Here is a 57,242-nt window from a genome sequence, read left to right on the forward strand (position 1 = left end):
AAAGGCGGACGCGAGGGAACCGGCCGCATGTCAAAGCGGCCGGCGATCAACCGAAAAGCTCTCAGTCGCGCGACTGCGGCGTGCCGGGAATGGCCTCATAAGGCACGCGGAAGACGCGATCGTCGAACTGCATACCGGTTTTGACGTTGAAGATCATCACCGAAGTGTCCTTGCCCTGATTGTCGGTGATCGTCCACTGACGCAGGTCGTAGGTCTTCGGGTCGAACATCATGGTGATGGTCGAGTTTCCGAACACCGTATTGTTGCCGAGCGCGATCGTCGTCAGGTCGGATTCTTCCTTCACGCCCTTCACCATACCGGCCGAAAGGTCGATATGCTGCGCCAGGAGCAGGCTGAGCGGGGTCTTGGAGAGCGGATAGAGATCCCAGGTCTTGAGCTTCGTATTGCCGATGGCGACGTTCTTGCCGTCGGCGATCACCCGCATCGGCGACGGATCGTCATAGTTGAAACGCAGCTTGCCGGGACGCTGGATATAGAACTTGCCGCCGGTCTGCTCGCCGCGCGGTCCGAACTGCACGAATTCACCCTGCATCGTCGTGACGCCGGAGAAATGATCGGCGATCGCCTGCGCCGTGCCGGAGGCGGGAGCTGCCGCCTGCGCATGAGCACCGAAGGGAATGGCGCTCGCCATCGCAGCAACGGCGAAGGCGCCGAGAAGGTCGCGGCGCGTTACCGTCAGGCCGGAGAGGAAGGTATCGGAGTGACTCATCTAAATCTCCTTTATGCGATCTGCATGCTGCCGAAAGGCGGCGTCTTCAAGGCGTTGCGATCGGCCTGCGAGAGGTAACGGCTTCGACGCTATCAGGTTTCCGCAAAAGCGGCCGTATTGGAAATATATGCCTGTTCTGTCAGCGGTCGAGGATGTCGCCTTCGGTGGGAACGAGGATCTCGCGTTTGCCGGCATGGTTGGCCGGTCCGATGATGCCCTCCTTCTCCATGCGCTCGACGAGCGAGGCGGCGCGGTTGTAGCCGATGCCGAGCCGGCGCTGGACGTAGGAGGTCGACGCCTTGCCGTCGCGCAGCACGATGGCGACCGCCTGGTCGTAGGGATCCTCCGATTCGGAAAGATTGGACGTGCCGGCCGGACCGCCGCCACCGCCGCCGTAATCGCCGTCTTCGTCGTCATCGGCGGTGATCGCATCGAGATATTGCGGGGAGCCCTGGGTCTTCAGGTAGGAGACGATCTCTTCCACCTCGACGTCAGAGACGAACGGGCCGTGCACGCGCTGGATACGCCCGCCGCCCGCCATGTAGAGCATGTCGCCCATGCCGAGCAGCTGCTCGGCGCCCTGCTCGCCGAGAATGGTGCGGCTGTCGATCTTCGAGGTCACCTGGAAGGAGATGCGGGTCGGGAAGTTCGCCTTGATCGTGCCGGTGATGACGTCGACTGACGGACGCTGTGTCGCCATGATCACGTGGATGCCGGCCGCACGCGCCATCTGCGCCAGACGCTGGACGGCGCCTTCGATGTCCTTGCCGGCGACCATCATCAGGTCGGCCATCTCGTCGATGATCACGACGATATATGGCATCGGCCGCAGATCGAATTCCTCGGTCTCGTACATCGCCTCGCCGGTGTGGCGGTCGAAGCCGGTCTGCACCGTGCGCGAGATCGCCTCGCCCTTCGACAGCGCCTGCTCGACGCGGGTGTTGAAGCCGTCGATATTGCGCACGCCGATCTTCGACATTTTCTTGTAGCGCTCTTCCATCTCGCGCACCGTCCATTTGAGCGCGACGACGGCCTTTTTCGGATCGGTGACGACAGGCGAAAGCAGATGCGGGATGCCGTCATAGACGGAGAGTTCGAGCATCTTCGGGTCGATCATGATCAGCCGGCACTGTTCCGGCGTCATGCGATAGAGCAGCGACAGGATCATCGTGTTGATGGCGACCGACTTGCCGGAACCGGTGGTGCCGGCGACGAGCAGATGCGGCATCTTGGCAAGATCGGCGATCACGGCTTCGCCGCCGATCGTCTTGCCGAGCGCCATGGCGAGCTTCGCCTTGCTGCCCTCGAAATCCCGGGAGGCGATGAGTTCACGCAGATAGACGGTCTCGCGCGTCTGGTTCGGCAATTCGATGCCGATCGCATTGCGGCCGGGCACGACGGCGACGCGGGCGGCAATCGCGCTCATCGAGCGGGCGATATCGTCGGCAAGCCCGATGACGCGCGACGACTTGATGCCGGGCGCCGGTTCCAGTTCGTAGAGCGTGACGACGGGACCGGGACGGACATGGATGATCTCGCCCTTGACGCCGAAATCTTCGAGCACGCCTTCGAGCATGCGGGCGTTCTGTTCCAGCGCATCGGCCGAAAGCGTGGAATCGCGCACGACATTCTTCGGTTCGGCGAGCAGATGCATCGACGGAAGCTGGAAACCCTCGGGGCGGATGAACGAGCCCTGCGCCTCCCGCTCGATGCGGGCGCTGGGCTTCGGGCGTGCGACCACGGGGACGACGCGCGGTTCCGGCTTGCCGGCCGCCTTTGCCGGCGCTCGGATCATCCAGTCGTCGTCATCGTCGTCGGGCAGAATATCGGCCGGGCGCGGCGGCATGTCGTTATCGAAGGGCAGGTCGTCGTCATTGTCGTCGTCATCGATTGACAGCGACGGCGCGGAGACGATGCGCCGCGGCGAAGCCGTCCTTGGCCCCATTGATGGTTCCATCGACGGCTCCATGCGCTCGCCGCGGACGGTCGGCGCCTTGGCGCGAACGGGTTCGTTCAGCGTGCCGAACTCGTCATCGTTGAAATCATACGGTGATTCGTAATCGCCCTGGCGCCGCTTGCGCGGACCCATGCCGAAGAGCCGGCGCAGCCGGCCCTGGCTCATGTACCAGGCATGCGTCACAGCGCCGCTGAAAGCGACCCAGCGCGATTCGTCCTCCTCCTCGTTCTCGTCTCCGACGACGCGGGCCTTGCTTCTCGTATCGACGTAATCCTCCTCGATCTCCTCGTCGGCGTCGCTGCGGCCGACGAGGCCCGATGCAAAGAGCATCATCCAGGCGGTCGGCGCGGCAAAGATGCAGCCGACCACCATGGCGAAGGTGCCGGTGGGATAGGCGCCGACGAAGAGTGCGGGAAAACGCAGGATCATGTCGCCGACGACGCCGCCGATGCCGTTCGGAATCGGCCAGGTGAGCGGCGGCGGAAAACAGCCGATGACGGCGGAAGAGAGCACTGAACCGGCCAACCAGGCGCCGGCACGGGCCGGAATGCGGCTGAAGCGGCGGCCAGAAATCAGCGTCAGCGCCCAGGCGACGATCGGCAGCATTGAAACGACGCTGGCAAGGCCGAGGAATTGCATGACGATATCGGCAAAGGCGGCACCGCTGTAACCGAGAATATTCGTCGGCAGGTTGGCAGTGGCATAGGAATAGCTCGGATCCGCAACATTCCAAGTCGCCAGCGCCGCGACGCAGAACGCCAGCAGCAGAAAGATCGCAAAGCCGATGAGCGCCTGGATCTGCCGCAGCATGAATGCCGAGAAGGAGAACCGATCCGGACGGCCATCCATTGCCGGCGACGTGCTTCTTGCCATGTGTCTAACCCGTCCAATGCCTGAGGACACGCGAATCGCTGAAGCTTCGCCGTGCCAAAATGCGTCCGCTCTACCTAATCAGAGCCGGGTTAAAGCGATGTTAACCATGCATAGCCGGACGACAATTCCGGACAGGGAATGAAAAAGGCCCGAACCTTGAAAGGTCCGGGCGAAATGCGGTCTATGGCAGCTTTTCCGGGTCTAACCCGGAAAAGCTCGAGATAGGCCGCGACGGGCCGTGAAGCGGCGCCCTTTTGCCGGGCGCCGCAAACCCTGTGATCAGGAAGAGTGGTAGGCGGCTTCGCCGTGGGTCGAAAGGTCGAGACCTTCGCGCTCGGCTTCGACGGTGACACGCAGGCCGATGACAACGTCGACGATCTTGTAGAGGATCGCCGAGCCGATACCCGACCACAGCAGCGTCGTCAGCACGCCCTTGGCCTGAGCCCAGACCTGGGTTGCCGTGCCGGCATAGGAGGCTGCGAAGTCTGCAGTCGAATAATCGACGATGCCTGCACCGCCGAGCGCCGGGTTGACGAGGATACCGGTGCCGAGAGCGCCGATGATGCCGCCGACGCAATGGACGCCGAAGACGTCGAGGCTGTCGTCGTAGTTGAACTTGTTTTTCACGACGTCGACGAAGAAGTAGCAGACCGGCGAGACGATCAGGCCGAGAACGATCGCGCCCATCGGGCCGGCAAAGCCTGCCGCCGGGGTAATGGCGACGAGACCGGCAACCGCGCCGGAAGCGCCACCCAGCATCGAAGCCTTGCCGCGGGTGAGGGTTTCGACGATGCACCAGGATACAGCGGCGGCAGCCGTTGCGACGAAGGTGTTGATAAAGGCAAGCGAGGCGTAGGCATTGGCTTCGAGGTTGGAGCCGGCATTGAAGCCGAACCAGCCGACCCAGAGCAGCGAGGCGCCGACCATGGTCAGCGTCATCGAATGCGGAGCCATGATTTCCTTCTTATAGCCCGTGCGCTTGCCGAGCATGATGGCGCCGACGAGGCCCGCAATACCGGCATTGATGTGAACGACCGTGCCACCGGCAAAGTCGATTGCGCCGTAGGAGAAGATCAGGCCGGCCGGCGAGGTGTAGGAGCTCGGACCGCCCCAGAACCAGACCATGTGGGCCATCGGGAAGTAGATGAAGGTGACCCAGAGGACGACGAAGAGCATGACGGCCGAGAACTTGATGCGCTCGGCGAACGCGCCGACGATCAGGCCGGGCGTGATGCAGGCGAAGGTCATCTGGAACACGATGAAGGTGTATTCCGGAATGGCGACGCCCTTCGAGAAGGTTTCAGCGAGCGACGACGTGTTGACGCCGGCGAGGAACGCCTTGGAGAAGCCGCCGACGAAGCTGTTCAGCGAGCCGCCGTCGGTGAAGGCGAGCGAATAGCCATAGGTCACCCAGATCAGCGCCACGACGGCCGTGATCATGAAGACCTGCATCAGCACCGAGAGCATGTTCTTGGCGCGGACGAGACCGCCGTAGAAAAGCGCAAGGCCGGGGATGGTCATCAGAAGGACGAGCGCCGAGGAGACGAGCATCCAGGTATTGTCACCCTTGTCCATGGTGAAAGCAGGAGCAGCAGCTGCGGTGGCAGCTGGTGCAGCCTCCTGCGCGAAAGCAACGGCCGGCGCCAGAAGGGCAGCCGTTGCTGCGCAAAGACGCGCAGAGGTGGAAGAAAACTTCGAAATTGACATTGGAAAAAGCTCCTTGATCTGCCGTTCTTACAGCGCTTCTGAATCGGTTTCGCCCGTACGGATGCGCACGGCATGGTCGATCGAATAGACGAAGATCTTGCCGTCACCGATCTGACCGGTCTTGGCCGATGCCGCGATGGCCTCGACCGCCCTGTCGACGAGTTCCGATGCAACCGCGATTTCGATCTTGAGCTTCGGCAGGAAGCTGACTGCATATTCGGTGCCGCGATAGATTTCGGTGTGTCCCTTCTGGCGCCCGTAGCCCTTCACTTCGGTTACGGTCAGCCCCTGAATGCCGATCGCCGTAAGGGCTTCGCGGACCTCATCGAGCTTGAACGGCTTGATAATGGCCATCACAATTTTCATCTGGTTTCCCATCCTTCGTTATCCTCGGCGCGGAGCCGACTCTCCTTGCCGCTGACGTTCCCGAACAGCGACCGGCGAATACACATTCAAGGGACGTGCCAGATTCGAGGCAAGATGTAAGTTATTGAAAAGTAAAGGTTATAATAAAAAGCGCCAATAAACAGGCAAATGATCGGCCGATAAGCGCACAAATAACGCGCAAATTAAAAAAGTTGCACATTATTTATTCATTTGCCTTTTTCCGAATCAGACCTTCCTGCGTGACCGATGCGATCAGGCTACCCGAACGTGTAAATAGGCTACCCCGGGTTAATCCTCTGGCACCTGAAGCCGAGGGACTATCCTGCGTATAAAGCAGCCAGTCATCGAGTTTGCAGGGTCTGTGGAACCACATCGAGTGATCGAGGCTCGCCACCTGCAGGCTCTGGTCGAAGATGGACGTTCCGTGCGCATAGAGCGACGTATCGAGCAGCGTCATGTCCGAAAGATAGGCAAGCACCGCCGCCTGATAGAGCCGGTCGTCGGGAACCGGGCCGGTGGCGCGCACCCAGACGTCCTGTTTGGGATCGAGCTTCCTGTCGGAAAAATAATGCGTCAGCGAGACGGGGCGAATCTCGATCGGCCGCTCACGCTGCCAGTATTTTCGGATCGCCTCCGGCGCGTGGGCGAGATACTGTTCCTTGATCTGCTGCTCGCCGAGCAGCGCCTCCGGCATCTCGACTTCGGGCATCGCGATCTGGTGCTCGAAGCCCGGCTCCTCCACCTGGAAGGAGGCCGACAGCGCGAAGATCGCCTTGCCGTGCTGGATGGCGACGACACGCCTCGTATTGAAGCTCGATCCGTCGCGGATGCGCTCCGCCTGGTAGATGATCGGCACCGAGGGATCGCCGGGCCGCATGAAATAGGCATGCAGCGAATGGACGAAACGATCGCCCTCGATGGTGCGTTGCGCCGCCATCAGCGCCTGGCCGATTACCTGGCCGCCGAAGACCCGCTGCCAGCCGACCTTGGGGCTGCGGCCGCGGAAAATATCGACCTCGATCGGCTCGAGGTCGAGCGTCGAAAGCAGCGTCTCCATCGCCGAAGGCCCTGATGTCTCGCCCGTCATTTCTATGTCTCCCAGCGGTAGGAAGTGAAGTTGCGATGATCTATATAAAGCACATCTGAGGCATAAGGTACGGGAGCGGCGCGATGCTGGACATGCTGGTTGTGGGTGGGGGTTATGTCGGCCTTTCCGCCGCTGTCGCGGTCAAACAGGCCGCGCCGCATCTGAATGTCGCCGTCGTCGAGGCGGCTCCCGAGCATGTCTGGAAAAACGACACGCGCGCTTCCGCCGTCATCGCGGCGGCGGCAAAGATGCTCGAGGTCTTCGGCATCTGGAACGAGATCGAACCGGAAGCCCAGCCGATCACCAAAATGATCGTCACCGACTCCAAGACCTCCGATCCGGTGCGTCCGGTTTTTCTGACCTTCGACGGCGAAATCGCCGAAGGCCGGCCCTTCGCCCACATGATCCCGAATGTCGCGATGGTCGCAGCCCTGCGCGGTGCCTGCGACCGGCTCGGCATCGACATCCGCCACGGGCTCGGCGCCACGGAGCTGAAGACCCATGACACCCATGTCACCGTCACGCTTTCGGACGGCAGCGCGCTGGAAACCAAGCTATTGGTTGCCTGCGACGGCGTGCGCTCGACGCTGCGCGATCTCGCCGGCATCAGGACCGTCACCTGGGACTACGGCCAGTCCGGCATCGTTGCCACCGTCGAACACGAGCGGTCGCATGACGGCTGCGCCGAGGAACATTTCCTGCCGGCCGGCCCCTTCGCCATTCTGCCGCTGAAGAACAACCGCTCCTCGCTCGTCTGGACGGAGCGCACGCCGGATGCCAACCGGCTGGTCGCTGCCGACGACCTGATCTTCGAGGAAGAGCTCGAACGCCGCTTCGGCCACAAGCTTGGGAGCCTGAAAGTGATCGGCGACAAGCGCGCCTTCCCCCTCGGCCTGACGCTCGCCCGCTCCTTCGTCGCGCCGCGTTTCGCGCTGGCCGGCGACGCTGCCCATGGCATCCACCCGATTTCCGGTCAGGGACTCAATCTCGGCTTCAAGGATGTGGCGGCACTGGCCGAAACCATCGTGGACGCCGATCGCCTCGGCCTCGATATCGGCTCGATCAACATTCTCGAGCGCTACCAGACCTGGCGGCGCTTCGACACCTTCCGCATGGGAGTGACGACCGACGTCTTGAACCGGCTCTTCTCCAACGACGCAACGCCGATCCGCATCGCCCGCGACGTCGGCCTCGGCATCGTCGACCGGCTGCCGCGCCTCAAATCCTTCTTCATCGGCCAGGCGGCCGGAACGACGGCGAAGGACAATCCGCGCCTGCTTGCCGGAGAGACAATTTAACCTTTGTTTTTACGCAATACCCGGCAAAAGCGCCTCGCGCCTTGCCTGGGAAAACCGCTTCCGAGAATTGCTTTAGTCGTCGAGGCGGCGGGCCTCGGATACCAGCATGATCGGAATGCCGTCTCGGATTGGATAGGCAAGCCGTGCCTTTTCCGAGACGAGCTCATTCTGCTCGCGATCATAGGAAAGCCGGCCCTTGGAGAGCGGGCAGACCAGGAGATCGAGCAGCTTGGGATCGACGCGGCTGAGTTTTTCATCCATGGCTGAAGTCTACTGCAGAACCGTGTCGGAGTCACCGAAGACGCGCGCCAGCACGATTTCGGTAATGGCGATCAGCGTCTCAGCCCGCGTCTTCAGATCCGGCGCCTCCAGCAGCGCCTGTTTTTCCGCCGGCCCGAAGGGTGACATCATCGCCAGCGAATTGACGAGCGTCAGATTGCTCGCCCGCTCGACGCTCTCCCAGTCCGCCTCCAGCTTGTTGGCATCGAGATAGTCCCTGAAGGCGGTGAGAAGCGCAGCGCGATCAACCGCCTCCTCCTCGTTTTCGGCCGAGAGGTCGGCGATGAATGGGGCGATACGGAAGATACGGAAGGGATCGTTGGTCGATTTCTCTTCCAGCAGCCGGAAGCGGCAGACGCCGGTCAGCGATACGATACAGCGCCCGTCGCCAGTCTCCGCGAAGGAGGTGATGCGGCCGAGGCAGCCGACAGCGGCAAGGTTGGGCTCGCCGCCCTTGTCCTCATGTTCGCCAAGCGCCGGCTGCACCATGCCGATCAGCCGGTTTCCGCTCAATGCTGCATCCAGCATCGCCAGATAGCGCGGCTCGAAAATGTTGAGGGGTAGCTGCCCGGCCGGCAGGAGGAGGGCGCCGGTCAGGGGGAAGACAGCGATCGCATCAGGCAGATCGCCCGGCTTCAGGTATCTGGCATTCCCGACTTGCATGAAACCGTCCCGCATTCTTGTAACGGGCATGCCCGTCTTGACGAGAATGTGGTGCCCTCGCCCGAAAACGCAAGGGCAGATGTTCGAAACTTAGCAGGATTCAGATTTTAGGCCGATCAGGCCTAAAATCATCCTGATCTACGAGAACAGCATCGCCGAAAGCTTGCGGCGCGCTGCAACCGTCGCTGGATCCTTGAAGCCCCAGACCTCGAAGAACTGCAGCAGTTGGCGGCGGGCGCCATCATCGTCGAAGGCACGGTCCTTGCGCATGATCTGAAGCAGGTGGTCGGCCGCTTCGTCGCGCCGGCCCTCGACATTGCGGATCTTGGCGAGCTTGATCCGCGCCTCGTGGTCATCAGGATTGGCGGCCAGTTCACGTTCGAGCGCAACGGGGTCGCCGAGCTTGCGGGCCTCTTCGATCTGCTCGAGTTTCATCAGCACGGCCTGGATGCCGGTGTCTTTTGCCAGCTCTTCCGGCAATTCCCTCAGTATGTCGCGCGCCCGCTGATGCTGGTTGTCGGCGATCATGCATTCGGCCATCCCGGCAAGCGCCTTGGCATTCTCGGGATCGGCCTGCATGACGGCGCCATAGAGCTGAGCGGCCTCGTCGATATTGCCGGCGGCAAGCAGTTCCGCCGCTTCCGCAAGCACCGCTTCGATTTCGGCCGCCTGGTCGGCGCCGGCCGGACCGGCGATCCGGTCGATGAACTGCTGGATCTGGCTTTCCGGCACCGCGCCCATGAAACCGTCGGCAGGACGGCCGTTGACGAAGGCGATGACGGCGGGGATCGACTGGATGCCGAGCTGACCGGCGATCGACGGATGGTCGTCGATGTTCATCTTGACCAGCCGGACACGGCCCTTGGCTTCGTTGACCACCTTTTCCAAGGCCGGCGTCAGTTGCTTGCACGGACCGCACCAGGGCGCCCAGAAATCGACCAGCACCGGCTGGCTGCGCGATGCCTCGATGACGTCCTTGGAAAAATTCGCGGTCGTCGTCTCCGTGATGTAGCTGCCGGCCGCAGCCGCGGGTTCCGGCGCAGCGCCGAAGCTTGTGCTCGCCGTCATCTGATTTCCGAAGGAACCGCTATAGGGGTTGTCGCTGCCGCTCATAGGTATCTCCCGCCGCGCCGATCCTGCCGGCGTCTTTGCTAAAGCATGTCGCGCAAAACTGTGGTGCGGTTTTGCGATAAAGGCATGCGCAAAACCAGAGACTAAAGCGCGGCAAGCGAATCTGAAAGATCGCGACGCGCCTTAGCGCTAAAATCGTATGTCAGGACGTCACTTTCAAGACAAGCGGCTTATGTCCCGTGGCTTCCATGAAACGGATGAGATCGCTGCTCGCAATCGATGTCGTCGCATCGTTGGACAGCGGATGACAGTTGACGATCTCTTCGCGCATCAGATCGGCATCGAGCACGAACGTAACATTCTCCGCGGTATCGTTGATCGCGCCGAACGCCGTGACGGCCCCGGGGATGACGCCGAGATATTCCATCAGCTTTTCCGCCCTGCCGAAGGAAACCCGGCCGGACCCGCCGATCAAATTGTGCACCTGTTTGAGGTCCACCTCGGCATTTTCCTCCACCGTCAGCAAAAAATACCTGTCCTTCTTGTCTTTGACGAACAAGTTCTTGGTGTGGCCGCCGGGGATCTCGTCACGCAGGGCCACCGATTCGGCGACAGTGAAGACCGGCGCGTGGTCGATTGTCTTATGAGCAATGCCGAGCCCATCGAGAAAGGCAAACAATTCTTCTCTTGTCTTCGGGGCATTTTCGGACATGGGGCAATCCATTGGACAGGAAGGGAAAAAAGCGAGGCGTCCTGATTAAGTCGGCCCACATCGTTTGGCAATCTTTGCGACCGACGCTTTGCCCCGCATTTGCGGCCTTTCCACCGGGCGTCTGCGAACACCGGAATTTTTCTTCGCCTCTCCGTCATTTCCCTGTTGCATTTGAAAACCCGTTAGGCCATATAGCGCCGGTCGCCGCGAGGCGGCGCCCACGGTCCAACAACTACCCCGGACCGATGCGGATTGAGCGGGTGTAGCTCAGGGGTAGAGCACAACCTTGCCAAGGTTGGGGTCGAGGGTTCGAATCCCTTCGCCCGCTCCAGTTTCTCAAATTTCCAACAAGGATAGAAACGCCCGGCGAGCCTCTGTGGGTCTAGTTTTTTCATGGAACCAAAGAGATACCGGGAGCCTTTCAAGGCTGATGGCGCTCCATCAGCCAGAACCAGGCCCACACCTCTACCATCGTCAGCCTTTCCACAGCCAGTTCGGATCGATCGCGGGCGCCGGTGGAAATGGATTGAAAACTGTCGGATTGATGAAATTTGTGACCGGTATCGGCCGCTTGTTTTCGAAGATTTCGATCAATAGGCCATGCAACCGTCTTATTGTTTCTTGATCGCTTGCCCACCCGCTTGGAGAGTAGGCCAATTCTTCGATTTCTTTTTTGTCTTGTGAAAAGCCGGTAGCCCGCGCGATAGCGTAGACCAAATCAATGAAAGCATCGTCGTTCTTTCCAGAACGATTCGTCGGCCACGCCCGGAATCAGTTTTCTTGACAGAAGACGGATATAAGCTTTGTAGGCCGCCAGCACGGTCTCTTCTTCACTAAAGTACACTTGGATGAGATCCAACGACGAGACGTGTTCGGGATCAAGCTGAAATCGCCGTGTTTTCATGAGTGATGCGAAAATTTCTGCTTTCTGCCGCAATTTGAGTGCCTCGACCTCCTCTCGTCTCGTGATCTTCACCGCACGGATCGGACCAATGTAGACGGCGAAAGCGGTGACGCCTAAGATCAGAATATTGATCCAATCCTTCGCCTGAAATGCCCAAAAGTTTGAGTCCATCACGGCAGTTCCCGAACTTTTTGGAGCCGAACGTTAACGTTCCCCAGCGGCGTCCGAAGCTCTAGAAAGGGCTCTTTGTCAAATTTCATTGGAAAGACGAAAGGCACTTCATAGGTTAGCCCTTGCGCGGGTGCTGTGACGCCTTGCACCACGGTTACACCAGGTGGCACTTGAACCGAAACCGTACCTGTAAGCTTGCCTTCTTCGTCCTCGCCAAAAGCGCCATCGAAACTGACACCCGCCATGTCCGCGCCCGATATTTTACCGTCGGCTATTACAAACATTGCCAAGCCGTTAGCCGCACCGCCTGCGAAGTAGCCCGCGTAGAAACCAGTCATCGCCACACCTCCTCGGTTGCAAGGAGAAGGTCAAATTCTCTGAGTCGGAACAATTAGACGGAGAGCTTAATCACAATTATTACTTTTATTTCGAATCTCGAATTACATCTTCAAATTATGGTGTCGCCGCGAATGACTGATGCTCAAACATTCATCGCTCGTCACTTTGTGGCGATAAGCGTCAACTCTCGCATGAAGGATGATCAAGGCCCCGACCGTTTCTTCGCGGCTTCCGGGTTGCTGATACGCATCGGGGACATATTTGGCATTCTGACAGCGGGTCATGTGGTCGAATACCTCGATGAGGCCGTGAATCACCCAGACATCATCAGCCTTGGGTGCCAGTTGCTAGACACCTTCGGCGAAACGAAGCTAAGCGACCACGGGGTTCCTTATGATCTTAAGAGCTCGCCTCGCCTCCATTTTCACGACGACAAACTTGGGCTCGATTGTTTCTCGAGGAGCACCAAATCCGATTAATCGCGAAACACAATATTGTCCCGCTCACATACGAGGCTTCGCAGAACGAACCTGCCGACCTTGAGGTCTTTTTTCTGCTCGGTCTTCCTGTTGAGCTAACATCCGAAAGGGTATCGCCTTCGGGAAACGCCACTGTCGGAATGACGATGCTCAGGCTTAAGAAAGCCGAACCGGAAGAGCAGACCACGCTCTTTCCGAGGTTTATCGCCACAATCGATAGCCGGACCCATCTACAGAGCCTAGAGGGCATGAGTGGTGGGCCGATTTTTGGTTTCAACACCGAGCGCCCTAACAAATTCAATCGTCATGGAAGAAATCGGAGCGCAAGATATTCGGGTGCCCGGTAGCGCACATATATGACATTCTCAACCATCTACACAATGAAGCCGCTAAAGAGCTTGCGCGGAACAGCTGATTTGACGCCTTGTGCTACGTGTCAGAGGTCATTTTGGCAGGTATCCGTAGATTGATATCCATTCTCGACGGGTAGCCTCTAAAGCGCATAGCCGCATCGACTTTCTGTTCGGCGAATTGTCGAGCGCTTCGCTGACTTCATCGGCAAGCCACGCCCCACCATAATCTATATAGCGCTTCGGAATCCCGAAATTGGTGGCGGTATTGAAATCATTGGATGTTTCCCCGCGGCGGCACCGCCCAAAACGCGACGAATTTCGGAATCCCGAAGTGGGGGAATTTCGGGATCCCGAAGTGGGATTTTTTCTCTATGGCGACGCGGCCAGTGCTGTCGGCAGCAATCGGCCCGCATCATCCGACGGAAAAAACCGAGTCGGTCGGAGGCTCACCGATTACGGCACCTTCCACCTCGACGCCGGCTTAGAAGATCAAGATTGTAATTTATTTTGGTTGATTGGTTCGTTTGTAAACTTATTGTCGAGGCAAAAGGACGCGTCTTCGGATCGGATCCCGCATGTTCAGTTTATCGCAGCACAAACTCCGTCGAGCGACACCGATCTGCACGCAGCGTGTCGATGCCGGCGCTCGGGCCGGAGTGCCAGCATCGCCGCCCATAACGTCCTGATTGCTCCCAACATCAACTGAGGTTCCCATGCGCATCGCCGTCGGTGGCATTCATACCGAGTGCAGTACATACAATCCCGTCCTGAACGAGGAGAAGGATTTTCGCGTGGTGCGCGGGGAGGCGCTGCTGGCAGCGCCCTATTTCGCCTTCCTCAGGGATTACGATGCCGAGTTCCTGCCGACGATCCATGCGCGCGCCATTGCCGGCGGCCCGGTTTCACGCGCCACCTACGAGGCCTTCAAGGGTGAATTCCTCGAGCGGCTGAAGCCGATGCTGCCGCTCGACGGTCTCTACCTCGCCATGCACGGCGCAGTGTATGTAGAGGGCATGGAGGATGCCGAAGGCGACTGGATCAGCGCGGCCCGTGCCCTGGTCGGCGAGGATTGCACGGTTTCGGCAAGCTACGACCTGCACGGCAATGTCACCCAGCGCATCATCGATGCGCTCGACATCTATTCCACCTATCGCACCGCGCCGCATATCGATGTCGAGGAGACGATGCGCCGCTCCGTCTCGATGCTGGTAAATAGCCTGAAAACCGGCAAGCGGCCGATCCTCCTCTGGGCGCCGATCCCGGTCGTGCTGCCCGGCGAGCGCACCAGCACCGTCGACGAGCCGGCAAAGAGCCTCTATGACATGCTGCCCGGGATCGATGCGCTTGATGGCGTTTGGGATGCATCGCTGATGGTCGGTTATGTCTGGGCCGACGAACCGCGCGCCACGGCCGCCGCGATCATGACCGGCACCGACCGCGCCGTGCTGGAACGCGAGGCCAAACGCCTCGCGCTGGCTTATTGGGATGCGCGCGAAGACTTCGTCTTCGGCTGCGAAACCGGCTCGCTCGAGGAATGCGTCGAAAGGGCGATCGCAAGCCCCACTGCCCCTGTGGTGCTTGCCGAATCCGGCGACAACCCCACAGGCGGCGGCGTCGGGGACCGGGCAGATGTACTGGCCGAGTTGATCGCCAGGGGTGCCACCGGCGTCGTCTTCGCCGGCATTGCCGACAAGGCGGCGACCGAGGCCTGTTATGCCGCAGGCATCGGCGCCGAGCTGGAGCTCAGCGTCGGCGCCTCGCTCGATGCGAAAGGCAGCAAGCCGGTTATCGCCCGCTTCACGGTCAAATTCCTGCATGAGACATCAGATCCCGCCGACCGCCAGGCGGTGGTTTCGGTCAGTGGCATCGATCTGGTGCTTTCCGCCAAGCGCCGGCCCTATCACAATATCGCCGATTTCACCCGGCTTGGCCTCGACCCGCACCAAGCGAAGATCATCGTCGTCAAATCGGGCTATCTCTCACCGGAACTGGCGCCGATTGCCAATCCGAACCTGATGGCGCTATCAACAGGTGTCGTCGACCAGTTCGTCGAGCGCCTGCCGCGGCTGCGCAAGCAGCATCCGACCTACCCCTTCGACAAGGATTTTGCCTTCGAGCCGCAGGTTTTTCTCTCCGCACGCTCGACGCCGGCCTGAGTTCGACCGGTCGGCGCGCCCCAAGCCGACGCTCGCCGATGCCTGGGCCATCGGCCGACTGGCTGCCGCCCGGCGAGATGCTGACGGGCTGATGCGCGCCGCAGCCACGCCCCGCCTGATGCAGGCCTATGCGATCGGACGATAACGCCCGAAGGCTTTGTCGGCCGCTCTTATAGAGCATCGGATGAAGCGAGTATTTCAGGAAATGAGCTGTGCCGGAGAGGTGCAGATCGTCCTTTATGCTGCAGCGCTTATATGACTTCTGCTAGATATTATTTTACCGATAATTATTAACGACCGATTCCTCCCATTTGTGTTCTCTTATCCCTACGAATCAAAAAGGTTTGATTTGCCCGGGGACGGCCACCATGTTGAAGCATGGGGCGATGCAACAGTTGGGTAGGAGCCTATGCTGCAACGGATTGAAGACATTGATGCAGCGCTCGTCGACAGGCTGCAACATTCGGCGTTCAAGTACTTCCTGAAATATTCCAATCCCGAAAACGGCCTTGTGGCGGATACCTCGATCGGCGGGGTTCCGTGCAGCATCGCAGCCGTCGGCTTTGCGCTTTCCTCCTATCCTGTCGGTGTCGAGCGTTTATGGATCAGCCGCGAGGAAGCGGCCGAGCGTACGGTCAACACGCTGCGGTTCTTCGCCGAGGCGCGCCAGGGCGAGGAACGCCACGCGACCGGGCACCGCGGCTTCTTCTACCATTTCCTGCACATGGATACCGGCCATCGCGCCTGGAACAGCGAGCTTTCGACAATCGATACGGCGTTGCTTGTCGCCGGCATCCTCACGGCCGCACAGTATTTCAATCGCGAAGACGACGACACGGAGACTGAAATCCGTCAACTCGCGACCTTCATCTACGAGCGCGTCGACTGGCGCTGGGCACTGAACAAGGGCGACACGGTTGCCATGGGATGGAAGCCCTCCTCCGGTTTCCTGCGATGGCGCTATCACGGCTTCGACGAGGCGATCATCCTCTACACGCTGGCGCTCGCCTCGCCGACGCACCCCATCCCGCAATCGTGCTACGACGCCTTTACGTCAAGCTATTCCTGGATGCTGCATGGCGAGCAGTCCTATCTCTATGCCGGGCCGCTCTTCATCCACCTGTTCTCGCATGCCTGGATCGATTTCCGCAGCATTCAGGACAAGCCGATGGCGGAGCGGAACTGGGATTATTTCCGCAATACGCAGGTGATGATCAACGTCCAGCGTGATTATGCCGATCGCAATCCCGGCCAGTTCGTCGGCTATAACAGGAATATCTGGGGCTTCTCCGCCTGTGACGGCCCGCCGCCGACACGGCGCATGCGCGGCGGCCGCCAGCCGAAGGTTCTGGGTTATGCCGCCCGCGGCGCCCCGCTCGGTCCGGATGACGGCACGATCGCACCCTGGGCAGCCCTTGCCTGTCTGCCTTACGACAAGCAGGCGGCTCTCGATGGCACCAAGGCGCTTCTGACCACCTATCCGAATCTGCTCTTGGAAGGCGGCTTCCCCGGTGGCTTCAACCCGACGGTCAAGACCAAGCGGCCGGAAGGCTGGGTCGACGACCGCACCGTCGGCATCGACCAGGGCCTTGTCGTCATGACCATCGAGAACGACCGTTCGGATTTCATCTGGAAGCTGATGCGGCAATCGCCGGTTATCCGCCTCGGCCTCGAACGCGCCGGCTTTACCGGCGGCTGGCTCGAAGGCATCGAGCCGGAAGAAGTGGTGCGCAAGTTCGGCTGAGCAATCCGAGCAAAGGCGCGTCTAAAAAGACGCTCGGCGCCCTAACTCAGCTCTCGAAGACATGCGCCTTGCCGGCGATATCGAGGCGAACGAGATCGCCTCGCGCCGGAAGGGCGACGCTCGAGGTCTTGATCAGGATCGGCGGCAGCGCAACGCCGTCGAGCGAAACGGCGACGGTGCAGACGGCGCCGCCGAATTCCACCTCGACGACACGTCCGCCGTATTTGCGATCGCTTTCATCGGCAACGACGCGAATCTGCTCGGGCCGCAGCATGATCTCCGCCTTGCCTTGACGGCTGCCCTCGACGGCGACATGGCCGAGAGCGCAGTCGGCAAGGCCATTTCGGATGATGGCGGGAAGCAGCACGGCGTCGCCGAGAAACAGCGCCGTCTCGCGATCGCGCGGATGGAGATACAATGATTGCGGCGACCCGGCCTGGATCAGCCGTCCTTCCCTGAGCACCGCCACCTGATCGGCAAAGGTCAGCGCCTCTTCCTGATCATGGGTGACGAGAATGGCGGTGATGCCGGCCGCCTGCAGCACGCGCGCAACCGCCTTGCGCATATTCTCGCGCAGGCCGGTATCGAGTGCCGAGAAAGGTTCGTCGAGCAGCATCAGCCGCGGTTTGCGGCCGAGCGCGCGGGCGAGCGCCACACGCTGTTGCTGGCCGCCGGAAAGCTGATGCGGGCGCCGCGCCAGCATGCCGCGGTCGAGCTCGACCATGTCGAGCAGTTCGAGCACGCGTTTTTCGCGATCGGCTGCACCTCGCTCGAAGCCGAAGCCGATATTCTCGGCAACGCTTAAGTGCGGAAACAGCGCGCCATCCTGCGAGACAATGCCGATGCCGCGTTTATGCGCCGGTATTGTCGCCGGACCGTCGGCGAGCACCTCGCCATCCAACGTCACCCTGCCGACGTCGGGTTGTTCGAAGCCGGCAATGATGCGCAGCAGCGTCGTCTTGCCCGAACCGGACGGGCCGACGACCGCCGTGCGGCTGCCCGCCTGGACGTCGAGCGAAATATCCTTCAACGCCTGGACGGGGCCATAGCGCTTGCTGATGTTCTCGATCGTGAGCAGCGTCATTGGCCGGCAGTCCGTTTCGATTGGGTATAGAGCATCAGGGTGAGCGGCAGCGACAGCACGATCATCATGAAGGCGTAAGGGGCGGCCGAGACATAGTCGATCTCGCTGGTCAGCGACCAGAATTTCGTCGCCAGCGTATCGACGCCGTTGGGCGACAGCATCAGTGTCGCCGTAAGTTCATTGGTGATGCCGAGTGCGGCCAGCGCGACGCTGGCGGCCGCTCCCGGTGCGGCAAGCCGCATGGTGATCTGCCGCACCGCCTGGCCGGGCGTGCGGCCGAGGCCCATCGCGGCGCGCTCCAGCTCCACCGGCGCTTGGGCGATGCTGGCGCGCAGCCCGATCATGGCGCGCGGCAGGAAAAGCATCACATAGGCGACGAGCAGCGTTGCGAAGGTCTGATAGAGCGGCAGCACGAGACGCACGGTGATCGTCACCAGCGCCAGCGCCACGACGACGCCCGGCAGCGAGCCGACATAATAATGGCAGGCTTCGAGCACCCGCTGGAAGCGGCCGGGCGCACGCACCGAAAGCCAGGCCATCGGTGCTGCGGCAATCGTCGCCAACACGCCGCCGATAACGGCAAGCACAATCGTTTGCAGGAAGGCGTTGCCGACTTCGATGCGCCAGATATCGGTGCCGCCGAGATAGAGCCAGCGGCCAAGCGTCACCAGCGGCACGCCGAGCGTCAGCGCCGCAAGGATGACGGGCAGCAACACCGCCGGCACCACGAACCAGCCCAGCCGGCGGCGATCCGCTGGACGTGGCGAGCCGGTGCCGACGCGGGCATAACGTTCGTTGCCGCGCACCAGCAGCTCGAAGCCGAGCAGAAAAAGGCAGCAGGCGACGAGCACACCGCCGAGCATATTGGAGGCCGGGCTGTTGTAGGACGACTGGAACTGGTCGACGATCGCCGTCGCGAACGTGTCGAACCGGATCATGACGAACAGTCCGTATTCCGAAAGCAGATGCAGCGCGACCAGCAGCGAGCCGCCGCAAATCGCAAGCCTCAGCTGCGGCAGCACGGCGCGGAAGAAGACGCGCCAGGGATTAAGGCCCAGCGAGGCCGCGGCATCCTCGATGGCCGGATCGAGTCGGCGCAGCGCTGCGGCGACCGGCAGGTAGAGGAACGGATAATAGGCGATGACCGAGACGAGGACGCCACTCTGCAGACCGCGCATGCCGGGAATAAGGCTGACCCAGGCATAGCTGTGCACGAAGGCAGGCACGGCGAGCGGAGCAATCGCCAGCCAGGCCCAGAGCCGCGCGAAAGGAATGTTCGTCCGTTCTGTCAGCCAGGCAAGCGTCACGGCAAGCGCGATCGACAGCGGAATGGTGATCGATTCCAGGAGAACCGTATTGACGAGAAGTTCGCCGACGCGTGGCCGGAAGATCAGAGCCTTCACCGTTTCAAAGCCGACATCGTAGGTGACCCAGCCGATGAAGCCGAGCGGCACGAGGCTGAAGATCGCGACGACGGTTGCAAGCAGGATCACCGAAGCGTGCGGCATGCGTCCGCGTGGCAAAACCATGCGCGTGGCCCTCGGCGCGACCGGCGCCTGGTTGCCGGATGCGAGCAATCTATTGTCCTGCAGCAAGGCCGATGCCTTTACACGCTGAAAAAGGAAGGCAACCGCCCTTGAAGGGCGGTTGCCGGATTTCGTCATGCCCTAAGGTTTTCTTGAGCCAAATGCAATAGTTTTGGCTGGAAGAAGCCTGCGGCAGAAAGGTCAAAGCATGTCGCGCAAAACTGTGCCGCGGTTTTGCGACGACGACATGCGGACAACCAAAGATCTAAAGTGTGGCGCGCCACACTTTAGATCAGGCCGGCAGCCGTCATCAACTCGACAACCTTCTTGCTGTCGAGGGTCGAAGCTTCGACTTTCGGGGCGTTGAGATCGGCAAGGGGGGTGAGCTTGTCGTTGGAGGGCGCATCCTTGCCGATGGCATATTCATAGGAATCGCCGTCCTTGAGGACTGCCTGGCCAGCCTTGCTGGTGAGGAACTTCAGGAAAGCCTGAGCTTCCTTCATGTGCTGCGTGGACTTGAGGATGCCGCCGCCCGAAACGCTGACGAAAGCGCCCGGATCCTGGTTCTTGAAGTAATGCAGGCCGACATTCTTGCTGTTCTCGCCTGTCTTGGCCTGATCGCCGAACCAATAATAGTGGTAGATGATCGCGCCTTCGACTTCGCCAGCGTTGACGGCCTTCATGGCGACGCTGTTGCCCTTGTAGGGCGTAGCGTTTTCCTTGAGAGCCTTCAGCCAGGCGGCTGTCGACTGCTCGCCCTTGAGCTGCAGCAGGGCGGCGACGATGGCCTGGAAGTCGGCACCGGCAGGGGACGCACCCCAGCGGCCCTTCCAGGCGGGATCTGCTAGGTCTAGCATCGACTTCGGCAGCTTGTCTTCGGTGAGCTTCGTCTTGTCATAAGCAAAAACCGTGGTGCGGGCGGCAATGCCCGTCCACATGCCGTCAGCCGGGCGATACTGATCCGGAACCTGATCCAGCGTTTCCTTTTCGATGGGGGCAAACAGGCCCGCGCCATCGACCAGCGTCATCGCCGGCGAATTCTCGGTCAGGAATACATCAGCCGGAGAGGCGTCGCTTTCCTGGATGATCTGGTTGGCGAATTGCATGTCGCCGCCCTGACGCATGGTGACCTTGATGCCGGTCTCCTTGGTGAAGGCGTCGATCCATTCGCGGCCGAGGCTTTCGTGCTGGGCATTGTAAACAACGAGACCTTCGTCCTGCGCATTGGCACTGCCGGCGAGCGCGGTGGCGGCGAAAAGAGAAGCGACAAGCGCAAGGGAAAAACGATTAAGAGCAATGTTCATGATGGCCTCCGTGGCAATGGCGCGCCCGAGCTCCCAAGGGCGATGAGAGGCGTATATTTTTCCTGACTGCCGATTTCAAGTTTGGCTTGGCCGGAAAAGCTATCACAATATCTTGACTGAATATTTCATATTACCAGGGAATAGATTTCGATTTGGCCACAAAGGCGACGCTCCCCGAGCGCCGCCTCTGTTTCAGTGGCTTATTCGACGTCGAACTTGACGCCTTGGGCAAGCGGCAGCGTCCGGCCATAGTTGATCGTGTTGGTGGAGCGGCGCATATAGGCTTTCCAGGCATCCGAGCCGGATTCGCGGCCGCCGCCGGTCTCCTTCTCGCCGCCGAAGGCGCCGCCGATCTCGGCACCCGATGGCCCAAGGTTGACGTTGGCGATGCCGCAATCCGAACCGCGGGCGGAGACGAAGGTTTCGGCTTCGCGCATGTCGTTGGTGAAGATCGACGACGACAGCCCCTGCGGCACGGCATTGTGCAATGCCAGCACCTCGTCGAAGTCGCTGTATTTCATCACATAAAGGATCGGCGCGAAGGTCTCGTGCTCGACCGGGCCGGTCTGATTCGGCATTTCGACAAGCGCCGGGCGAACGTAGAAGGCCTCAGCCGAGCCATTGTCGACGCGTTCGCCGCCGGTCACCGTGCCGCCGGCCGATTTCGCCTCGCCAAGCGCTGCCTGCATCTTCTCGAAAGCCTGGCCGTCGATCAGCGGTCCCACAAGCGTACCGCTTTCGAGCGGATTGCCGATGGTGACGGAGCCATAGGCCTTCTGCAGGCGCGGCACCAGCTGGTCGTAGACGCTGTCATGCACGAAGAGACGGCGCAGCGTCGTGCAACGCTGGCCGGCCGTGCCCATGGCGGAGAAGGCGACGCCGCGCAGCGTCAGGTCGAGATCGGCCGACGGGCAGACGATCGCCGCATTGTTGCCGCCGAGTTCGAGAATGGCGCGGGCAAAACGCTGCAACAGGCGCGGACCGACGGCGCGGCCCATCGCCGTCGAGCCGGTGGCGGAAACCAGCGGGACCTTCGGATGATCGACCAGCACTTCGCCGACCTCGCGGCCGCCGATGATCAGCGTCGACAGATTGGCCGGTGCGCTACCGCCCTCGGCGACGAAACGCTTCAGCGCCTTTTCGAACAGCGCCTGCACGGCAAGCGCCGTCAACGGCGTCTTTTCCGAGGGCTTCCAGACGGTGGAATTGCCGCAGACCATCGCAAGTGCGGCATTCCACGACCAGACGGCAACCGGGAAGTTGAAGGCGGAGATGATGCCGATCACGCCGAGCGGATGCCAGCTTTCCATCATCCGGTGCTCGGAGCGCTCCGTGGCAATCGTCAGGCCATAGAGCTGACGGGAAAGGCCGACCGCGAAATCGCAGATGTCGATCATCTCCTGCACTTCGCCCAGACCTTCCGAAGTGATCTTGCCAACCTCGATCGAAACGAGACGGCCGAGCGCCGCCTTGGAGGCGCGCAGTTCCTCGCCGAGCAGGCGGACCAGTTCGCCGCGCTTCGGCGCCGGCACGGCACGCCATTCGAGGAAGGCCTGATGTGCCTCATCGATTGCCGCCTTCGTCTCGGAAACGGAATGTTCCCTGAGTTTGCCGATTTCCTTGCCGGTGACCGGCGAGGTGACGGAAAGCGTGCCGCCGTGGTAGCGGCCGGCATCGACGCCGAGTTCGGCAAGCAGTTTGGCGGTTTCGGTGGCGAGATCGAGGACGGCGATGGTCATTGTCGTGTTTCCAATCTTATTATTCTCAGAAGCGTGCATCGGCGAAATGGGCGACCTGAGCGCCGGCTTCGTACCATATTTCCTTGAGTGCACGGAAGCTTGGCTCGGTGGGCGAAGTCAGCGGCAGCGGCAGATCGGCTTCCGGAAGCCGGCCGAGGATATGCTCCGCCAGCGTACGGCCGAAGACCGTACCGGGGGCAATGCCGCGGCCATTGTAGCCCGAAAAGCCGACGACACCAGGTGCGAATTTGTGGAAGCGCGGCAGCGCATTGTCGGTCATGCCGATATGGCCATACCATTCACACTCGAATTCGACGTCGCCGATCACAGGGAAGAGCCGCTTCAATGCGCGTTTGGCCCAACCCTTGTGTACGGCCAGTCCGGTATTGCGCAGCGCCCCGACACTGCCAAAAATGAGACGGCCGGCCTGATCCATGCGGAAGGAGGAGAGAATTTCCTTGGTATCCCATGCGCCTTCCCGCCCGGGCAGGATCGACTGGCGCAGGTTGTGGCCGAGCGGCACGGTGGCAAAATTGAAATAGGGCAGATGCACCTGTTCGCTACGCACCTGCTCCCATGGACCGGTGCTGTAGGCATCCGTCGCGACGACGATCCACTCGGCGCTGACTTCGCCGCTTGATGTCTTCACGGTCCAGCGGCTGCCGTTACGCTCCGTTGCAACGACCGGGCTGGATGTATGAATGGTGACGCCTGATTTGACGGCGGCATGGGCAAGGCCGCGCGCATAGGCAAGCGGCTGCAGCGTTCCGGCGCGTTTGTCGAGCAGCGAACCGGTATAGGCATCGCTGCCGATGCGTTTGGCCGTTTCTGCTGCATCGAGCAGCGTCACGGCGGCGCCGCGGGCGGACCATTGCGCCGCGCGATCCTCGATCTCCTTCAGCCCATCCGCGCCGACCGCGCAATGCAGCGTGCCATTCCGTTCGAGTTCGCAAGCAATCTGATGTTTGTCGATCAGCTCCATGACGAGCTTCGGCGCATTGCCGAGCAGATCGAGCAGACGTTCGCCATGCACCGGGCCGAGCACGCCGGGCAGATCGTTCGGCATCACCCACATGCCGGCATTGATCAGCCCGACATTGCGCCCCGCGCCGCCGAAGCCGATTTCCTTGGCTTCCAGCAGCACCACCTTCGACCCGGCTTCGGCAAGATGCAGGGCGGAAGAGAGGCCGGTGTAACCGCCGCCGACGATGACGACATCGGCTGATACCGCGCCTTCGAGAGGCGAGGTTGTCGGCGCTTCGGGCGCTGTCTTTTCCCAGAGGCCGTGGGAGCGCGGATCATTCAGCATGGCTCAGTCCGATCAGAGCGAAATCGCGGATACTCTAATGCATAAAAGAAAGCGTTGAAGCAGCCATTTCACGCAACGATCTTCAGCGGCAGGCCCGCAAGGCCGAGCGCCTCCAGCGCCGAATCCAGCGATGCGGCCTGGCGTTCGGCGTAAAGCGCCAGCTCGTCCTGAACGGTAGCACCCAGTGCTGCTTCGAAGGCGTCACGGTTCGAGCGGGTCGCATAGTTCTGCTGCTGGTCGGTGCCGAGGTTCGACTGGAAGATGCCGGCCGCGCTGACGGGCAGGAAGTCTTCATAGACGATCGGGGTGAAGGCAAGGTAACCTCCGGCGATCAGCGCCTCCGGATCGCTGGGCAGCCTGCTGCCGACCGCAGCGGCAATGCCCGCAGGCGTCGCGGAATAGCGGAAGAAGGCCAGATCCGCCCTGCGCAGCTCGTCCCAGCTGTCCGGCAGCGCCTTGAAACGCGCGGCGAGTTCGTGATCGTAGACGCCGGCCTTGGCGCCGCCGGCGCCCACCTGCACCTCGCCGCGAACCGAGGCGAGCAGCTGGTCGTAGAGCGCCCGGCCCTTCGCCGTCAACGCCACGCCGCGCTGTTCGATCTCGCCGAAGCGGGCGGTATGCGTCCCTTGTATCGCATCGTCATCATCGGAAAAGGCGATCGTTTCCTCCAGCGCCTTGAAACTCGTCTGCCGCAGCAGGATATCGCAATGACGGCGCGGCGGCCCTTCGATGACAGCCTTCGGCGTGATGCCGCGTTCCGGCATGAGGGCCTGGACCGCATCGATATCGAGCGTGCGCGGCGTCAGATGGTTGATGTGCGGTCCCTTGAAGCTGACGACGTCGGCGATCAGCCGATGGGCATCATGCAGGCGCTTGTAGGTTTCGGCGCTGACCGTCGCTTCGCCATGCCAGCGGAAGGTTTCCAGCGCCTCGGCGACGAATTCCGTCGCTTCCGCCTCGCTCAGGCCGCCCATGTGCTCGTGGCGCTCGATCAGCGCGATGGCGCGCGGTGTGTAGATCCGCCGTTTGGCCAGGATGGCTTCGGCCTCGCCGCGCAGTCCTTCGTCCTCGATTAGTTCCAGTCGCAGCAACGAGGTGAAGACGCGGAATGGATTGACATTGAGCGCGGCCTCGTCGATCGGCCGGAAGCTGGTGGAATGAACCGGCACGCCGGCGACCGAAAGATCGTAATAGCCGACCGGCTGCATGCCCATGACCGCAAACAGCCGGCGAATGGTGAAGAGCTCATCTGCCGTACCGAGCCGGATAGCGCCGTGACGCTCGACCTCGATACGCTCCAGCTCGCCGGCGCGGGCCAGGCGCGCGCGCAGGTCGGGATCCCTTTCGAGGCAGCTGGCATTCACATCCGCCACCAGTTCGATCAGCGTGCCGTATTGCGGCACCTCCGCCCGGTACATCTGCGACATCGCCTCGGTGAAAAGCGATCGGATGCGGTCTGGGGAAACGAAGCTTTGCGGCATTGGGAAACTCCGGATCATTCCGTTTTTGCAGGATGAACCTCTTTACACGCGCGACAAAGGCGCAAATATCGCTATTTCGGAAATAGCCCATTCTGAAACGGAATGACCATGCTGACGTCCAGACGTTTTCTGCCATCGATTTCGCATCTCGCCGCCTTCGAGGCGGTTGCCCGCACCGGCAGCGTGACGGCAGCGGCGCGCGAACTCGATCTGACGCAGAGCGCCGTCAGCCGCCAGGTAAGCGCGCTGGAGGAGCAGCTCGGCGTCGAGCTCTTCCTGCGCGAACGCCAGACCATGCGGCTGACGCTTGCCGGTGACGGATATGCCCGCGAGATTCGCGAGGCGCTGCGGCGCATATCGAGCGCTTCGCTCAACCTGCGCGCCAATCCCCATGGCGGCACGCTTAACCTCGCCATCCTACCGACCTTCGGCACGCGCTGGCTGGCGCCGCGCTTGGGGCGCTTTCTCGCCGCCAATGCCGGCGTGACCATCAATCTGGTGACCCGGCTTTCGCCCTTCGATTTCCGCCTCGATTCGATCGACGCCGCCATCCATTTCGGCCACCCGCACTGGCCAGGCGCCGAACTCGCGCTTCTGATGTCGGAGCGCACGGTGCCGGCCTGCAGTCCGGATTTTCTGAAGCGATACGCGATCTCAGAACCAGAAGATCTGCTCGCCGTTCCGCTTCTGCACCTGACGACGCGTCCTGACGCCTGGGAGCAATGGTTCGCCGGCAATGGCGTTTCCTTCGAAAACGTGCACGGCATGCTCTTCGACCAGTTCGCCACCGCCGCGCAGGCGGCAATCGCCGGCCTCGGCGTCGCCCTGCTGCCGACATTCCTGATGCAGGAGGAGATCAGGCGCGGCGATCTCGTCGCCGCTGTCGATCGTGAGATGGAAAGTCGCGAGCGCTATTATCTCGCCTTTCCACCCGAGCGCGCCGACTATGCGCCACTTGCCGCCTTTCGCGACTGGATCGTCGCGGAAGCGGCCGCCGACCCGGCTGCGTGACGAACGGCTTGCATCGGCATCGCGCTTTCGACCATTATATCAGCCAAACAACTTTGCAGGAAATCTCCATGAAGCCGATCTTCGTCCAGCTCCAATGCGCACCCGGCAAGACCTATGAGGTCGCCGACGCCATCTACCAGACCGAACTGGTCTCGGAGCTCTATTCCACAAGCGGCGACTACGATCTGCTGCTGAAGGTCTATATCGAGGAAGGCCAGGATATCGGCAAATTCATCAACGAGAACATCGCCAATATTCCCGGCATCGTCCGCTCGCTGACGACGCTGACCTTCAAGGCATTCTAGAGCAATTCCAGCAAAAGTGCGCAGCGGTTTTGCGTCCGGAATTGCGTGAAAACAAAAGAGATAGAGCGTTTCCGTGACTCGAGAAAAACGGAAACACTCTGAATTCCCGTCAGACACGGTTAACCCTTTTCGCGAAGATTGGCCCTCGCAAGCGGTCGCCTAAACCGCGCCTTAACGCCGGGCATGTCTGGTCGTTGCTATCACGGGCCCGCGTCAGCGCAGGCCGGCAGGTGCAGCGATAGGTGGAAAATGTCGATCGTCGAGGCAGATAGGGCGCGCGCGGTGCCGCAGGTGGAAACGGCTCCGCTGATCGTCCATGTCGTGCGCCAGTTCCTGCCCAACCGCGGCGGCCTGGAAGACGTGGTCGCCAATCTCGCCCGCCAGACAGTGCGCCGCGGTTATCGCGTGCGCGTCGTCACGCTGGATTCGCTCTTTACGACGCCAGAGGACAAGCTGCCGCTTCGCGAAGATATCGACGGTATCGAGGTGGTGCGCATCCCCTGGTCCGGCACCAGCCGCTATCCGCTGGCACCGCAGGTCTTCCGCCATCTCGCCGATGCCGATCTCGTGCATGTCCATGCCATCGATTTCTTCTTCGACGCACTTGCCTGGGGCCGGCTGCTGCACGGCAAGCCGATGATCGTCACCACTCATGGCGGCTTCTTCCACACGCGGAAATACGCGACAATCAAGAAGATCTGGTTCCAGACGCTGACCCGGGCTTCGGCGATGGCCTACCGCCGCGTCGTCTGCTGCAGCGCCTCCGACCTCAAGCAGTTTTCCGAGATCGTGCCTGACAGCCTCCTGATCGAAAACGGCGCCGATATCGGCAAGTTCGCCGACACCGCTTCGCGCCGGGCAAAGCGCCGCATCGTCACGATCGGCCGGTTCTCGGTGAACAAGCGGCTGGACCACCTGCTCGATGCGATGGCCATGCTGAAGACCCGTGATCCGGAGTGGCATCTCGACATTATCGGCGCCGAATCCGACCTGAACCGGGCGGATGTCGAAGGGGCAATCGAAAGCCGTCATCTTTCCGGCCGCGTCACCCTGCATGTGTCGCCGGAGAACGACACCATCCGGCGCGTCATCGCAGAAGCCTCGATTTTCGCTTCCGCCTCGGAATATGAAGGTTTCGGCCTGGTGGCGCTGGAGGCGATGAGCGCCGGCCTCCTGCCGGTGCTGAACGCCAACGATGCCTTTACGACGCTTGCTGCCCGGCATCCCGTTCTCATGCTTGCCGATTTCACCAATCCTGAGACCGCCGCCACGGCGATCGAATCAGCGCATGAAACCCTTTCGCGCCAACCGGACACCGTTCGAGCCGAGCTTCTCGATGCCGCCCGCGGCTATTCCTGGGATATCGTCGCCGGGCGTTATATCGATCTCTACAGATCGCTGGATGTCGTCGTCGCCGCGCAAAGCATCTGATCCTGTCTTTTTACGGCATAGGCGCTGCAGCGTTGGGCGTGTGAAAAGACGCGCGGCACTGTAAAATCCCCAATCACGCTCTCGCCAGACGGATGATCTCGTCGAGCACGAATTTGCGCGATTTCGGCGGCGTCAGATTGTGATCGGCATCCGGCAGCATCAGCAGCCGCACGTTCGGATAGCGGGAAAGCCTGGCGCCGCGCGGCCCGAAGTGGAAATAGACGTGGTCGAGCCCGACATCGCCCTCGCTGTAGATCAGCGTCAGCGGCACCTTGCGTTTGCCGAACAGCGCGAAGGAGTGCCGAACCTCGCGGGCGATGTGGCTCCGGTCGGGGAGCAGCTCGAGGAGCGGCGCGATCCACGGCGACAGCCGGCGACCGGCGGCGATGACGATGTTCTGCAATGCCGAGACGACATCCACCTGGCCACGCAGCAGCCGTTTCAGCGTGTCGAGCCGCGCCAGGCGCTGGCTGTAATCATCGAGGCTGCGGGGAACGGAGACGACATGCTCCCTGCGCACCGGCATGTCGGGATCCCAGTAATAGACGAAGGGATTGATCGACACGACAGCCTTCAAGCGCTCGTCGGCGACGCCGGCGCGGAAGGCGACATAGCCGCCGCTGCATCGGCCGGCGACCATGACGGGGCCGGTGACGACGCTTTCGAGCAGGTCGAGCGCGGCGACCGCATCCGCGGTCTGCGTGTCCGAATAAAGCACCTGTTCCGGCGCGTCCGGCCGCGGTGGGCTGTCGCCGACATTAGCGGAATCGAAGCGCAGCGAAACGACGCCTTGGCGGGCGAGCTCGCGTGCCATATCGACCGTCGTCCGTCCCCAGCCGGCATGCCGGTCATAGGCCGTCGACAGGAAGAGCACGGCATTGCCCTTGATCTCGCCGAGCGGCCGGCTGACGACGCCGACTAGATGATTATGGCTTCCGAATCGGACCGGCGTTTCAGCAAAACCGTCGCCGGCAAGCAACGAGTTGTCGATCGCCGCCGATGAATGGGCGATGGATGTCTCTGTCGTCGCTGCCTCCAGCCACGTCGTCAGCAGCGCGACGACAGCCATCGGCGTCTTGGCAAACAGCGGATTGGTGGCGAGCTCGTCATAGCCTTCGAAGGCCGTCTGCTCGACATCGGCGCCAAGCGCCTTCAGCGCATCGGCAAAGCCGGTATCCTCGGCCTTGGCAGGACGTTCTAGGATCAGATAGCGGGAGGCTGCGAGCCCCTGCGGCGAGGCAATGTTGAGCTTGCCGAGCTCGGCAGCAATCTCTTCGGGCATGACGAGCCCGGCGATCTGCACCTTCGCGGTCTGGACATGCTCCTTGCCAAGGCCGAGATCGGCATCGATGATCTTGGACCACATGTTGAGTTCGCGCAGATAGGCCCTGCCGCTCAGCACAGGCGCCAGCATGACGAGGCTGTCGACGCCTTCGATCGACGAACCGACGCGGTGGGCAAGCGTCGCGCCGAGGCCCTGTGCGATGAGGACGATACGGTCGCAGCCGCTCTGCGACTTCAGCTTGTCGGCGGCCGCACGGATCGAATTTTCCCAGGTTTCCAGCCTTGCCGGCAGCGCCCCGAAATCGAGCGCGTCGCCGGTGCCGCGATAATCGAAGCGCAGGCTCGGCACGCCGATATCCGAGAAATGCTCAGCCGCGACGCGGAAGAATTTACGGCTGCACATCTCCTCGAAACCCCAGGGGCTGACGAAGAGCACGGCGGCCGAACGTTTCTTGGCGAGAGGATTCTCAGGCATGAACAGCCCGACCGTGCCATCGAAGACGACAGGCAGGGCAGCACTGCGCCCCGCACCCTCGGCCGGTTCCAGCGAGAATTCACCGGGCGCGACCTTGGCGCGATCGGGATCGCCGGGAAGCCGCGGCGCGATGAAATTGATCGCATGTCCCACAGGTCGCCGCAGCAGGGACGGCATCTTGTCGAGAATGGAGCGCATGACTTCGATATCCTCGCCCGGCACGGCGCGCAGCACCCGAAGTGCTGCGAAATAAGCGAATGCGCCGGCGATGATCGCGCCGACCAGCCCGGCCGGACCCTGGACGAATTCCAGCACGGAAATCGCTCCGCAAGCACAGAGGACGGAGGCGAGCGTCACCTTCGTCAAGCTTGCGTAGAGGCCCGAAAGCTGGGATCCGAATCCTGTCTGCCTGATCATCATCACCGACATCGCAACGAATACGAGGATGCGCACGATTGCAGCACCCTCGGCTGCAAGCCTAGGTACGATCAGTAAACAACCCGCTACCATCAGTAGGCCACCTATCACACTGATGTTCAGGCGGGAGCGGGCCCTGTCCATCGACAGAAGGTAGAGACTGAGGATCTGCATGAAGGTATAGGCGGGAGCGACGAGCGCAAGCAGCGCCACCACCGTCCCGCTACGGCGGAACGCTTCGCCGAACACCACGAGCACCAGTTCGCTGGAGATCGCGGCAAGCCCGAGGCTCATCGGCAGCACGATATAGGCCATGCTGCGGGTGACGGCGGCGAAGACCTCGACCGGCAATGTCGAATCGTCGCTGCCGTGGCGCCGCTCGGAATAATAGGGCAGCAGGCTGCCGGTCATCTGGATCGGCAGTTGCAGCGCAATATTCGCGATCGACAGGCCGACGGCATAATAGCCGACCATCTCCACCGACCAGAACTGCTGCAGGAAGAGCAGCTCGAGCCGGTTGAGGAAGATGGAATCGATGATGAACTGGATCGACAGGATGACGGAGGAGGAGGCGAGATATTTCAGCGAGACTCCGCACCAGTCGCGCCGCGCAATAAGGATCGGCAGCGTGGCGAAGAATAGCACCAGCTGGCCGAGCGCATAACCGACGAGAACGCCTTCGACGCCATAGAAAACGGCACCGACGGCAACGCCGGCAAGCTGCACGATCGAGACGGCGACCGTCAGCTTAAAGAAGGCGCCCAGCTTCTTTTCACCGATCAGGTAGAATTTGACGAAGGAACCGATCGCCTGGATGAAAAACAGCACGCCCGTGACCAGAGCGACGGATGGCGCCGTGTCGGCCCAGTGCATCTTTTCGGAGGTCAGGAAGAATAACGCGTAGAGCGCCAGCAGCACGACGGTCGAGAACATCATGAAGCTGACGAGGATGGCGGCAAAACCCCGCCGGCGGCGCGCGTCGAAGCCTTCCGCCGAAAGTTGCGGCAATGTCTTCAGCAGCGTGATGCTGGAGCCGAGCTCGGCGATCGAGGCGCCGGTCACCACCAGCCAGAGCGAAAAGGCGACGATGCCGTTGGCTTCCGGCCCGAGCAGCCGCGCGGTTATGATCGATGACACAAAGCCCGTCAGAAGCAGCAGCATACCTGCCGCCGCGTTCATCACCGAGTTTGCGATAATACCCTTCGACATCTGTCCATCCGTCAGGATCGGCCTACCGCCGCATACCTGCCATCTCTAATGCGAAAATGTTAAAATAAAGCGGAGTGACGACGTCACGTTAGGCGGCCTGCATCGCTTCCAGCGCCTGGAGCGCCTTGTCATAGCTGTTCTCGGCGAGGTAGCGCAGCAGGAACGCTCGCGCCTTCTCGGCCTTCGCGCGCGCTCGCTCAGGCGCGCGGAAGATGTCCCGCAAGTGCGTAGCCGCCACTTCGGGAGAAGGATCGGCCCAGACCGCACCCTTGAGCCCGGCAAATTCCGGATGGGTATCGACCACCGGAATGAGGGGAGAGGCAACCAGCCAGCTATTGTCGGGATCGCAGAAATCCAACGTGCCCGACCAGGCCGTGGACACGACCGGCGTACGCTGCATGATCGCCTCGGCCACCGTCAGCCCGAAACCCTCGGAACGATGCAGCGAAAGATAGGCGTCGGAGCAGTGGATGAGCCCGTTGATATCGGAATCCGACAGCCTGTCGGTGACGATCCTGATCCGAGTGTTGCCTGCGACCGAGGCGACCAGTTCGCGCAGGCTTTCATCCTTGTTGATATCGCCGCTGGCCTTCATCAACAGGAAGGCGCTGGGGCATTCGGCAGCGAATATCCGGAAGGCCTCGATGACGGCCTGCGGATTCTTCCGGTTGATCGAGGAGCCAGCGCTGAAGATGAAGCTGACCAGAAAGGCGTCTTCCTCGACGCCGAATTTCTGGCGAATGCCTTCCGTCGCCGGCTTCTCGGTGACGGGATGCGGAACGACGATGACCGGTGCCGCAGTGAGCGGTGCAATCGCCCGCCTGGTGAATTCCGACGGCACGAAGACGGCATTCATGTAATGCATCGCATTGCGCCACTCCGCCGGGACGATTTCGAGCTCCCAGGCGAAATAGCCGATGTTGAAGGCGCGGGTGAAATTGGCAACGCCCTTCTTCAGGATGGCGCGCGGCAGCATCGGCGGATTGAGATGCCAGATCCGGCTTCCCGCGGGTTCGGCGGTGAGATGCGACGGCATCCATCCGGCGAAGGAATTTTCGTCAGGATGCGTGCTGACATCGGAGAGCGAAATCGCCTGCCCCGCCTTCGACAACGCGTCGGCGCAGAGCCTTGCCGATTCGCCGACGCCGACCGCCATCGAGAGATAACCGACGACTTCCACCGGCCTGCGCGGGTTGAAAGCAAGACGCGACCGCGGGATCAGCCGCTGCAGGACATGGGCGCGCAGAAAGCGGTATATCGTTCTCAAATCACGGTCTTTCCCAATGGATCGGCATCATCCTTCGCAGCGGCGTCAGCCCTCGATTGCGACGCGATGCGAACTGCCTAGACTTCTGATCTCGCCTGCAGGCGGAATGTCGCTTTCCACGCCGGACAGCGCGTGGAGCCTCACCCGCCGCATCGCGCCGGGGGCAAGGTGGAACCAGTCGTCGTCGGCTCGATAGTCTTCGACGTCGATATGCACCGATTGCGCCAGCCGGTGGGTCCTGAGATCGACGAACCAGCCGTCGCCGTCTCTGCCGAATGATGCTTCGATACTGGCATCATGCAGCGCCTTCCCCCGTCCGCACGGGAAGTGGAAGCTCTCGGCGAGAAGGGCGCCATCCGCCAGCGAGCGCAGGCGCGCCACACTTGCATCATGCGCCGGCGGCCCGAAACGGAAGGCATAGGTCGTATCGAAAAAGGCGCCGAACAGCGCCGTGCAGGCAAGGCGCTCAGTGTCTCTTGCCGCTAGCTTGAAGGCCCTGCTGCCGCTGACGACCTGCTGTTTTCCGTCGCGCAGGCAGACGACCTCGAGTTCGACGTCGAGCGCGGCATCCGTGTCGTTGACGACATGCACGTCGAGACCGTTCGTTCCCTCGTCGGTGAAGACCACTTGCACCGGCCGGAATGCACGGCGCATCGCATACCAGACGGGCTTCGGCTCTCCGGTGGAATCGATCACCCCCCAGCCAGGGCCGGGCAGCAGGTCCTGCAGCGTCCAGACGAGCGCGCCATTGCAGGCGGAGCCCTTGCGCCGCCATTCGGCAAAAGTCTCTTCGATCACCTCGCCGGTGACGGCGCGGGAGAGATCGAGATAGCGTTCCGGATCTTCGCGGCGCAGCTGAGCGGGATCGAAACCGTAGAGAAGCTGCAGGTAGAAATCGCGAACATCCTCGAAATCCCACGATGCGCTGCGATCGCGGGGCACGCGGGCCTTCCATAGCGGGCTGTGGACGGCGGGCACATCGAGATGATGCTTCAGCGTCCTTTGCTGCGGCACATGCGCGAAGGCGAGGCTTTCGGAGGCAAAACGCACATCGGCGCGGCGCGCATCCGCAATCGGCCGCATATAGGCGCCGACGCCGTAATAATGGGCGATACCGGCATTCGGCGAAAAGGGCATCGCCCCGCCATAGGGTGAGTTCGGCATGTAGGGCACATTGGGGCGCATGCGCGCGACGACCGCCGGAATGATTTCATCGGTGACCGGCCCGCTCCAGAATTCCGCCGGCAGGCCGAGCATTGCCGCCTGCTGGAGGATTTCGCTGCCGCCGCAGAGCACGGCCAGCGAAGGCGACGCCTGCACGCCGTGCAGGAATTCCTCGACCTCCGCATGCACGTGGCCAAGAAAAGCCTTGTCGTTGCGCGGATAATCGAAATTGGCGAACATGAAATCCTGCCAGACCAGCAGGCCGAGCTCGTCGCAAAGCGCGAAGAAATCTGGTGTCTCGTAGGCCATGGTGCCGCCGATGCGGATCATGTTCATGCCGGCTCCGGCAGCAAGCCGCAGGAACGGCTCGTAATCCGCCCGCCCGCCCGGCAATCGCACGATATCGGCCGTCGTCCACACCGCACCACGGCAGAAGATGCGTTCGCCGTTGACGAGGAGCGCGAAGTCATCGCCATCGGCACCGCGGTCGATGTCGACGCGCCGGAAGCCGGTCCTGCCGAGCGGATATTCCACCCCGTCGGAAACCAGCGTCAGTTCGTAGAGACGCGGAGCGCCATGCGTGTGCGGCCACCAGGCCTCGATGTCGGAAAGCTTGAGGATAGCCGAGTAATGACTGTCGCCGACCTTTTCGAAGGGTTGCTCCATCCCGCCGCAGTGCAGCAGCATTGCCGGATCCTCGGCATTGCTGTGCAGGGAAACGCTGAGTCGGCCGACGCCACTCTCCTCCAACACGGCGCGGATGGAAACATTGTCGATCGAGACGGGATTGCGCCGCACCATCGAAATCGGCCGCCATGGCCCGACGGCATGGATATCGGGGCACCAGCCCGGCATATGGCCGAGCAGAGTCGTGCGGAAATTCTTCAAGCCCGCCGGCGTGATCATCTGCGGCCGCCAGCGCGCGCGCGGGCCCGGCTCCGACAGGCGGGGGCCGAGCGCCCGGAAGCACAGGGCCAGCTCGTCGCCGCCCGAAAGTGTCACCGGAATCTCGTGCGCCGTGAACATGCTCTCGGAAAACAGGATTTCCTGGCCGTTCAGGAAGACGTGGCAGAGCGTCGCCAGCCCTGCGAAACGCAGGATCGCGTCACCCGGCTCGGCATCGAAAAGCCGGCAGAGATACCAGGCGTCCCGCGTGTTCAGCGGCTCGGGATTTTCCCGATCGAAGAGACCGGCTTTTTCGAGTGCTGCGGCGACGGTCCCGGGAACGGGAGCCGGAATGGACTGTGCGGAAAGTGGGATGTCGTGCGGCAGGGCACAGGCACCCGGCTCCGTCAGGATCAGGTTCCAGCCTTCGGAAAGTAGACTTTCCTCGGCACCGATGCTTGCCAAACGCCCCCGCATGGTCAGATCTCCGGCCTCAGATTCGCCCCGCAAGCGACGCCATCATGGAATCCCATGCATCGGCGGCCGGATCAAGTGCTGCCTGCAACGGCTCGAACTTCTTGCGGGTGACGGCGCGGGCAAGCTGGAACTGCACCGATTTCGCCACCTCGGAAATGCGCCTGGCATGCTCGGCGGCAGCCGTGAATTCATCAGGGGAGAGCCAGGTGAGGTAATCGGCCGCCAGTTCGAAATTGGCGCCCACCTGGCGAAGCGTGTTGAAGGCGTATTTGTGGAAGAAGCCGAACGGCCGTTCCGCCACCGCTTCGACCTGTTGCGGAAAGACGCCTGCAAAGGCGCGGATCGGGTTTTCGCGGGGACGCCGGGCAAAGTGAAAGCCGGCAAGCCGCCGCGCGGTCGCGCGCAGATGCGCTTCATCCGCGGGCTTTTCCGGGAACCGAGCAAATTCCGCATAGGGAAGGAACGGCGGGTCGTTTTCCCGATGCAGCTGGAACAGCCCGTCGAAATCCTCGCCTTCGAGACTGAAATAACCGGCATTGTGGAAATAATCGACGCGCTTGGCCGCGACGTCCAGTCGGTTGATCGCAACCGTCGTCTTGCCGTGCTCCTGCCGGTAGGCGGTGCCGCGCGTATCCGGCATGTAGAAGGAATCCATTTCGATCAGGCAGAGACGGGCCCGCGCGATCTGAACCTCGACATGGCGTTCGACACGGTCGTAGATGGCAAGCTCGGTCGCACGAATGCCGTAGAGCACTTCGAGATCCTCCAGCGGCACCTTGAAGAAGGTGAACTGGTCGCCCTCGAAATCCTGCGTCAGGGTAAAACCCAGCATCGCCTCCGGCGCAACGCCTGATGTCGCCAGTACCTCGATCCAGAGATCGACATAGCAGTTGGTTTCCGGCCAGGCGCGCTCGCCGGAATGCAGCGCATGCGCCCGGTAGGTTTCGGGGTCGATTCCCGAAAAGACCGATGTCATCGATTTGCTCAGCCCCACAGCGCTTTCCGTACGCTGGCCGGCCATTGCTTCACATCGAGCCCGTGATGATGGAAGAGGGCAAGGGCGATGCGCTCCAATCCGAAGCCGACGCAGGCGGTGTGCGCGACACTGCCGTCTTCGAGATTGAGACCCCACTTCGTGCCGAAGGCATCCTGATGGTAGTTGAAGCTCATGCAGGCGGTCGGATTGGCAGCCGAGGTGATCGGGATCAGCAGCTCGAACTTCAGGTTCTGGTCCCGCTGATTATTGGCGAGCATCTTGCCGGCGCGGCCGAAGAACGGATCATTGGCGACGTCGATCGTCACATCGAGGCCGACCGCCTTCATCATCTCGACGCCGCGATCCATCCAGCGCTGGCGGAAATCGGTGACGTGCAGCTCGGTGCCCATGCAGACATATTCACGCATGCGGAACAGCTGCTGGCGGGCAGGGTCTTTCGACGGCTCATGGCGGAAGCAATAGGATTGCAGATCGAAGAGGCCACCCGTCTTCGGCAGGTTGCCGCGCTTGGCGATCGTCGGATAGAGCGGATAGCAGGCAGCCGGCGTCAGCACGATGTCGGTTGCCTCCTGCCCCTTGGTCCAGTCTTCGCCGACTTCCATGCATTGCAGCAGGCTGACATGATCGAGTTCGCTGCCGCAGAAGCTGTGGACCGTGCCGGCGAGCTGCGGAAAGCTCTTCATGTAGCCGCTCTTTTCGAAGAAGGCGCGGTTCATGCCGGGCGGAAAGCGCATGGCTTCGGCACCATCGGCGCCGCCGAACGTGTCGATCAGGCGCTCGAAGGCGGCGATCACGTCTTCGAACTGGCCGCTGCGGCCGTAGAGCCCGTCGATGCCGGTATCGATCAGCAGACCGGATTCGAAAAGCCGGTCCAGAAACGAGGTCTGCATATCCATGACTGTCACCCCAGTAGGCTAGTGTCCTGCTTATGGACAAGAAGCATGCTCGACGTGTTGCCGAGGATGCGATCGTTCGAAATCATGAGCTGTGCGGAATGCGCGTCGCGCAGATGGCGTCCAAGGCTGAAGGGCGTACCATTCTTGTAGCCCATGATGCCGCAGATCAGCATCGCATGGTTGACGATCTCCAGGATGGTCTCGGACGAGGCGATCTTGACGTTGTTCATCGCCACGGCAAATCCCATCGAAGACAGCCTGTCGGCATCGGCCTTGGCATCCTCATAGGCCTTGAGGCCGGCAACCACGTTGGATTTCACCATCTGCAACAGGTTCGAAACCTCGGCGAGGCGCAGCGCGCCCGGCGGCTGGGCATCCGGCGCCCTGCGGGCTGCGGCACGCACGAAAGCCTGGGCGCGCACAACGGCGTCGACGGCAATGCCGTACCAGACGCCGCTCCACAAGAGGTGCGAGGAGGCAAGCATGGACTGCGCCGCGATCTCCGCGAAAGGCTTCGGCAGGATCTGGCAAGCCGGCGCTTCGCCCTTGAACAGGAAGCCGTCGGAGCAGGTGCCGCGCATGCCGAGCGTATTCCAGACATGCGTTTTCTCGAGCGTGTACTGGTCCTTGAGGAAGGCCGTCAGCACCTGATCGGAGGAAGCCGCCTGCGCGTGGGCACGCGAGGTGATGAGAATGGCGTCGGCATGCGAGCCGTAGGAAATCACGGTCGCATCCTTTTCGAGGCGGCACGTGTCGCCATCGACTTCGACCGCACAGATGCTGTTGCGCAGGTTTCCGCCGATACCGCCTTCGGTGGTGGCGGATGCGATCAGCAGCTGCTCGGCGGCGACGCGGCGCATGAAACCGCGATGCCATTCGCTGTCGGCGCCGTGTTCAACGAGGCTCGACAGCTTGATGTGGTGCATGGCGAAAACCATGGCGCTCGCGGCACAGGCCTGGCCGAGCATCGAGCACAATTCGGCGATCTCGGTGATCGAGGCGGATTCGCCGCCGAGATGGCGCGGCACCTGGATGCCGAGCAGCCTTTCGGCCTTCATCGCATCGACGGCTTCCCGGGGGAAACGGGCTTCGGTATCGACGGTATCCGCGTGTTTCGCCGCGATTTCGGCGACGCGGGCCACCCTTGCGACAAGACCGTCCTGCATGATCTTGACGGGGAAATTCATCACGCGACCTTCCGGCCGTCCCGGATGAGATCGACGGTCCTGGCGATGGCCGAGATGCTCGCGAAGGATTTGCGGTTCAGGAGATTGTCGGGAAATTCGATGTCGAAGGCTTCTTCGAGGCCAAGCATCAACTGCACAGAAGCAAAGGACGTCAAACCTGCCGCATAAAGATCGGCATCGTCGGCAACCTGGTCGATCGACCCGGGAAGCTTGCCGAATTTAGCTACGAGGTCGCGGATTGCCTTATTCATCCCATCACTCCAAGATTCTCATGATCCCGAACCGGCGTTCATCGCCTTGTCATGAGCGTTCTTTTAGTGCGGAAAACAGAACATTCCGCTAATTTATTGAGTTAAATATGACTAAGGCTCATAGTTAGGATTTTAGCGATCCTTCCTACACCATCATAAACAACCATTTTATATCAATGGCTTAAGATAATTTCGCCGTTGCGACACACTCTGGTTTCCGACGTGGCGAGTACAGAAATGATACGAAAGCGCCGCTTTTGTCTCAATCGGCCGGCGGATAGGAATGCTCGCCACCGCGATAATCGGTGACGGAATAACATCCGTCACCTGTCGCCCGGATCGCGCTCCCAGTGACGACGGCCTTGCCGTGACCGCCTGGGATGTCGAGGATGTAGGCCGGCTGGCAGAGCCCGGAAATCCGCCCGCGCAGCGCCGCGACGATCTTCTGTCCTTCCTCGATCGTCACTCTGAAGTGGCTGGTGCCGGGCGCCAGATCAGGATGATGCAGGTAATAGGGTTTGACACGGATTTCGACGAAGGCCTTCATCAACTCCGCCAGCACGGCGGGATCGTCGTTGACGCCCTTGAGCAGCACCGACTGGCTGACCATGGCAATGCCGGCATCGACGAGGCGGCCGCAGGCGGCCCGCGCTTCCGTCGTCAGCTCTCTCACATGGTTGGCGTGCAGCGCGATATAGACCGTCTTGCCGCTCGCCTTCAGTGCCGCGATCATCGTCGCATCGATCTTCTCGGGGTCGACGACCGGGACACGCGTGTGGAACCTGATGATCTTCACATGCGCGATGCCGGCAAGCGCCTCCATGATGTCGTGGAGCCGGCGCGAGGAAAGCACCAGCGGATCGCCGCCGGTGAGGATGACCTCCCAGATCTCCTCATGACTGCTTATATAATCGAAAGCGGCCTGCATCGCCGCGGCATCGAGCGTGCCGAGGCCCTGCGGCCCCACCATTTCGCGGCGGAAGCAGAAGCGGCAATAGACCGGGCAGACATGCACGGCCTTGAGCAAGACACGATCGGGGTAACGGTGAACGATGCCTACGACGGGGCTGTGGGCATGATCGCCGATCGGATCGGCCCGTTCTTCGCGGGCGACCGTGAGTTCGGCTGTATCAGGCACGAATTGCCGAGCGATCGGATCAACGGGATCGGTGCGGTCGATGAGCTTGCTGATTGCAGGCGTCAGCGCAATCGCATAACGCGCCGCAACCTCCTCGAGCGCTGCGCGATCGGCAGACGCGACCAGTCCCGCCTTCACAAGATCGTCGACGCTCTTGATCGGTTTGACGGCATTCATCTTCCGACCTCCGCCACCGGCGCCCAGAGCACCTGGTCGATGCGTGATGCTCCCGTCGCCAGCATCACCAGCCGGTCGAAGCCGAGCGCGATACCGCTTGCCTCAGGCATCAGCGGCAGCGCAGCGAGAAAATCCTCGTCGATTGGATAGGTCTCGCCGTAGACCCGCGCCTTCTCGGCCATCTCGATCTCGAACCGTCGCCGCTGTTCGGCAGCGTTGGTGAGCTCGCCGAAACCGTTCGCAAGCTCGACGCCGCAGGCATAGAGCTCAAAACGTTCGGCGACCCTCGAGTCGTCTGCCGAGGGACGGGCAAGTGCCGCCTCTGAGATCGGATATTCGTCGAGGATGGTGATTCGGCCGAAACCAAGATGCGGCTCGATCCTTTCCACAAGCACCCGGCTGAAGAGATCGGCCCAGCCGTCGTCATCGGCAACACGCATGCCGACGCGCTTCGTCTCGGCGGCCAGATGGTCGCGGTCGGTCGAACCGTCGGCGGCGACCGAGGCGAGAAGATCGATGCCGGCATGACGCTCGAAGGCTTCGGCAACGCTGATCCGCTCCGGCCCGGCAAAGGGATCGCTCTCGGCGCCGCGATAGGCAAGCTTCCCGGTCTTCACCGTCTCAGTCGCCAGCGCCAGGATCCGCACGCAATCCATCATCAGGCTCTCGTAGCTTTCGCCGGCCCGATACCATTCGAGCATAGTGAACTCAGGATGATGCAGCGGCCCGCGCTCGCGGTTGCGATAGACATGGGCAAAACACGAGATGCGTTCCTCGCCCGCCGCAAGCAGCTTCTTGCAGGCAAATTCCGGCGAGGTATGCAGGTAGAACGGCGCCCTTTGCCCATCCGTCGTCAGCGCTTCCGTGGCGAAGGCATGCAGATGCGCCTCGTTGCCGGGGGAAACCTGCAGCACCGCCGTATCCACCTCGATGAAATCCTCGCGCGCAAAAAACCCGCGCAACGCCGCCTGGATTGCGTTGCGCCCGACCAGGAACGGACGGCGGTCGGCATGCACGGACGGGGTCCACCAAGGGGACGCTTTCGCCGAAGAGTTCATTCCAAGCTTTCTTCGCCGGAGAAGCCGGTATTGGGGGTGGCTATTTCCCGGATTTTAGGTTAGTTGCGCCCCAAAGAAAAACATTTGCGTCTTCGGGGCGTCTCGCCAGTCATCTACGACGCCGAAAGCCGAGTTACAAGGAAGTCTTATGGTCAAGGTCATCGCCTCTTCGGTCCGCAAGGGCAACGTTCTCGATGTCGACGGCAAGCTCTACGTCGTTCTCACCGCCCAGAACTTTCATCCGGGCAAGGGCACGCCGGTCACCCAGGTCGACATGCGCCGCATCGTCGACGGCGTGAAGGTTTCCGAGCGCTGGCGCACCACCGAACAGGTCGAGCGCGCCTTCGTCGAAGACGTCTCCTTCCAATATCTCTATGAAGACGGCGAAGGCTTCCACTTCATGAACCCGGCGACCTACGACCAGGTCGTCGTCGATGTCGACACCATGGGTGACGACAAGGCTTATCTGCAGGAAGGCATGTCCTGCATCCTCTCGATGCATGAAGGCATTGCGCTGGCGCTCCAACTGCCGCGCCACGTCACGCTCGAAATCATGGAGACGGAACCGGTCGTCAAGGGCCAGACGGCATCGTCCTCTTACAAGCCGGCGATTTTGTCGAACGGCGTGCGCGCCATGGTGCCGCCGCACATCAATGCCGGCACCCGCGTCGTCATCGCCACGGAAGACAATTCCTACGTCGAACGCGCCAAGGACTGATCCTGGTTTCAGCCTATCGGAGAGGCCGGCTCGCGCCGGCCTTTTTTTTCCGCCGTCTCAATTAAATAATCGGGGCATGATGTCGCGCGAAAACCGCACACACTTTTCGGCATCATGCTCTATCTCTTTGTTTTCACGCAATTCAGGATGCAAAACCGCTACGCGCTTTTGCTGGAATTGCCCTAGAGATGCGGGTTGCGCGGCCGATATTTCTTGACGAGCTCCTGGTTGATCTCGGCGGCACCCGGCATGTTGGCGCTGAGATAAATCGGCGCATCGCCGGATTTCGAAAGCTCCGAAGCGACCTCTGCGAAGATCGCATTGATGACCGTCACCCCGACCGCCGTCGAGACTGGCCCGACCCGAAGCCCCGTGCCTTCGAGATCGACAACGGCGTCACCCGGTGGCAGCCCGTTGTCGAGCACCACATCGGCCGCGTCGGCGAGCCGCCGGCGGCCATTGGCGATCGCTGAGGAATAGGCGATCGAAGTGATGGCAATCACCTTTGCGCCGATTTCGCGCGCATAGTCGGCGGCCTCAATCGGCGCGGCGTTCACGCCCGAATTGGAGGCGATGATGATGACATCGCCCGGCTGCATGCCGTAACGCTCCAGCATCGGCCGCACCAGGCCCTGCGTGCGCTCATAGACCGAACTGATGACTGCACCCTCATGCAGCATGGCCGAGCCGACGAGCACCGGAACGGTGAAGGCGAGCCCGCCGGCACGATAGTGCACCTCTTCCGCCAGCATATGCGAATGGCCGGTACCGAAGACATAGACACGCTTGTCGCCGCGGGCAGCATTGAGGATGACGGCTGCTGCCTGCGCCATCGGCTGGGCAAGCGTCTGCTTGAGTTCTTCCAGCCGGCCGATCAGATTGGAGAAGTAGGCATCGGTAATATCAGTCATCCGGCTTATCCTTGATTTCAGGCCGCTTCGCCACTGAGCCAAGTGGCGGTGACGGCAAGCGCATCGGTGAGATGCACGAGATCGGCACGCGCGCCCGGCGAGAGATGGCCGCGATCGGCAAGCCGGAGGAACCGAGCCGGATAAAGGGTCGCCATACGCAAGGCCTCGGCGAGCGTCAGGTCGAGATAGGTGACGCCGTAACGGATCGTCGAGATCATGTCGACGTCGGAACCGGCCAACGTGCCGTCGGAAAGCACTAGCTTCGAGCAGAAACCGCCCCTTTCGCGCCGGACGGTGCGTCCGTTCAGCGTGAACGAATCCTTCTCCGATCCGACGAGCGACATCGCGTCGGTGACGAAAAACAGCTTGCCTTCGCCGCGTTTGGCACGAAGCGCCGTGCGCAGGGCCTTCGGATCGACATGATGGCCGTCGGCGATGATGCCGCACCAGATCGAGGGATGATCGATCGCAGCGCCGACGAGACCGGGCGCCCGGTGTCCCAACTGGCTCATGGCGTTGAAGAGATGCGTGACGCCCCGTGCGCCGGCATCGAAACGTTCCTCCGCCGCCTCGCTCGAACAATCGGAATGGCCGATGCTGACGGTGACGCCGGCTTCCGCAAGCTCGCGCACCTGGGCAACCGTCACCTGCTCGGCGGCCATGGTGACGAGCAGCGTGCCGATCGCCTCGCGCGCCCGGATGAAGGCCTTGACGTCGCGGCCCTCCACCGGCCGCATCAATTCGGCCAGATGCGCGCCCTTGCGCGCAGGCGCCAGATGCGGGCCTTCCAGATGCAGACCGGCGACGCCGCGGTTCATTTTCACTGCCGCCTTGGCCGCGTCGATGGCGGCAATGGAGGCCTCTGATGTATCGGTGATCAGCGTCGGCAGCAGCGACGTCGTGCCATAGGATCGGTGCCCCCGGGCGATGATGTCCATCGAGGTGGTGGAAGGCTCGTCGTTCAGCATCCGCCCGGCGCCGCCATTGACCTGCGCATCGATGAAACCGGCCGACAGAACCCCGCCGGCAAGCGTCACCACCTCGCCGTCCGGCAGATCATTTCTGGCGATGATCGCTTCGACGCGGCCGCCGGCAACGATGAGGGCCTTGTCGTCATGGAAGCGCTCGCCGTCGAAGATGCGAGCACCGAGGAAGATCTTGCGGACCATCAGACCGTCTCCGTCACCTTGAGCAGGTTTGCCGGCTTGTCGGGATCGAAGCCTTTGCGGCGCGTCACCGACTCGATCAGCCGGTAATAGACGAGCAGCGACACCAGCGGATCGACGAGGCCGTTGCCCGTCGTCGGCACGCGCAGATGGACGCCGGAGAGCGGTTGTGCCGAGAAGCCGACGGTGGTGGCGCCGAGCTTCTGCAGGCGTTCCAGCGCCTGGACATTGTTGGCGAAGGCCGCATCGTCGGGCGCAAAGGCGACGATCGGGAAGCCCGGCTGCACCAGGCGCATCGGGCCATGCATCAATTCCGCCAGCGAAAAGGCTTCGGCATGCAGGCCGGAGGTTTCCTTGGCCTTCAGCGCCGCTTCGAGAGCGATCGCGAAAGCCGGGCCGCGGCCGGCCGTATAAAGCGAGGTCGCGTTGAAGAGCACCTCTTCGGCTGCCGCCGTGTCGATCCCCGCGGTCGCCGACAGTGCCTCCGGCAGCTTGCCGAGCGCGGCCTGCAGATCGGATCCACCGCCGATCGCAGCCGTCACGCCGGAAAGGGCGGCGACCGAGGCGATGAAGGATTTTGTCGCCGCGACACTCTTTTCCGCGCCGGCATTGAGACCGAGAACAATATCGGCCTGTTTCGCAAGCGGGCTGTCGGTGACGTTGACAACGGCGATCGTCGTTGCCCCGCCCTTCTTCGCCGCATCCTGCAGCGCGACGATGTCGGGGCTGGCACCCGACTGCGAGACGGTGAAATGCACGCCGCCCTTCAGATGCAGCGCCGCACCATAAACGGAAGCGATCGACGGACCGACTGAGGCGACCGGAACGCCACAGGTGATCTCGAAGAGGTATTTGAAGAAGGTGGCGGCGTGGTCCGAGGAGCCGCGCGCCGCCGTCGTCACCACACTCGGGCGGGCGGACGAAAACAGCCGGGCGATCTCGGCAAAGACCGGTTTTTCCTTTTCGAGCAGCGTGGCCACCACCTCCGGCGATTGACCGGCTTCCTGCAGCATCAGTGACTGGTTGTCATTCATAGGTCATCTCCGATTCTCAATTCGGCAACGAAATCATAGGCATCGCCGCGATAATGCGAGCGGGTGTATTCGACGACGCGCTGGTCTTCCAGGCGCGAGACACGTTCGATCAGAAGCGCCGGCGCGCCTGATTTGACGTTCAGGATTGCGGCGGAGGATGGGTCGAGCGTGACCGCGGTCAGCCGCTGCAGCGCGCGCACGGGCCTGTGGCCGCTGGCCGTCAGCGCATCGTAGAGCGATCCCTCGCCGCCGGCATCGTGCCCCAGGAACTTGATCGGCACCACGGCGCGTTCGATCGCCAGCGGCAGTCCGTCGGCAAGGCGCAAGCGGTCGAGCCTCAGCACCGGCTCGTCGCCGCCGAGGCCGAGCAGGAACGATTCCTCCGGCGACGGCGTATTGACCGCCCGCGACAATATCCGTGCGGCCGGCAGACGCCCGCGCGAGCGCATGTCGGCAGAGAAGGAGGAAAGCCGCCACAGCGACTGTTCCATGCGCTCCACCCTGCTCGACACGAAAGTACCGCTTCCGTGGCGCGATTCCAGTGCGCCGGATGCCATTAGGTCACGATAGGCGGTGCGCACGGTGACACGGCCGAGCTTCAGAGCCTCGGCAAGGTCGCGCTCGCCCGGGAGTGCGGTGCCGGGCTTCAGCAGCCCTTCCTCAATGAGGCCGGTCAGTGTCTGCGCCAGCCGCTTGTAGAGCGGCCCGGTCAGCGCCTCGTCACGCAGGCCGCGGCTGTTCAGTTCCGCTATCAGACTGGTTCTATCCATGGGCACACAATAGAACCTATATAGAACCAATCGGCAAGGTAGAATCGAACATGCAACGAAAAACCCTCGCCGGCGGACCAGCAAGGGCTTCATAGCGCTCAAATTTGACAGTCGTGCGTCCGCAGCGCCGCGCGTTTAGAAACGCGCGGCGCCGGAGGATGCTCAGTTCTTGGTGAAGATATAATCCGTCTCCTGGCGCAGCACTTCGCCGGGGCGCAGCACTGCATTCGGAAAACCTTGGTGATTGATGGCATCCGGCCAGACCTGCGTCTCCAGGCAGAAGCCGGCGAACGGGCCGTATTTGCGCCCGCCGATGCCGGGAGCCGCGACATCGAGCTTGAAGCCGGCATAGAACTGCACGCCTGGCTCCGTGCTGCGCACTTCCAGCGACACACCGGAATAAAGGCTGCGGGCAAGCGCGACGCTCCGCTTGGCGGTACGCTCGCCCGACAGGCAGAAATTATGGTCGTAAAACGCTTGTTCACTGCCGACGAAACGCTTCATCGGCGCCATCTCGCGGAAATCGAATTCCGTGCCCTCGACGGGACGGATCTCACCGGTCGGCACCTGCTTTTCATCGGTCGGCAGATAATGATCGGCGGCTATCATGATGTCATGGCCAAGCGCATCTTCGCGGCCGTCGAGGTTGAAATAGGCGTGCTGGCAGACATTGGCGAGCGTCGGCTGGTCGCTGGTCGATTCGTAGATGATCGACAGTTCACCGTTGCCATGCACCCAGAAAGTCGCCTGGATGGTGCAATTGCCGGGATAGCCGGCGCGGCCATCCGGATCGACGATCTTCAGCACCACGCGGTCGACGTCATGCTCGACGATCGTCCAGTTGCGTTTGGCGATATTGTCGCTGCCGCCATGCAGATGCGTGACGCCGTTTTCATTCGGCTCGAGCTGATAGTCCTTGCCGTCAAGCGTGAACCTGCCGCCGCCGACGCGGTTGGCGCAGCGGCCTGGCGTTGCGCCGAAGTAGGACGAATAGAGCGGGTAGCTGTCGAAATCGTCGAAGCCGAGCTGCAGCGGCGCGTCATGTCCCTCGAGGCGCAGATCCTGGATGACCGCACCCCAGCTGATGATCTTGGCCGTCAGCCCGCCGCCTTTGATCTCGACCCGATAGACGGTCTCGCCCGCCTTCGTTCGCCCGAAAACGTCCCGCTCCAACTTATCCGACATGATCGACCGTCCATTCTATCTCTGCTGCAAATTCCTCAATTCGGAACCGATTTGAGGAATTTGCAGCGATTCAACATGTGCATTGCACGTCCAACGAAGACGCGCGGTGCTGTAGGCTTCAGGACAGGAACCTGCCCGCATTTGCTTCGATCCGCAACCGATGGATCGGAAAGAAAAGCCGCAGCATCGAGGCAGTGGCATCGGCTCGCGGCGCGATCGGCAACGGTCAGAGATCCGTGCCGATCTCTTCCACATCAAAGGGCGTCGTCTGATAGATTTCGTTGATCCAGTTGCCGAACAGGAGATGCGCATGGCTGCGCCAGCGGTTCTGCGGCGCAAGCGCCGGATCGTTATGGGGGAAGTAATTGTGTGGCATCTTGATCGGCACGCCGGCGTTGACGTCGCGGAAATATTCGTCGGAAAGCGAGGTGGAATCATATTCGACATGGTTGAACATGTAGAGCCGCCGGCCCCGCTTCTCGTGCACGAGGCACACGCCCATCTCGGCTGATTCCATCAGGATCTCCAGACTTTCGGATTTTTCGATATCGGCGCGGCGCACTTCGGTCCAGCGCGACACCGGCACTTCGAAATTGTCGGAAAAGCCGTTGAGATAGATCGAGGAAGGTTTCAGGTTCCGATGGCGGTAGACGCCGAAGGCCTTCTCTTTCAGCTCGTATTTCGGAACGCCGTGAAAATGATAGATCGCCGCCATCGCGCCCCAGCAGACGTTCATCGTCGAATGGACATTCGTTTCCGTCCAGTCGAGAATCTCCTGCATCTCCGCCCAATAGGTGACGTCCTCATACGGCAAAAGCTCGATCGGCGCCCCGGTGATGATGAAGCCGTCGAACTTGCGGTGCTTTACCTCCTCCCAGGTCTGGTAGAAGGCAAGCAGATGGTCCTCGGACGTATTCTTCGCCTTGTGGCCGCCGATGCGGATGAGCGACAGCTCCACCTGCAGCGGCGAGGCGCCGACCAGGCGGGCCATCTGCAGCTCGGTCTTGATCTTGTTCGGCATGAGGTTGAGCAGCCCGATCTGCAACGGCCGAATATCCTGACGGATCGCCAACGTCTCGGTCATCACCCGCACGCCCTCCTGAACCAGGGTTTCGAAGGCGGGCAGCGTATCGGGGATCTTGATGGGCATTGCGGTCACTCGATCAAAAACAAAAACCGGCGGCGACAAAAATCGCTACCGGTCCGCACGCGGCCCTTTAGCGACTTTTTTAACGTGGCTGCAAGCCGGCCGGCCAAATCACCACGGAGGCCTTAATTAGACCCAGTCGAATTGCGAATCAACTGGCGAATGCATGCAGGAGAGACTCATGCAAGCATCATCACACTTTAATGACTGATAGAATCTGTTGATAGACCGGTAACGCCACCATGTTATTAATGGGAGCATGGGCGGTGTGGAAAAGCGTAATGGCAGATAAAATCGAGAGGGGGCCGGGCATCCGAAGGCAGGATAGGGTAGGGTATGATTTCAGCCTGACATATCGCCTCGGCGTCATGTTCTCAGCATTCTGGAATTCGGAAGTGCGTGGCAAGGTGCTGTTTCTGGCGACGGTGCTGATCCTCGTCATCCTGGCGACATCCTATGGCCAGGTGATTTTGAACGAGTGGAATGCTCCCTTCTATGATTCGCTGGAGCGCCGCGACCTCGGCGAATTCTTCCACCAGCTCGAAATCTTCGCGATGATCGCCGGCACACTGCTGCTGCTCAACGTGCTGCAGGCCTGGCTGAACCAGATGACGGCGCTCTATATGCGCGAAGGCTTGTCGCGCGATCTCGTCGACCAGTGGCTGAAGCGCAAGCGGGCGCTGCGGCTCGCTTCCAGCGGCCTGATCGGCGTCAATCCGGACCAGCGTCTGCACGAGGATTCCCGCAACCTCGCCGAAAGCACGACAGGGCTGGTTCTCGGCCTGCTGCAGTCGACCATTCTCCTGGTGAGCTTCATCGGCGTGCTCTGGGAGCTTTCGAGCGGCTTCATCTTCCGCATCAGCGGCCACAGCTTCTCCATTCCGGGCTACATGGTCTGGGCGGCGATTTTCTATGCCGCTTCCGCCTCGGTGCTCAGCCAGGTCGTCGGCCGCAAGCTAGTGAAGCTCAATGCCGATCGTTTTTCGAAAGAGGCCGAGCTTCGCTTCACGCTGATGCACGCCAACGAAAACATGCCGGCAATCACCGTTGCCCGCGGCGAGGAAAACGAGCGCCGGCGCATCAACACCGATATCAGCTCGGTGCTGAGGGTCGTCAAGCGGCTCGCCATGGCCAATACCAATCTTACCTGGGTTTCAGCCGGCTACGGCTGGCTGGTGATCGTCATCCCGATCATCGTTGCCGCCCCCGCCTATTTCTCCGGCGGCCTCACCCTCGGCCAGCTGATGATGTCCGTCGGCGCCTTCAATCAGGTCAACACGGCGCTGCGCTGGTACGTTGCCAATTTCGGCCCGATCGCCGAATGGCGTGCCACGCTGATGCGCGTCACCGATTTCCGCCAGGCGCTGGTCGAGATGGAAGAGGACTTCAACCTGAAGGACAGCATAGCCTATGAAAACGCCGCGCCCGGCACGCTGACGCTGAAGGATGTGGTGATCATCGCTAAGATCGGCGAAGACATCGATGAATGCGGCGGTTTCCGCCTGCTTGAAACCGATGTCGTGATCAAGGCCGGCGACAAGATCATGATCAACGGCGATCACAGCGTCAACCGTAAGCTGCTGTTCCAGGCGATGGCCGGCCTCTGGCCGTGCGGCAGCGGCACGATGGGTCTGCCGCCGATCGACGATATGGTGTTCGTTCCGCAGGTTGCCTACGTTCCCGGCGGTTCGCTGCGCGAGGCGTTGGCCTTTCCCGAAAGCCCGGAGAAATACGAGAAAGCGGCCGTCGAGGCGGCCCTCGAAAAGGCCGGCCTGCATTCGCTGGTCGCAAGGCTCGATACCCGTGCCCGCTGGGACAAGCTGCTCGACAGCGACGAACAGAAGGCGATTGGCTTTGCGCGCCTGCTGCTCGTGCGCCCCCGCTGGATCATCTTCGAGGAAGTCCTGGAAGGCATGGAGCCGGAATGGCAGGAAACAATGGCCAAACTGCTCACCTCCATGCCTGAAAGCAGCATGATCTATATCGGCCGCTCCGAGGCCTATCTCGAGGCACTGAAGCCGCGCGTGCTGCATCTGCAGGCGCTGCCGTCAAAATCCGAGGAATCGCCGCCTGTCGTCCAAGCCGGCGCCAGCGCCAGTGCCGGCGCTGCCGCCGTCCCCGCGCCGGCGCTGTAAAACGCCGCTGCTACCGGCGTTGCAGCGCCCTTTGCCCGTCTGAAAAGACGTGCGGCACCAGGGAATCTAGCGATTCGGTCTAACGGCGATGCGTAAAACAAAGATGCGCAGCGCATCCGTCACATGGGTGGTATGACGCCGTTGAGGCCGACGGCGATCTGGCTGGCGGAGATGCTGCCGTCCGCCCCCTTCTCGCCAGTGACGACAACGCCGGCGCCGGGCTTCAGATCATCCTTGGTCGCAGGCGCCAACGTCACGATCGGTGTGCCATCGGCAATCGAGATAGTCTTTTCCTTGCCCTCATAGGTCAACGTGATCGTGTGGCCGTCGACGGATTTGACGGCGTTGCTGACGGTCGCGTTCGTCATCTGGCTGTTCCGCTGCGCATCCCAGGGACGGTTGCCCTCACCGGTTCCCTTCATCGACGCCGGAAAGATCAGTACCTCGATCGCCCCGTCCGGGCCCGTGCCCTTCGGAAGCGAGGCGACGCCGACGAAATCGCCGGGTTTGATATCCTCGACGGAAGCTTTTTTGATACCGCCGACCTTCCAGCCGGCTTTCAGCGCGACCGTCGCATCGTTGCCCTCGCGCGTCCTGACGACGAGCGTATCGCCGCTGAGGCTTTCGATTGCGCCGCGAACACGAATGCGCTGGGCGTCTTGCGCTTGTGCGGCTTGTGACAGGGCAAGCGCGACGCCGCCGGCCGCAAGTGCTGTGAGAAAACGGGAATGCGGCTTGCGAGACATATGACTATTCCTTGTCGCCATTACGATCGGCAATATCCCCGGCTGCCGGACGGCACCTTATGCCGCAGGACGACACACCGACGAATCAAGGAAAAGTGAGCCGCGAGAGAAGGTTCAGCCTTCCAATTCTTCCCGCAGCATTTCGAGCTCCAGCCACTCCTCTTCCATCTTTGTCAGGCTGGCGCGCAGTTTTTCCATCTCGCGGGCAAGGCGATTGAAGGCTGCGGGATCGCGCGTGAAAAGATTGGGATCTGCCATCACCTGTTCACGCTTGGCGATTTCGGCTTCGGCCTTCGCCATCTCCTTCGGCAGGTTTTCCAACGCGAATTTCTGCTTGAAGGATAGCTTGGCCTTCGAGCTCCCGGCGGAAGGCGCTGCCTCCTGCGTCTTCGGCTTCTCCGCCGCCTTCTCGGCTTTTCTGCGCTCCTCGAGCGCGCCCTTGCGCTGTACAAGCATATCCGAATAGCCGCCGGCATATTCGATCCAGCGACCATCCGGCGCATCCGGCACGGCGGGTGCAATCGTCGAGGTCACGGTGCGGTCGAGGAAATCGCGGTCGTGGCTGACGAGAATGACAGTGCCGGGAAAGCCGGCGACAATCTCCTGCAGGAGATCGAGCGTTTCGATATCGAGATCGTTGGTCGGTTCGTCGAGGATCAAAAGGTTTGTCGGGCGCGAAAGGATGCGCGCCAGCATCAGCCGGGCGCGTTCGCCGCCGGAGAGGTTTCTGATCGGCGTACGCGCCTGTTCCGGCTGGAACAAAAATTCCTTCATGTAGCCGGTGACATGGCGCTGCTCGCCGTTGACGAGCAGGTTTTCGCCGCGCCCATCCGTCAGATAGTTGGCAAGCGTATCCTCGGGGTCGAGATCCTCGCGTTTCTGGTCGAGCGTCGCGATCTCCAGATTGGTGCCGAGCTTGACGATGCCGCTATCCGGCGAAAGCTGCCCGGTCAGCATCTTCAGCAGCGTCGTCTTGCCGGCGCCGTTCGGTCCGACCAGACCAATGCAGTCGCCGCGATGCACGCGGATCGAAAACGACGTGACGATTGCCCGCTCGCCGAAGCTCTTGGTGATCTTGTCGGCTTCGATCACCAGCTTGCCGGATTCCTGCGCGTCCGAAACCGTCGCCTGCACTGTGCCCTGCGGCCCTTTATGGCCGCGATAGTTCGAGCGCATCGTCTGCAGCTCGCCGAGACGGCGCATGTTGCGCTTGCGCCGCGCCGTGACGCCATAGCGCAGCCAATGCTCCTCGCGCTCGATCGACTTGCCGAGCTTGTGCTGCTCCAGCTCCTCGGCCTCCAGCACCTGGTCGCGCCAGGCTTCGAAATGCGCAAAGCCGCGGTCGAGCCGGCGCGAGGTGCCGCGGTCGAGCCAGACGGTTGCCGTCGAGACCTTTTCGAGGAAACGCCGGTCGTGCGAGATCAGCACCAAGGCGCTGCGGGTCTTTTGCAGCTCGCCTTCCAACCATTCGATGGTCGGCAGGTCGAGATGGTTGGTCGGTTCGTCGAGCAGGAGAATGTCCGGCTCCGGTGCCATAACCCGGGCAAGAGCTGCGCGCCGCGATTCGCCACCGGACAGCATTCTGGGGTCTTCGTCGCCGCTCAGCCCGAGATGCGACAGCAGATAGGTGACACGATAGGGGTCATCGCCCGGGCCGAGGCCGGCCTCGGCATAGGCCTGCACCGTATTGAAGCCGGCAAAATCCGGCGCTTGTTCGAGATAACGCACCGTCGAGGACGGATGGCGGAAGACCTCGCCGGACTGCGCCTCGACCAGGCCGGCGGCAATCTTTAGCAGCGTCGATTTTCCCGAGCCGTTACGGCCGACGAGACAGATCTTGTCACCGGGCTCGATCTGCAGGCCAGCACCCGCCAGAAGCGGTGCACCGCCGAAGCTCAGGAAGATATCGTCGAGTTTCAGAATGGGAGGGGCCAAAAATCAGACTCCGGAAAGATCATAGGGCCGGGCGAGCACGATTGCCCGGCCGCTGCGGAGCGAAAAGCGAACGGTGCCTTCCGCAACATTGGAAATCGTGCGCGACGAGCCGAAAGGCAGATGGAAATCTGCCAGCGGATAACGCGCATTCTCGATGGAAAGCCCTCTCAGCTCGCTGAATCCGGGCACGGAAAACAGGCTGCCTTTGGGAAGGTCCAGTTCGATCGTACCGGCAACCAGCGGCACTGCCTCTTCCTTGCCCGAGGTCAGCAGCAGGTCGAAACCCTCTTCCGCCAGGCTGACGGCCGACAGCAGATGCTGAAGCGTGTGGTCGGAACGTTCACCACCGAGCGCACCGGCGAGGATCAGCCGCCGAGCGCCCCGCGCGATTGCTTCCGCCACTGCGATTTCGCCGTCCGTCGCCGCCTTTGCCGCCGGATAAGGCTGTTTCGGCACATCGGGAAATGCACCGGCGAGATCATCAGGCGTCGAATCGAAATCGCCGACCCAGAGCTCCGGCGTAATACCGAGGGCTGCCGCATGCCGCATGCCGCCATCGGCCGCAATGAAGCGGCTGTCTTCGATGGCATGGCGCAGGCGTTCCGTCAGGCTGAGTTCGCCGCCAAGGAGAATGGTGAAGGTGGATTGGCTCATGGGCATTGCCCTTAGCGCAAACGAGGGGTCGAGGGGAAGGGCCGGCGAACGACGGCGTCTGCCTCAGCCCGGCGTATCCTTGTCGCGCGACAGGAAGACCGCCTCGTAACCGCCGATGAAGCGCTCGAAAAGCGCTGCGAAGCGCTCGACATCTTCCTGCGGCCAGTCGGAAACGATCTCGGAAATGATCGCAAGTTTCTGCGCGACGATCTCGGCAAGCAGGTCCTGGCCGACCTCGGTCATGACGACGACGATCCGCCGCGCATCGGCCTGCGAGGCCTCGCGGCGCAGCACATTGCGCCCAACCATGTCGGCCACCACCCGGCTTGCCCGTGACGGATCGATGCGCAGCATCTCCGCGATCATGCCGACGGTGACCTCGCCGGCAGGCTGCGCCTTGCGCACGGCATCGAGCACGTCGAGATGCGAAAGCTCAAGGCCCGGTGCAGCACTCTGGATCGCCAGCCGGCCGATCAGCCGCCGCCCGGTCATCAGCCGCATGCGCGCCATGCTCCGGCCGATACGCGGCACATTTTCACGATCCGGCTCGGCCGGCTCCGCAGAAAGGGTCTTGGTCAGGATTTCGCTCATCACAGGACTATAACAGAGCCGATTCAAAAATTGAATATGCCGATGTCATTAATGTGCCATTGACAACTATATGCTGTTAGCACATAAAAGCACATCAACCCGGAACGATGCCTTCCATGGACATGCAACTCGCGCCTGCGCCGCTCGTGACGGATCCTCGCCGACGGCTTATTCTCTTCTTCTTCCTGATGACGGCCATGTTCATGGCGACGCTCGATAATCAGATCGTCTCCACGGCTCTGCCGACGATCGTCGGCGAATTCGGCCATCTCGAGCGCTTCGGCTGGATCGGCTCGGCCTATCTCCTGTCGCTGAGCGCCGTCATGCCGGTCTATGGCAAGCTTGGCGATCTGTTCGGCCGCAAATACGTGATGATGACGGCGATCATGATCTTCACCGTCGGATCGACAGTCTGCGGCCTGGCGGTCTCGATGGACACGCTGATCGCCGCCCGCGTGCTGCAAGGCCTTGGCGGCGGCGGCATCATGGTGTCGATCTTCGCCGTCAACGCCGACCTGTTCGAGCCGCGCGAACGGGCTCGCTACCAAAGCTATTCCAGCCTCGTGCTGATGGCATCGGGCGCAATCGGCCCCGTGCTCGGCGGCACGATGAGCGATCTCTTCGGCTGGCGCTCGATCTTCCTCGTCAACGTGCCGATCGGCTTCGTCGTGCTCATCGGCCTTGCCTTCATGCTGCCGTACCGCAAACCGCATCGCCGCCCCAGGATCGATTATGCCGGTGCGCTCCTGCTTGCCATGACGACGACAAGCATCGTGCTTGCCACCGACAGCAGCGAATTGTTCGGCGCGTTGATCTCGCCTGAGAGTATCGGCATCGTCGCCTTCGGCGTCGTCTGCGCCGTCACCTGGGTGTTCGTCGAGCGCCGCGCGCCGGAACCGATCGTTCCCCTGCAGCTGTTTCGCAATTCGACCTTCAGCCTGCTCCTGGTGATCTCGATCATGGGCGGCGCCATCGCCATCGGCATGGTCAATTATCTCGCCCTCTTCCTGCAGACCACGACCGGCCTTTCGCCGTCTGCCGCCGGCCTGCTCTTCATCCTCCTCACCGGCGGCCTCGTCTGCGGGTCGCTTTCCGCAGGCCGCATCATCTCGATAACGGGGCGCTACAAGCCCTTCGCCATCGCAAGCCTCATCTGCAGCGCCACCGCCTTTGCGCTGATGTCGCAGATCCACGCCGGAACGCCGATCGCCTTCATCGGCGCGATCATGATGCTGCATGGCATCGGCATCGGCCTTGCCCAGCAGGTTCCCATTATCGGCATACAGAATGCAGCACCCGTCCGCGACGTCGGCGCCGCCACCGGCTCGGTGACGCTGTCGCGCATGGGCGGCGCCTCGATCGCCATTTCCATCTACGGCGCGATCATCGCCTCTGAGCTCGGCAAGGTCGGCGTCTCCATTCCCGGCGTCGCCGATATCAAGCAGCTGACGCCGAAAATGATGGCCGCCCTTCCCGAAGCGAGCCGCCAGGCCGTCGCCGAGACCTATGCCGCCGCTTTCTCGCCGCTGTTCATGACCTCCTGCGCCATTGCGCTGATCGGCCTTGCCGCCGCCATCATGCTGAAGCCTGTGCAGCTGCCCCGCGCCGGTGAGACGACGAAGCCGCAACCGACGGCGGCGGAAGCTGCGGAATAGTCGAATCACGACGGCGAGAGAATGCTCATCGGAAGGCGTTCCTTCTCGATGAATATATCATTGGTTGCAATTTTCTCGCAGGATTGTTGCTATCGGACCGGTTGCTTCAATCGGGTCGTTCTTTTTCCGCGCCGTCGACGAATCTCCGCGTTGTGACGGAACTTTCGCCATAATTTCATCCGAGCGAAGGGAGGCCCTGATGCCTGAGGCTTGCCAAAATGCAACGGCGCCACATTTAAACAGAGTCTCGCTATGCAACCGATGCGTAAATCAGCTACAGCAAGGACTTGTATCGGCCGATTGTGCAGTGCGAGATCAGGGGTGCGTCCCTGTTGAATTCCCTTTGCCATGGTCGGTCCGAATCTGCGGCAAACCGGCAAAACAGCGACATGATGCGGAGAAACAGCCTGGACAGCTTGACGACGTGGAAATCGCCCGCGCTTTCCAGTGATGCCATCTCCGCGCCGCAGCGTTTCGCCCGTCGCCTGATGCTGTTTTCGGCCGTCGCAATGGCACTGAATGGCTGCCAAACGCTGATCGACCAATCCTATCAGGCGAGTGTTTCGCCTTCTTCCAATCCGCAGATCGTCGACGAGGTGCAGAAGAACGATCCGCGCGCGGCGATGGGCGCTCGTGAGCATCCGCGCATCGTAGCAAGCTACGGCGGCGAATATAAGGACGCCAAAACCGAGCGCCTCGTCGCCCGCATCGCCGGCGCCCTGACGGCGGTGTCGGAAAATCCGAGCCAGTCCTACCGCATCACCATCCTGAATTCGCCGGCGATCAATGCCTTTGCGCTGCCGGGGGGTTATCTCTACGTCACCCGCGGCCTGCTCGCCCTTGCCAACGATGCCTCGGAAGTCGCCGCCGTGCTGTCGCACGAAATGGGCCACGTGACCGCAAACCACGGCATCGAGCGGCAGAAGCGCGAGGAGGCTGAGGTCATTGCCAGCCGCGTCGTCGCCGAGGTCCTCTCCAGCGACATCGCCGGCAAGCAGGCGCTTGCCCGCGGCAAGCTGCGGCTCGCCGCCTTCTCCCGCCAGCAGGAGTTGCAGGCCGATGTCATTGGTGTTCGCATGCTCGGCGAAGCCGGCTACGACCCGTATGCCGCTGCCCGTTTCCTCGATTCGATGGCCGCTTACAGTCGTTTCATGTCGGTTGATCCCGAAGCCGACCAAAGCCTCGATTTCCTGTCGAGCCATCCGAATTCGGCGCAACGCATAGAGCTTGCCCGCACCCACGCCCGGGCCTTCGGCCAGGAAGGCTCGGTCGGCGACAAGGGCCGTAATTATTATCTCGACGGCATAGATGGACTGCTCTACGGCGACAGCCCCGAAGAAGGTTATGTGCGCGGCCAGACCTTCCTGCATGGCGGCCTCGGCATCCGTTTCGACGTGCCGCCGGATTTCCATATCGACAACAAGGTCGAGGCGGTGATGGCCACCGGCCCGAACGACATCGCCGTCCGTTTCGATGGCGTCGCCGACAATCAGAACCAGAGCCTCACCAACTATATCTCCAGCGGCTGGGTGACCGGCCTCGACCCGTCGACCATCCAGCCGATCACCATCAACGGCATGGAAGCAGCCACCGCGCGCGCCAGCGCCGACCGC

49 protein-coding genes, 1 tRNA gene and 1 riboswitch (1 of these 51 cut by a window edge) are annotated in these 57,242 nt (G+C 61.8%); of the genes, 13 read left to right on the forward strand and 37 right to left on the reverse strand.

What is annotated here, in order from left to right; genetic code table 11:
- Positions 1–61: 61 nt before the first annotated feature.
- The 5 genes from N1937_RS21150 to tesB form a co-directional block, all read right to left on the reverse strand.
- On the reverse strand, positions 62–730 hold the full coding sequence (locus N1937_RS21150) for an outer membrane lipoprotein carrier protein LolA (protein WP_170257170.1): 669 nt from the start codon (positions 728–730) through the stop codon (positions 62–64).
- A gap of 139 nt (positions 731–869) precedes the next feature.
- The gene (locus tag N1937_RS21155; protein ID WP_170257171.1) at positions 870–3,560 is read right to left on the reverse strand and encodes an FtsK/SpoIIIE family DNA translocase; all 2,691 of its coding nucleotides are present in this window, start codon (positions 3,558–3,560) and stop codon (positions 870–872) included.
- Positions 3,561–3,839: 279 nt separating this feature from the next.
- Positions 3,840–5,267, reverse strand: coding sequence for an ammonium transporter (locus N1937_RS21160; protein WP_017966165.1), 1,428 nt, complete (start codon positions 5,265–5,267; stop codon positions 3,840–3,842).
- A 27-nt stretch (positions 5,268–5,294) separates the two neighbouring features.
- Complete coding sequence (locus tag N1937_RS21165; protein WP_003543684.1) at positions 5,295–5,645, reverse strand: P-II family nitrogen regulator; 351 nt, start codon at positions 5,643–5,645, stop codon at positions 5,295–5,297.
- Positions 5,646–5,856: 211 nt separating this feature from the next.
- Positions 5,857–6,741: an acyl-CoA thioesterase II gene (tesB, locus tag N1937_RS21170; protein ID WP_017966164.1), complete on the reverse strand. Its 885-nt coding sequence runs from the start codon at positions 6,739–6,741 to the stop codon at positions 5,857–5,859.
- A gap of 83 nt (positions 6,742–6,824) precedes the next feature.
- On the opposite strand from tesB, the gene N1937_RS21175 reads away from it, so the two are divergent.
- The gene (locus N1937_RS21175; protein ID WP_170280014.1) at positions 6,825–8,039 is read left to right on the forward strand and encodes a ubiquinone biosynthesis hydroxylase; all 1,215 of its coding nucleotides are present in this window, start codon (positions 6,825–6,827) and stop codon (positions 8,037–8,039) included.
- Positions 8,040–8,111: 72 nt separating this feature from the next.
- Here N1937_RS21175 and N1937_RS21180 read toward each other — a convergent pair whose 3' ends face one another.
- The 4 genes from N1937_RS21180 to N1937_RS21195 all read right to left on the reverse strand — a co-directional run bounded on the left by N1937_RS21180 (position 8,112) and on the right by N1937_RS21195 (position 10,764).
- Positions 8,112–8,300, reverse strand: a complete 189-nt coding sequence (locus N1937_RS21180) for a Trm112 family protein (RefSeq protein ID WP_017966162.1) — start codon at positions 8,298–8,300, stop codon at positions 8,112–8,114.
- A 9-nt stretch (positions 8,301–8,309) separates the two neighbouring features.
- A complete protein-coding gene (locus N1937_RS21185; RefSeq protein ID WP_017966161.1) occupies positions 8,310–8,996 on the reverse strand; it encodes an LON peptidase substrate-binding domain-containing protein in 687 nt (228 codons plus the stop codon).
- 123 nt (positions 8,997–9,119) lie between these two features.
- Positions 9,120–10,094, reverse strand: a complete 975-nt coding sequence (trxA, locus tag N1937_RS21190) for a thioredoxin (RefSeq protein ID WP_260056906.1) — start codon at positions 10,092–10,094, stop codon at positions 9,120–9,122.
- 160 nt (positions 10,095–10,254) lie between these two features.
- Positions 10,255–10,764 (reverse strand): prolyl-tRNA synthetase associated domain-containing protein, encoded by a 510-nt coding sequence (locus tag N1937_RS21195; protein ID WP_017966159.1) that lies wholly within the window; start codon positions 10,762–10,764, stop codon positions 10,255–10,257.
- A gap of 256 nt (positions 10,765–11,020) precedes the next feature.
- Between N1937_RS21195 and N1937_RS21200 the strand changes: the two genes are divergently transcribed.
- Positions 11,021–11,095 (forward strand) — tRNA-Gly (locus tag N1937_RS21200).
- Between the two features lie 143 nt (positions 11,096–11,238).
- Here N1937_RS21200 and N1937_RS31590 read toward each other — a convergent pair.
- The 3 genes from N1937_RS31590 to N1937_RS21210 are packed head-to-tail and all read right to left on the reverse strand — an operon-like array spanning position 11,239 to position 12,177.
- The gene (locus N1937_RS31590; RefSeq protein ID WP_162115071.1) at positions 11,239–11,481 is read right to left on the reverse strand and encodes a DUF6680 family protein; all 243 of its coding nucleotides are present in this window, start codon (positions 11,479–11,481) and stop codon (positions 11,239–11,241) included.
- A 1-nt stretch (position 11,482) separates the two neighbouring features.
- Complete coding sequence (locus N1937_RS21205; protein WP_222292763.1) at positions 11,483–11,839, reverse strand: DUF6680 family protein; 357 nt, start codon at positions 11,837–11,839, stop codon at positions 11,483–11,485.
- Positions 11,839–12,177 (reverse strand): hypothetical protein, encoded by a 339-nt coding sequence (locus N1937_RS21210; protein WP_162115069.1) that lies wholly within the window; start codon positions 12,175–12,177, stop codon positions 11,839–11,841. Before N1937_RS21210 ends, N1937_RS21205 begins: the two co-directional genes overlap by 1 nt.
- A gap of 132 nt (positions 12,178–12,309) precedes the next feature.
- Here N1937_RS21210 and N1937_RS21215 point away from each other — a divergent pair, with 132 nt between their 5' ends.
- The 4 genes from N1937_RS21215 (at position 12,310) to N1937_RS21230 (ending at position 16,910) form a co-directional block, all read left to right on the forward strand.
- Positions 12,310–12,657 carry a hypothetical protein gene (locus N1937_RS21215; RefSeq protein WP_162115068.1) on the forward strand — a complete coding sequence of 116 codons (348 nt, stop codon included), beginning with the start codon at positions 12,310–12,312 and terminating at the stop codon, positions 12,655–12,657.
- Between the two features lie 609 nt (positions 12,658–13,266).
- Positions 13,267–13,716, forward strand: a complete 450-nt coding sequence (locus N1937_RS21220) for a hypothetical protein (RefSeq protein WP_222384406.1) — start codon at positions 13,267–13,269, stop codon at positions 13,714–13,716.
- Positions 13,717–13,723: 7 nt separating this feature from the next.
- Positions 13,724–15,166, forward strand: a complete 1,443-nt coding sequence (locus N1937_RS21225; protein ID WP_260056907.1) for a M81 family metallopeptidase — start codon at positions 13,724–13,726, stop codon at positions 15,164–15,166.
- 409 nt (positions 15,167–15,575) lie between these two features.
- Positions 15,576–16,910, forward strand: a complete 1,335-nt coding sequence (locus tag N1937_RS21230; RefSeq protein WP_170258233.1) for a glucoamylase family protein — start codon at positions 15,576–15,578, stop codon at positions 16,908–16,910.
- A 46-nt stretch (positions 16,911–16,956) separates the two neighbouring features.
- On the opposite strand, the gene N1937_RS21235 is transcribed toward N1937_RS21230, so the two are convergent.
- The 6 genes from N1937_RS21235 to hglS all read right to left on the reverse strand — a co-directional run bounded on the left by N1937_RS21235 (position 16,957) and on the right by hglS (position 25,371).
- Positions 16,957–17,994: an ABC transporter ATP-binding protein gene (locus tag N1937_RS21235; protein ID WP_170258232.1), complete on the reverse strand. Its 1,038-nt coding sequence runs from the start codon at positions 17,992–17,994 to the stop codon at positions 16,957–16,959.
- The gene (locus N1937_RS21240) at positions 17,991–19,658 is read right to left on the reverse strand and encodes an ABC transporter permease (protein ID WP_170258231.1); all 1,668 of its coding nucleotides are present in this window, start codon (positions 19,656–19,658) and stop codon (positions 17,991–17,993) included. Before N1937_RS21240 ends, N1937_RS21235 begins: the two co-directional genes overlap by 4 nt.
- A 149-nt stretch (positions 19,659–19,807) precedes the next feature.
- Positions 19,808–20,824, reverse strand: a complete 1,017-nt coding sequence (locus N1937_RS21245; RefSeq protein ID WP_260056908.1) for an iron ABC transporter substrate-binding protein — start codon at positions 20,822–20,824, stop codon at positions 19,808–19,810.
- Between the two features lie 200 nt (positions 20,825–21,024).
- Positions 21,025–22,563 (reverse strand): L-piperidine-6-carboxylate dehydrogenase, encoded by a 1,539-nt coding sequence (gene amaB, locus N1937_RS21250; RefSeq protein ID WP_260056909.1) that lies wholly within the window; start codon positions 22,561–22,563, stop codon positions 21,025–21,027.
- Positions 22,564–22,588: 25 nt separating this feature from the next.
- Positions 22,589–23,872, reverse strand: coding sequence for an NAD(P)/FAD-dependent oxidoreductase (locus tag N1937_RS21255; protein ID WP_260056910.1), 1,284 nt, complete (start codon positions 23,870–23,872; stop codon positions 22,589–22,591).
- Between the two features lie 68 nt (positions 23,873–23,940).
- Positions 23,941–25,371, reverse strand: a complete 1,431-nt coding sequence (gene hglS, locus N1937_RS21260; protein WP_260056911.1) for a 2-oxoadipate dioxygenase/decarboxylase HglS — start codon at positions 25,369–25,371, stop codon at positions 23,941–23,943.
- A gap of 84 nt (positions 25,372–25,455) precedes the next feature.
- Between hglS and N1937_RS21265 the strand changes: the two genes are divergently transcribed.
- From N1937_RS21265 to N1937_RS21275, 3 genes are all read left to right on the forward strand, one after another.
- Complete coding sequence (locus N1937_RS21265) at positions 25,456–26,364, forward strand: LysR family transcriptional regulator (RefSeq protein ID WP_017966139.1); 909 nt, start codon at positions 25,456–25,458, stop codon at positions 26,362–26,364.
- 68 nt (positions 26,365–26,432) lie between these two features.
- Complete coding sequence (locus tag N1937_RS21270) at positions 26,433–26,669, forward strand: Lrp/AsnC ligand binding domain-containing protein (RefSeq protein WP_026154354.1); 237 nt, start codon at positions 26,433–26,435, stop codon at positions 26,667–26,669.
- 249 nt (positions 26,670–26,918) lie between these two features.
- Positions 26,919–28,100, forward strand: coding sequence for a glycosyltransferase family 4 protein (locus N1937_RS21275; protein WP_260056912.1), 1,182 nt, complete (start codon positions 26,919–26,921; stop codon positions 28,098–28,100).
- 73 nt (positions 28,101–28,173) lie between these two features.
- Here the strand turns inward: N1937_RS21275 and N1937_RS21280 are convergent, their stop codons facing one another.
- From N1937_RS21280 to epmA, 9 genes are all read right to left on the reverse strand, one after another.
- A complete protein-coding gene (locus tag N1937_RS21280; protein WP_260056913.1) occupies positions 28,174–31,485 on the reverse strand; it encodes an oligosaccharide flippase family protein in 3,312 nt (1,103 codons plus the stop codon).
- An 88-nt stretch (positions 31,486–31,573) separates the two neighbouring features.
- Positions 31,574–32,752, reverse strand: a complete 1,179-nt coding sequence (locus tag N1937_RS21285) for a glycosyltransferase family 4 protein (protein WP_260056914.1) — start codon at positions 32,750–32,752, stop codon at positions 31,574–31,576.
- Positions 32,753–32,797: 45 nt separating this feature from the next.
- The gene (locus N1937_RS21290; protein ID WP_260056915.1) at positions 32,798–35,278 is read right to left on the reverse strand and encodes a glycoside hydrolase family 2 protein; all 2,481 of its coding nucleotides are present in this window, start codon (positions 35,276–35,278) and stop codon (positions 32,798–32,800) included.
- A gap of 16 nt (positions 35,279–35,294) precedes the next feature.
- Positions 35,295–36,272 carry a DUF1839 family protein gene (locus N1937_RS21295; RefSeq protein ID WP_260059001.1) on the reverse strand — a complete coding sequence of 326 codons (978 nt, stop codon included), beginning with the start codon at positions 36,270–36,272 and terminating at the stop codon, positions 35,295–35,297.
- On the reverse strand, positions 36,263–37,171 hold the full coding sequence (locus N1937_RS21300; protein ID WP_025396393.1) for an amino acid--[acyl-carrier-protein] ligase: 909 nt from the start codon (positions 37,169–37,171) through the stop codon (positions 36,263–36,265). Before N1937_RS21300 ends, N1937_RS21295 begins: the two co-directional genes overlap by 10 nt.
- Before the next feature lie 5 nt (positions 37,172–37,176).
- The gene (locus N1937_RS21305; RefSeq protein ID WP_260059003.1) at positions 37,177–38,358 is read right to left on the reverse strand and encodes an acyl-CoA dehydrogenase family protein; all 1,182 of its coding nucleotides are present in this window, start codon (positions 38,356–38,358) and stop codon (positions 37,177–37,179) included.
- Entirely contained in the window at positions 38,358–38,609 is a 252-nt protein-coding gene (locus tag N1937_RS21310; RefSeq protein WP_017962508.1) for an acyl carrier protein, read from the reverse strand. The genes N1937_RS21305 and N1937_RS21310 overlap by 1 nt, the downstream gene beginning before the upstream one ends.
- 262 nt (positions 38,610–38,871) lie before the next feature.
- The gene (locus N1937_RS21315) at positions 38,872–39,924 is read right to left on the reverse strand and encodes a lysine-2,3-aminomutase-like protein (RefSeq protein WP_260056916.1); all 1,053 of its coding nucleotides are present in this window, start codon (positions 39,922–39,924) and stop codon (positions 38,872–38,874) included.
- Positions 39,921–40,982, reverse strand: a complete 1,062-nt coding sequence (epmA, locus tag N1937_RS21320; protein WP_260056917.1) for an EF-P lysine aminoacylase EpmA — start codon at positions 40,980–40,982, stop codon at positions 39,921–39,923. Before epmA ends, N1937_RS21315 begins: the two co-directional genes overlap by 4 nt.
- Before the next feature lie 148 nt (positions 40,983–41,130).
- Here epmA and efp point away from each other — a divergent pair, with 148 nt between their 5' ends.
- Positions 41,131–41,700, forward strand: a complete 570-nt coding sequence (gene efp, locus N1937_RS21325; protein ID WP_170258218.1) for an elongation factor P — start codon at positions 41,131–41,133, stop codon at positions 41,698–41,700.
- 182 nt (positions 41,701–41,882) lie between these two features.
- Here efp and N1937_RS21330 read toward each other — a convergent pair whose 3' ends face one another.
- From N1937_RS21330 to metA, 6 genes are all read right to left on the reverse strand, one after another.
- Entirely contained in the window at positions 41,883–42,611 is a 729-nt protein-coding gene (locus tag N1937_RS21330) for an SIS domain-containing protein (protein WP_260056918.1), read from the reverse strand.
- Between the two features lie 17 nt (positions 42,612–42,628).
- On the reverse strand, positions 42,629–43,780 hold the full coding sequence (nagA, locus tag N1937_RS21335) for an N-acetylglucosamine-6-phosphate deacetylase (protein WP_260056919.1): 1,152 nt from the start codon (positions 43,778–43,780) through the stop codon (positions 42,629–42,631).
- Positions 43,780–44,811, reverse strand: a complete 1,032-nt coding sequence (locus tag N1937_RS21340; RefSeq protein WP_162115049.1) for an SIS domain-containing protein — start codon at positions 44,809–44,811, stop codon at positions 43,780–43,782. Before N1937_RS21340 ends, nagA begins: the two co-directional genes overlap by 1 nt.
- Complete coding sequence (locus N1937_RS21345; protein WP_207156993.1) at positions 44,808–45,581, reverse strand: GntR family transcriptional regulator; 774 nt, start codon at positions 45,579–45,581, stop codon at positions 44,808–44,810. The genes N1937_RS21340 and N1937_RS21345 overlap by 4 nt, the downstream gene beginning before the upstream one ends.
- 162 nt (positions 45,582–45,743) lie before the next feature.
- Positions 45,744–46,766: an aldose epimerase family protein gene (locus tag N1937_RS21350; RefSeq protein ID WP_162115047.1), complete on the reverse strand. Its 1,023-nt coding sequence runs from the start codon at positions 46,764–46,766 to the stop codon at positions 45,744–45,746.
- 226 nt (positions 46,767–46,992) lie between these two features.
- Entirely contained in the window at positions 46,993–47,916 is a 924-nt protein-coding gene (gene metA, locus N1937_RS21355) for a homoserine O-acetyltransferase MetA (protein ID WP_162115046.1), read from the reverse strand.
- 47 nt (positions 47,917–47,963) lie between these two features.
- Positions 47,964–48,041, reverse strand: a riboswitch (SAM riboswitch).
- A 114-nt stretch (positions 48,042–48,155) separates the two neighbouring features.
- On the opposite strand from metA, the gene N1937_RS21360 reads away from it, so the two are divergent.
- Positions 48,156–50,048, forward strand: coding sequence for an ABC transporter ATP-binding protein/permease (locus tag N1937_RS21360; protein WP_260056920.1), 1,893 nt, complete (start codon positions 48,156–48,158; stop codon positions 50,046–50,048).
- A gap of 119 nt (positions 50,049–50,167) precedes the next feature.
- Here the strand turns inward: N1937_RS21360 and N1937_RS21365 are convergent, their stop codons facing one another.
- The 4 genes from N1937_RS21365 to N1937_RS21380 form a co-directional block, all read right to left on the reverse strand.
- Positions 50,168–50,794 (reverse strand): DUF5666 domain-containing protein, encoded by a 627-nt coding sequence (locus N1937_RS21365; protein ID WP_260056921.1) that lies wholly within the window; start codon positions 50,792–50,794, stop codon positions 50,168–50,170.
- A 114-nt stretch (positions 50,795–50,908) separates the two neighbouring features.
- Complete coding sequence (locus N1937_RS21370; protein WP_260056922.1) at positions 50,909–52,729, reverse strand: ABC-F family ATP-binding cassette domain-containing protein; 1,821 nt, start codon at positions 52,727–52,729, stop codon at positions 50,909–50,911.
- A 3-nt stretch (positions 52,730–52,732) separates the two neighbouring features.
- Positions 52,733–53,389: a thiamine diphosphokinase gene (locus tag N1937_RS21375; protein WP_260056923.1), complete on the reverse strand. Its 657-nt coding sequence runs from the start codon at positions 53,387–53,389 to the stop codon at positions 52,733–52,735.
- A 57-nt stretch (positions 53,390–53,446) separates the two neighbouring features.
- A complete protein-coding gene (locus tag N1937_RS21380; RefSeq protein ID WP_026154349.1) occupies positions 53,447–53,974 on the reverse strand; it encodes a MarR family winged helix-turn-helix transcriptional regulator in 528 nt (175 codons plus the stop codon).
- Between the two features lie 116 nt (positions 53,975–54,090).
- Between N1937_RS21380 and N1937_RS21385 the strand changes: the two genes are divergently transcribed.
- Both N1937_RS21385 and N1937_RS21390 read left to right on the forward strand, forming a co-directional pair.
- The gene (locus N1937_RS21385) at positions 54,091–55,629 is read left to right on the forward strand and encodes an MDR family MFS transporter (protein ID WP_260056924.1); all 1,539 of its coding nucleotides are present in this window, start codon (positions 54,091–54,093) and stop codon (positions 55,627–55,629) included.
- A 389-nt stretch (positions 55,630–56,018) separates the two neighbouring features.
- Positions 56,019–57,242 carry the 5' portion of a M48 family metalloprotease gene (locus tag N1937_RS21390; RefSeq protein ID WP_260056925.1) on the forward strand. 321 nt of this gene lie beyond the right edge of the window, so only the first 1,224 of its 1,545 coding nucleotides appear in the window; the start codon lies at positions 56,019–56,021; the stop codon falls past the right edge of the window.

It is taken from the genome of Rhizobium sp. WSM4643, from assembly GCF_025152745.1.
Lineage (GTDB): Bacteria > Pseudomonadota > Alphaproteobacteria > Rhizobiales > Rhizobiaceae > Rhizobium > Rhizobium leguminosarum_I.

What these genes read in the sequence shown, in the direction of transcription:
- N1937_RS21150 (WP_170257170.1), bottom strand. Translation starts at nt 730, where the DNA reads ATGAGTCACTCCGATACCTTCCTCTCCGGCCTGACGGTAACGCGCCGC.
- N1937_RS21155 (WP_170257171.1), bottom strand. Translation starts at nt 3,560, where the DNA reads ATGGCAAGAAGCACGTCGCCGGCAATGGATGGCCGTCCGGATCGGTTC.
- N1937_RS21160 (WP_017966165.1), bottom strand. Translation starts at nt 5,267, where the DNA reads ATGTCAATTTCGAAGTTTTCTTCCACCTCTGCGCGTCTTTGCGCAGCA.
- N1937_RS21165 (WP_003543684.1), bottom strand. Translation starts at nt 5,645, where the DNA reads ATGGGAAACCAGATGAAAATTGTGATGGCCATTATCAAGCCGTTCAAG.
- tesB (WP_017966164.1), bottom strand. Translation starts at nt 6,741, where the DNA reads ATGACGGGCGAGACATCAGGGCCTTCGGCGATGGAGACGCTGCTTTCG.
- N1937_RS21175 (WP_170280014.1), top strand. Translation starts at nt 6,825, where the DNA reads ATGCTGGACATGCTGGTTGTGGGTGGGGGTTATGTCGGCCTTTCCGCC.
- N1937_RS21180 (WP_017966162.1), bottom strand. Translation starts at nt 8,300, where the DNA reads ATGGATGAAAAACTCAGCCGCGTCGATCCCAAGCTGCTCGATCTCCTG.
- N1937_RS21185 (WP_017966161.1), bottom strand. Translation starts at nt 8,996, where the DNA reads ATGCGGGACGGTTTCATGCAAGTCGGGAATGCCAGATACCTGAAGCCG.
- trxA (WP_260056906.1), bottom strand. Translation starts at nt 10,094, where the DNA reads ATGAGCGGCAGCGACAACCCCTATAGCGGTTCCTTCGGAAATCAGATG.
- N1937_RS21195 (WP_017966159.1), bottom strand. Translation starts at nt 10,764, where the DNA reads ATGTCCGAAAATGCCCCGAAGACAAGAGAAGAATTGTTTGCCTTTCTC.
- N1937_RS21205 (WP_222292763.1), bottom strand. Translation starts at nt 11,839, where the DNA reads ATGGACTCAAACTTTTGGGCATTTCAGGCGAAGGATTGGATCAATATT.
- N1937_RS21210 (WP_162115069.1), bottom strand. Translation starts at nt 12,177, where the DNA reads ATGACTGGTTTCTACGCGGGCTACTTCGCAGGCGGTGCGGCTAACGGC.
- N1937_RS21215 (WP_162115068.1), top strand. Translation starts at nt 12,310, where the DNA reads ATGACTGATGCTCAAACATTCATCGCTCGTCACTTTGTGGCGATAAGC.
- N1937_RS21225 (WP_260056907.1), top strand. Translation starts at nt 13,724, where the DNA reads ATGCGCATCGCCGTCGGTGGCATTCATACCGAGTGCAGTACATACAAT.
- N1937_RS21230 (WP_170258233.1), top strand. Translation starts at nt 15,576, where the DNA reads ATGCTGCAACGGATTGAAGACATTGATGCAGCGCTCGTCGACAGGCTG.
- N1937_RS21235 (WP_170258232.1), bottom strand. Translation starts at nt 17,994, where the DNA reads ATGACGCTGCTCACGATCGAGAACATCAGCAAGCGCTATGGCCCCGTC.
- N1937_RS21240 (WP_170258231.1), bottom strand. Translation starts at nt 19,658, where the DNA reads ATGACGAAATCCGGCAACCGCCCTTCAAGGGCGGTTGCCTTCCTTTTT.
- N1937_RS21245 (WP_260056908.1), bottom strand. Translation starts at nt 20,824, where the DNA reads ATGAACATTGCTCTTAATCGTTTTTCCCTTGCGCTTGTCGCTTCTCTT.
- amaB (WP_260056909.1), bottom strand. Translation starts at nt 22,563, where the DNA reads ATGACCATCGCCGTCCTCGATCTCGCCACCGAAACCGCCAAACTGCTT.
- N1937_RS21255 (WP_260056910.1), bottom strand. Translation starts at nt 23,872, where the DNA reads ATGCTGAATGATCCGCGCTCCCACGGCCTCTGGGAAAAGACAGCGCCC.
- hglS (WP_260056911.1), bottom strand. Translation starts at nt 25,371, where the DNA reads ATGATCCGGAGTTTCCCAATGCCGCAAAGCTTCGTTTCCCCAGACCGC.
- N1937_RS21265 (WP_017966139.1), top strand. Translation starts at nt 25,456, where the DNA reads ATGACCATGCTGACGTCCAGACGTTTTCTGCCATCGATTTCGCATCTC.
- N1937_RS21270 (WP_026154354.1), top strand. Translation starts at nt 26,433, where the DNA reads ATGAAGCCGATCTTCGTCCAGCTCCAATGCGCACCCGGCAAGACCTAT.
- N1937_RS21275 (WP_260056912.1), top strand. Translation starts at nt 26,919, where the DNA reads ATGTCGATCGTCGAGGCAGATAGGGCGCGCGCGGTGCCGCAGGTGGAA.
- N1937_RS21280 (WP_260056913.1), bottom strand. Translation starts at nt 31,485, where the DNA reads ATGTCGAAGGGTATTATCGCAAACTCGGTGATGAACGCGGCGGCAGGT.
- N1937_RS21290 (WP_260056915.1), bottom strand. Translation starts at nt 35,278, where the DNA reads ATGCGGGGGCGTTTGGCAAGCATCGGTGCCGAGGAAAGTCTACTTTCC.
- N1937_RS21300 (WP_025396393.1), bottom strand. Translation starts at nt 37,171, where the DNA reads ATGGATATGCAGACCTCGTTTCTGGACCGGCTTTTCGAATCCGGTCTG.
- N1937_RS21305 (WP_260059003.1), bottom strand. Translation starts at nt 38,358, where the DNA reads ATGAATTTCCCCGTCAAGATCATGCAGGACGGTCTTGTCGCAAGGGTG.
- N1937_RS21310 (WP_017962508.1), bottom strand. Translation starts at nt 38,609, where the DNA reads ATGAATAAGGCAATCCGCGACCTCGTAGCTAAATTCGGCAAGCTTCCC.
- N1937_RS21315 (WP_260056916.1), bottom strand. Translation starts at nt 39,924, where the DNA reads ATGAATGCCGTCAAACCGATCAAGAGCGTCGACGATCTTGTGAAGGCG.
- epmA (WP_260056917.1), bottom strand. Translation starts at nt 40,982, where the DNA reads ATGAACTCTTCGGCGAAAGCGTCCCCTTGGTGGACCCCGTCCGTGCAT.
- efp (WP_170258218.1), top strand. Translation starts at nt 41,131, where the DNA reads ATGGTCAAGGTCATCGCCTCTTCGGTCCGCAAGGGCAACGTTCTCGAT.
- N1937_RS21330 (WP_260056918.1), bottom strand. Translation starts at nt 42,611, where the DNA reads ATGACTGATATTACCGATGCCTACTTCTCCAATCTGATCGGCCGGCTG.
- nagA (WP_260056919.1), bottom strand. Translation starts at nt 43,780, where the DNA reads ATGGTCCGCAAGATCTTCCTCGGTGCTCGCATCTTCGACGGCGAGCGC.
- N1937_RS21340 (WP_162115049.1), bottom strand. Translation starts at nt 44,811, where the DNA reads ATGAATGACAACCAGTCACTGATGCTGCAGGAAGCCGGTCAATCGCCG.
- N1937_RS21345 (WP_207156993.1), bottom strand. Translation starts at nt 45,581, where the DNA reads ATGGATAGAACCAGTCTGATAGCGGAACTGAACAGCCGCGGCCTGCGT.
- N1937_RS21350 (WP_162115047.1), bottom strand. Translation starts at nt 46,766, where the DNA reads ATGTCGGATAAGTTGGAGCGGGACGTTTTCGGGCGAACGAAGGCGGGC.
- metA (WP_162115046.1), bottom strand. Translation starts at nt 47,916, where the DNA reads ATGCCCATCAAGATCCCCGATACGCTGCCCGCCTTCGAAACCCTGGTT.
- N1937_RS21360 (WP_260056920.1), top strand. Translation starts at nt 48,156, where the DNA reads ATGTTATTAATGGGAGCATGGGCGGTGTGGAAAAGCGTAATGGCAGAT.
- N1937_RS21365 (WP_260056921.1), bottom strand. Translation starts at nt 50,794, where the DNA reads ATGTCTCGCAAGCCGCATTCCCGTTTTCTCACAGCACTTGCGGCCGGC.
- N1937_RS21375 (WP_260056923.1), bottom strand. Translation starts at nt 53,389, where the DNA reads ATGCCCATGAGCCAATCCACCTTCACCATTCTCCTTGGCGGCGAACTC.
- N1937_RS21380 (WP_026154349.1), bottom strand. Translation starts at nt 53,974, where the DNA reads ATGAGCGAAATCCTGACCAAGACCCTTTCTGCGGAGCCGGCCGAGCCG.
- N1937_RS21385 (WP_260056924.1), top strand. Translation starts at nt 54,091, where the DNA reads ATGGACATGCAACTCGCGCCTGCGCCGCTCGTGACGGATCCTCGCCGA.